The sequence below is a fragment of the Cohnella sp. GCM10027633 genome (genome assembly GCF_042675445.1).
In the GTDB taxonomy this organism is placed as follows: Bacteria; Bacillota; Bacilli; order Paenibacillales; family Paenibacillaceae; genus Cohnella.
Genome location: NZ_JBHTGV010000007.1, coordinates 229,823 through 274,573, shown reverse-complemented (window position 1 = coordinate 274,573; position 44,751 = coordinate 229,823). Strand labels below are relative to the sequence as shown.

Here is a 44,751-nt window from a genome sequence, read left to right as displayed (position 1 = left end):
ACCGCCTGTTCTTTAAACTCTTCGTTGTAATGCTGTCTTCTCTCACTCATGCCGGACACCTCTTAATTCTTGTTGAGTTTATTATCTGTTTGCGCTTATGAGGTGTCCACTTTTTATTCTAGTTGCACTGGCACCGTTATAGAAGTCGAGTTACCGAGTTTGTCCGCTCTAACGGCGTCTGGCACCGTTGCAGCAAGATGACCAAAAAGCCCCGATCCGGAACCTAAGTTCCGAGTCGGGGCTTTCTCCGTTACCGAAGGCGATTAGTAAGCCATGTTAGGATACAGAGGGTATTGCGCCGTGAGATCCGCGACGATGGTGCGCGCTTTGTCGAGCGTCGCAGGGTCTTTCGGGTTCTTCAGCGTGAGCGCGATGACCTTGGCGATCGTCTTCATCGCTTCCGGGCCCATGCCGCGCGTCGTGATCGCAGGCGTGCCGATGCGAATGCCGCTCGTGATGAACGGGCTGGTCGGATCGAACGGGATCGCGTTCTTGTTGACGGTGATCGCAACGGAATCGAGCACGTGCTCGGCTTCCTTGCCCGTGATGTTCAAGTTGCGCGTATCGATCAGCATCAGATGGTTATCGGTGCCGCCGGACACGATGTTGAGCCCTTCCTCTACGAGCGCTTCCGCCAACACCTTCGCGTTCGCGACGACGTTCTTCGCGTAGTCCTTGAAAGAAGGCTGCAGTGCTTCGCCGAGCGCGACCGCTTTGGCCGCGATGATGTGCATGAGCGGTCCGCCTTGCGTGCCCGGGAATACGGCTTTGTCGATCGCGGCCGCCCAAGGCTGACGGCACAGAATCATGCCGCCGCGAGGACCGCGTAGCGTCTTGTGCGTCGTCGTCGTGACGAAGTGAGCGTGCGGAACCGGGCTCGGATGCTGGCCGCCCGCGACGAGACCCGCGATATGCGCCATGTCGACCATGAAGAGCGCTCCGACGTCGTTTGCGATTTTGCCCATTTTCTCGAAGTCGATCGTGCGCGGATACGCGGAAGCGCCGGCTACGATCAGGCGAGGACGGTGCTTGAATGCCGCCTTGCGTACTTCTTCGTAATCGATCGTGAACGACTGCTCGTCGACGCCGTAAGCGACGAAGTTATAGAGCAAGCCGGAAGCGTTCGCCGGGTTGCCGTGCGTCAAGTGGCCGCCGTGCGCGAGGTTCATGCCGAGCACCGTGTCGCCCGGTTTGAGCACCGCGAGGTATACCGCGAGGTTCGCTTGAGCGCCGGAGTGAGGCTGCACGTTCGCGTGCTCCGCGCCGAACAGCTCCTTCGCGCGGTTGCGCGCGATTTCTTCCGGAATATCGACGTATTCGCAGCCGCCGTAGTAGCGTTTGCCCGGATAGCCTTCTGCGTATTTGTTCGTGAGTACCGTGCCCATCGTTTCGAGTACCGCTTCGCTGACGATGTTCTCGGACGCGATCAGCTCGATGTTGTCGCGTTGGCGTTTCAGTTCCAGGTTCAGCGCTTTGACGATTTCAGGGTCTTGCTTGTTCAGGTTTTCCAACATGATGATAGCCTCCTAGAGTATAAGTTCAATTGATCGCGACTGATTAATCGCAAGCGGTTCCTTCGTTGCCGGGAGCGACCTCGCCCTCCGCGGCCCGCGGAGCTTCGTCCAGCGCGTACACCGCGCGCGCGCCGCCGATCAGTCTCGGGCGCGTCGTCGCCATCGTCACTCTCGCCTGTCCGATCCACCGGACGGACGGACGGAGAGGAACGGCGACCGGGCGCAGGTGCATCCCGATCATCGTCTCGCCGATGTCGACGCCGGCATGGGCTTGCACCGATTCGACCAAGCAAGGCTCTCGCAGCTGACGGTAGGCGTAAGCCGCCATCGAGCCGCCCGCCTTCGGCACGGGCACGGCCGACACCTCGATCCAGCCCCGCGCTTCGGCGACGCTCCGTTCCGTCACGAGCGCCCGGTTCAGATGCTCGCAGCATTGCCAGACGACGTCGAAGCCGTACTGCCGCCTGACCCGCTCGACGCCGTCATGAATCTGCTCGGCGATCGATAAGGCGCCTGAAGTCCCGATGCGCTCACCGCGCACCTCGCTCGTGCTGACCCCAAGGACGACGATCCGTCCCGGACGCAGAGCCGCGGTTTGCGCGAGCTCGCTCAGCACCTGTTCGACCCGTTCGGTAATGTCGTTCGCGGCTTCTGACGTCATGGGCGAGCCCTCCTCTTGCTTTTGCGCGTTTACTTCGATTCGATCGCCATCACTTTGTTAATGCGGTTCCGGTGGCGTTCGCCGCCGGAGAACGGCGTCTCCAGCCATATTTTCACGATATCGGCCGCCAATCCCGGACCGACGACGCGCTCGCCCATGGCCAGCACGTTCGTATCGTTATGCTCTCTCGTCGCCTTCGCGGAGAACGTGTCGTGAACGAGCGCGCAGCGAATGCCGTGCGTCTTGTTCGCCGCGATCGACATGCCGATGCCCGTTCCGCAGATCAGAATGCCCCGTTCGGCTTCGCCGCTGACGACCTTGTCGCACACCGGCAGCGCGTAATCCGGGTAATCGACCGAGTCCGCGCAGTCGCAGCCCAAGTCGATCAGCTCGTGGCCGAGCGCCTTCAGCATCGGCACGATCTCGTCCTTCAGCCGGTAACCGGCGTGGTCCGCCCCAATCGCGATCTTCATCCCCAATGACCTCCCTCGTATACGTAGCTATTATACCTGAATTGCCCTTCGCCAAACAGAATTCGACATCCGCAACGCCGTAAAAAGACAAAAAAGAGCAAACGTGCATTCGCACGTTGCTCTTTGCCCAGGCGACCGGCCGTCATCCCGATGCTCCACCGTGGTTTCATCCACTACGCGTCGCCAGTTACATCGGAATCTTGAAGTTATGCTCTAATCATACCGAACGAAGCCGAAAAAATCAATCACTCTCCGCGACCCCGACGTTCGCCCCCGTCATCGCCGAGCTTCTCGACGATGCTGAGCAGGGCGTCCTCGATCTCGTCCGCGCATTGCTCGTACAGCGACAGCGACCCGCCGAACGGATCCGCGATGTCGAAGTTCGGAATCGTCCGCTGCAGCTCGAACAAGCGGGCTTGCTCCCGCGGGGACAGCTGCTGCCCGAGCGCTTGTCGCACCTGCCATTCGGAATACAGCCGCTCCGCCTCCGCCACGTCCTCCATGACCCGGTCGCCCCGAAGCGCGTATTCCTTGAGCGTGTACGTCTTCGCGATCGCGTCCGGATACGTCTGGACGATCGCCCGCTTATGGCTGGTCGAGAGCGTCAGAATCAGATCCGCCCAATGTACTTCGTTCTCCGTTAGAGCGGTCGAAGCGCCCGGGGCGCGCAAATTGCGCTTGCGAAGCGCGGTCGCCGCGTGAGGGGATGCCGGAAGCCCGTTCATCGTGGCGACGCCCGCCGAGCGAACCTCGATCGCCTTGCCGTTGCGCGCGGCCAAGTCGGCCAGCATCGCGTGAGCCATCGGGCTGCGGCACGTATTCCCCGTACATACAATCAAGATGCGAAGCAAAGCGGTAACCCCCTCTTGTCGAAGCCTTGTCGTCTCTATAGTAGAAATAATAATCCAAATCCGAATAAAATAACACCGCCGAGCGCCTCCCCGTAACCGCCGAGCCTCCGGCTGACGCGCCGGCCGAGCATGAGCCCGAACACGCTCATGAGCCCTCCGCTCACCCCGAACAACAGCACCGTCAGGAACAAGTGCGACGAGAACATCCCGAGCGATACCCCGACGGAGAAGGAATCTATGCTCACGCTGAAGGAGAACACGAGCGTCCCCCATACGGTGCGATGATCGATCGAATCGACCGCCTCGCCGCGAAGGGAGCTATATACCATATGCCCGCCGAGCAGCAGCAGCAACGCCCCGGCCGCGGAAGTCGCGATTCCGCCGAGCAGCTCTCCGACGTATTGACCCATGACCATGCCGCCGAGCGGCATGACGACGTGGAACAGCGCGATCATCGCGCTGAGCCGCAGCACGTCGAGGCGCCGAATGCCTTTCAATCCGAGTCCGATGCCCAGAGAAAAAGCATCCATGCCCAGCGCCACCGCCATGACGAGTATCGTCAGCATTTGCCCGGTCGCGAAGGACCAGTCCGACATCGCTTGTCCCCCCTAGCGCGGCGAGCGACCCGCCGCATCGCTTACATCCTCATTCAACATATGCGGACGAGTCGGGGATCATGCCCTTCGAACGAGTCGGCGATCGGGCACTCGCGTTAGACGGTTGCCTCTAGACGCGCAGAACGCGGCCTCCCGCCGCCTTGCGGAGGCGATTCATGAGAGCGGCGCCGATGCCGTGCTCCTCATAGCCTTCCGCGACGATGAAATCCAATTCGCGTTCGTCGCATTCGCGCAGCCTCGCGTATAGCGTCTGCGCCGCGACCTCCGGCCTGCCGCGCGGCCCGCAATCGAATATCGCGTCCGCCTCGTATCGGTCCGCGTGCTCCGAGCACGCCAGCACGCCTACTCTCCTGCCGCCGCCGCGCGCTTCATCGACGCGCGCTTGCGCTGCGGCGATCATCGCTTCCGGGTCGCCCGTCACGAGAAGCATCTCGCCGCGAGGCGCGTAATGCGCGTATTTGACGCCCGGCGAACGAGGCGCCTGCTCCCGCGCTTGATCGCCGTCCTGCTCGTCGTCGGGTCGGCCGTTGCCGTCCGCCACCGAAGCGCGGCCGACGAGCGCCTCGCTCAGCATCTCGCGGGTAACGCCGCCCGGTCTTAGAATGTGCACGCGGCCGTCCACGACTCGCACGACGGTCGATTCCAATCCGACGCCGGTCGGTCCGCCGTCCAGCAAGCCGTCGATGCGGCCGTCCAGATCTTCGCGCACATGCTCGGCCAGCGTCGGGCTTGGCCGCCCCGAGCGGTTCGCGCTCGGCGCCGCGATCGGCTTGCCGGATTCGGCGATCAATCGCCGCGCGACCTCGTGCGCGGGCACCCTTACGGCTACCGTATCGAGCCCCGCCGTCACGAGCGGCGAGACCGTGCCCTCCCTAACCGGGAGGACGAGCGTGAGCGGACCGGGCCAGAACGCTTCCATCAACAGCCGCTCGATGTCGTTCACCCGCGTCGCCAGCCTCTCCGCGCTGGCCGCGTCGGCCAAGTGCACGATAAGCGGATTGTCCGACGGGCGCCCCTTGGCGGCGAAAATCTTGCTCACCGCCTCCGTATTGCCCGCGTCCCCGCCGAGCCCGTATACCGTCTCCGTCGGAAACGCAACGACGCCGCCTGCGGCGAGCGCCGCGGCGGCTTCCCTTATGTCGGTCCCCGCTTGCGCTGCGGACCAATAGTTCGTTATCATGCTACCGTTCCATCCTTGTCTCCATGCTTGTGCCGCTATTATAGCACATCAGGAGAACAGAGCCGCGAAGAACGCGATGATCTTCTCGATGATGACCCACAGGAAGAACTTCGGTTCCGGTTGATCCTCGCCCGATTCGCCGCCGGAAACCGCCGATGCTCCTCCGGTCGACAAGCTTGCCGGCTTCGCCTTCGCGTCGTCGTCCTGCGCCGTCGCCGCGGTTAAGCACATCGGCGGGAAGAGCACGCACCACCAGTTCGCGCCGTCGCCGCCGCCGAGCGTTATGCGCAGCGCCTCGTATTCGCCGGCCGGATATTCCGCCCCATCGAACTCCTTCGCCGGGAACGGAACTTCCGCCAGCTCCACCTTGCCGCCGTATTCGACTTCGTGCTCTCTTAACTTGGCGCTTACAAGCTTCTGCAATTGCTTCAGATGATCGCTAATGAAAGCTTGCGCTTCGTCATGCGAAGCCGGCATCTCGCCCCACGCGACGATCGCGTTGGAGACGCTGGTCTTGATGTCTTGCTTCACGCGCTGATCGAACTCGCTATCGGAATTAGCGATGATCCGAATCCGAATCGCGTCCTCCGGAATACCCGCAGCCGCGTTCGCGGCGGCGTATCGAACAAGAAGAGCGGCCAATGCCACGGTTAATGTTAACAACACGATAATTATTCTTACGAATACGAGGATAATAGAATTGGAAAATGGCACAATCAGAAAATCGCGCATAGATTATTCGCTCCCGTGGCACCCGTCGGCGCCGATCCATGCGTTCCGGAACGTCGTATCCCTAAGTATTGCCGGGATTCGAATCTATAAACCTATCAATTTTCATTCGCCATAAACCGATGATATATTACATGACATCTAGGCGCAGGAGGCCATCTATGAGCATTCGCAATAAATTAATTGCCGCATTCGCCATCCTCTCTCTGTTACTCTTCTCCCTCGCCCTGGTCACCCAGCTGTACTTGGCGCATTCGCGGGACGCCCATACGGAGACGATCGAAGACACCGAGCTGCGTTACTTGTTGAAAGACCTGCAATTCCAATTCGTCGGCATATCGAACGACGAGCGCGGCTACCTCCTGCTCGGCTCCGAAGAATACGCCCAAGCGATCGTCGACAAAGACAAGGCGATTCGCGAGGACATCGCAACGATTAAAGCCAACCCCTCGCTTAACGAGAGCGACCAAGCGATCGTCGATAAAATCGAGCAACTGTATGCGGACTATTACGAGCAAAGCGCTAAAGTATCCGCGCTCATGGGCGCGGGCAACGCCGCGGAAGCCCAGATGTTCCACTTCAACGAAGAACGGCAAGCCCGCAAGAAGCTGGACTTGGAAGCCGCGCGGCTCGTGGACGATTTGACCGCGGAGATCGCCGGCGACCAAGTCGTCCGGCGTACGGAAGACAAAGAGCAGCAGTGGCTCATGTACGGCTTGTTCATCGCGGGGGCCCTCCTGTCCGCAATCGTCGCGTTCTATATTATCCGGTCCATCATGAAGCCGCTTAGGACGATCGATCGTCAGATGAAGGACATCGCCTCCGGCCACGGCGACTTGAGCCGAGACATCGTCGTCCGTTCCCGGGACGAATTCGGCGACTTGGCCGACACGTTCAACCGGATGGTTCGCAACCTTCGCGGCATTCTCGGCCAAGCGCAAGACACCGCCATCCAAGTCGCCGCTTCGTCGCAGCAATTGACCGCCAGCGCCGAGCAGACGACGCGCGCGACGGAGCAGATCGTCGAGGCGACGAACCGGATCGCGACCAGCTCTACGAACGAGCAGCACAATGTCGCCGAAGCGGTCGCTGCCGTACAGCGAATATCCGACGGCATCTACGAAGTATCGTCGTCCAACGAAGAAGTATCTCGCCTCGCGCAGTCTGCTTCCGACGCTTCGGCGGAAGGCGCGCGTTCCGTGCGCGAGGTGCTCGTGGACATGCAAGCGCTCGACGAGACGGTGCAGCAAGCGGCGCTCGTCATTCAGTCGCTCGGCAACCGCTCGCAGGAAATCCAAGGCATCGCGGCCACGATCACGGCGCTTGCTTACCGGACCAACTTGCTGTCCTTGAACGCGGGCATCGAAGCGGCCCGCGCGGGAGAGCACGGCAGAGGCTTCGCCGTCGTCGCCCATGAGATCCGCAAGCTTGCCGAGGAATCGCGCAAGTCCGCCGAGCAGATCGGCGCGCTCATTCAGGACATCGTGTCGGATACTTCCCACGCGGTCCACGCGATGCATGCCGGGACGGAGAAGGTTGCCCATAGCTTGACGAAGACGGATACGGTCGACCGGGCGCTGCACGCGATCGACGAGCATGTCGGTGCCGTTACCGTCCGCGTCGGGCAAACCGCGATGACGACGCACCAGCTCGCGGCTTCGAGCAAGCAGATCGTCGCCTTGATGGAGGAAGTCGCCGATGCGGGCAACGAGGTCACCGCCGCCTGCCAGAACAACTCCGCGACGACCGAAGAACAGCTCGCTACGATGGAGGAGATCTCCTCGTCGTCTCAATCCCTATCCAAGCTCGCCGAGGATTTGAACGGCGTGCTGTCTAGATTCAAACTGCAATAGAGGTATAGGGATGACAAATAAGGCAAAGCGCGTCGGCGCTTTGCCTTTTGTTGCATATAGTCGAATTCAATAGCGTTATCTTATAACGCTACACTGTAGATTCTCAGAACCGCACACCAATAGCGTTACCACATAACGTTACACAGACAAAACCCGGAACCACGCCGAAATAGCGCTACCACATAACGTTACACCGACGAAATCCGGTTCCGCGACGCATTAGCGCTATCTCGTAACGCTACTCCGCCCTGTCACTCCGCGCGAACCGCCATCACGTGCCTGTCGATGCCCGCGTAGTCTTTGACGAAGTAGACGTCGCTCCACGCCGCCGCTTCGCGCAGCATCGCCGCTACGTCTTCCGCCTGGCCCATACCGACTTCCCATGCGACGATGCGCGGCAGCCGCCGCAGCGACGAGAGCTGGCGAGACATCGCGCGATACGGGTTCAACCCGTCCTCGCCTCCGTCGAGCGCCAGATGCGGCTCGTGCGCGCGCACTTCCCGCTGCAAGCCCGGAATGTCCGCCGACGGAATATACGGCGGGTTCGACACCAGCACGTCGATCGGCGGATAATCGGCCGCGCCGTCACCCGTGAACGGCGACAACAAGTCGCCTTGCACGAACGCCACCCGTTCCGCCACGCCAAGTCGCGCCGCATTCCCCCGCGCCATCGCCAGCGCGTCCGGCGACAGATCGGACGCGATTACGCGCCACGCCGGCCGCTCCGCCGCGAGCGTCACCGCAAGCGCCCCGCTGCCGGTACCGACGTCCAAGACGACCGGCACAGGCATCGCCACGCCCTCGCCGCCAATTGGCCATAACCGATCGCTCGCCGTCAGCACCGCCTCCGCGAGCAGCTCCGTCTCGGGGCGCGGCACGAGCACCGCCGGCGATACCTCGAAGCGCCGCCCGTAGAAGTATTGCTCCCCGACGATATACTGAACCGGCTCGCCCGCCGACTTGCGCGCCAGCATCCTATCCCACGCCTCGCGCTTCCCTGCAGGGAAGCTCTCCCGCCAATCCCGCAGCAGCTCCGCCTTGCCCATCCCGAGCAAATAAAGAAGAAGAAGCTCCGCGTCCGCGTCAGCTTCTTCCGCTCCGGCTTGCCGCAAGCGATCGGCGCCAAGGCGCAAAACCGCGCCTAACGTCCAATCCTTCGCATCGCTCACGTCCGATATGCCTCCAACCTTCATGCTTCGCTCTAGCTCTTGCCGGCGTCCACGCTTCTAGCCCGCTTGTACGCTTAGCCCATGTTCTCGCGTTCTAGAATTTCCGCCTGCTCGGCGAGGGTCAACGCCTGGACGATCTCGGTCATGTCGCCGTTCAGCACGTAATCGAGCTTATGCAGCGTCAACCCGATCCGGTGGTCCGTCACCCGGCTTTGCGGGAAATTGTACGTGCGAATCCGCTCGCTGCGGTCGCCCGTGCCGATCTTCTCGCGGCGTTCGCCGGACACCTTCGCTTCTTCTTCTTGGCGCTTGACGTCGTAGATGCGAGTCCGAAGCACTTGAAGCGCCTTGTCTTTGTTATCGTTCTGCGACTTGCCGTCCTGGCACGTCGCGACGATGCCCGTCGGCACGTGGGTCACGCGAACCGCCGACTTCGTCGTGTTGACCGACTGGCCGCCCGCTCCGCTGGAGCAGAACGTGTCGACGCGAATGTCCTTGTCGTGGATGACGATGTCGATCTCTTCCGCTTCCGGCATGACGACGACCGTGGACGTCGACGTATGGATGCGTCCGCCCGACTCCGTCTCCGGCACGCGCTGCACGCGGTGCGCGCCGCTCTCGTACTTCATCATGCGGTAAGCGGCCGCGCCGCTGATCGAGAAGATGACTTCCTTGAAGCCTCCGAGATCGCTCACGCTCGCTTCGAGCATCTCCGTCCGCCAGCCTTGGCTGTCCGCGAACTTCGCGTACATCCGGTACAGCTCCGCCGCGAACAGGTTTGCTTCCTCGCCCCCGGCCGCACCGCGAATCTCGACGATGATGTCTTTGCCGTCGTTCGGATCCTTCGGCAGCAGCAGCACGCGCACGAGCTCCTCGAGTTCGGTTCGACGGGCGTTCAGCTCCTCGAGCTCGAGCTTCACCATCTCGCGCATCTCGTCGTCGAGCTTCTCCTCCTGCATCGCCTTCGCGTCTTGCAGTTGCTCGAGCACTTGCTTGTATTCTTCGTAAGCGCGGTACGCTTCCTCCAGCCCGGATTGCTCCTTCGCGTAAGTGCGCAGCCTCGCCGTATCGCTTACTACGTCGGGATCGCTTAATAATTCGTTCAGCTTCTCGTATCGATCCGCCAACACTTGCAGACGGTCCAGCACTTCTCCTCAACCTCCGTTACTCGCTAAAAAAACATGATGTCTCTATTATAGCACACTGAGGCGATTCCGCGAGAAGGCGATGACTGCCAAGGTCGTTCACCCCGTCGTCCGGTACACTTCCCGGATCGCGTCCTCGATGTCCGGCTCCTGCACGCTAAGGTCCCGGATCGGCAGCTTGCCCGACAGATCCGCGATCAGATCCGCCGCCGTAATGCCCGCCTTCTCGAATTGGTACCATACTTTGAGCCCGTCCTGCTTCACGACCTTCGCCTTCGCATGCTCCGGCGCTCGCACCTCCTCGGACAGCTCGATGACGAGCAGGCGATTCGGAGCCAGCTTGCCCACGATCGCGTCCAGCGGACCGTCCTCCACGATCTTCCCGTGGTTGACGACGAGCAGTCTCGAGCACAGCTGCTCGACGTCGTCCAGATCGTGCGTCGTCAGCACGACGGTCATCTTGCGCTCGCGGTTCATCGTCAGGATGAAGCGGCGGATCGCGTGCTTCGCGTCGGCGTCCAAGCCGATCGTCGGCTCGTCGAGGAACAGCACGGACGGCTCGTGGATCATCGACGCCGCGAGATCGCCTCGCATCCGTTGCCCGAGCGACAGCTGGCGCACCGGCGTGTCGATGAAGTCCTGGATGCGCAGCACGTCGTTCAGGATGTCGAGCGTCTCCTTGAACCGCTTGTCCTCGATCCGATAGATCCGTTTAAGCAATTCGAAAGTCTCTCCTAGCCGCAAGTCCCAATACAGCTGCGTGCGTTGGCCGAACACGACGCCGAGCTGACGTACGACGGCTTTGCGCTCCCGCTGCGGCGACAAGCCGCACACGCGGATGCTGCCCTCCGTCGGATGCAGGATGCCCGTCAGCATCTTGATCGTCGTGCTCTTGCCGGCGCCGTTCGGCCCGATGTAGCCGACGATGTCCCCCTGCTCGATATCGAACGATAACCCGTCCACTCCGCGCACGATATGCTTGTCCGGCATGATCAAGCTGCGCAGCGCGCCTCCTAGCCCCGTTTTTTTGCGTACGACGACGAATTCCTTGACCAAGTCCTTCACTTCGATGATCGCCATCTATGGTTGCCCCCTTAAGATCCCGCGCTCTCGTATCTGCGTAGCCCTAACCGGAAAATCGCATAAGCGACCGACATGCACAGGACGCCCGCGACGGGGGTCCAGATCGCCATGCCGAGCGGCAATTCCAACGATGCCGTCTTGCCGAGGAAACTCTCCGCCGGGTAGAAGCTGATGAACCCGATCGGGAACAGGAACGTAAGCGCCGCCTGCACGGCATGCGGATACAGCGTCAGCGGATACATCGTCGTGCGCTCCAGCGTCGCGACCGACATACCGATCAAGTTGCGGCTTCGCTTCGTCCAGAACGCGACCGACCCGACGATCGTATACAGGCCGCCGCGAATGAACAAGCCGCCGATGACGACGAGCACCAGCTTCGCGATATTGTCCGGCGCCCAACTGAAGTCGACCGCGTGCGCCGCGTACAGGAAGATGACGACGCCCGGGATGAGATCGATGAGACCGATGAAGTTGAAGTATCCCGTCACGAATTGGAAGAACACGTTCATCGGACGCAGCAGCAGCCTGTCGAACTCGCCCCGGATGACCGCGAATTCGGTGCCCCACGTCGGAATGAAGAAGACGACGACGAGACCGTGGCTTAGCAGCCCGAGCCCGTACAGGAACGCCAAGTCCTCGAACCCCCAGCCCGCGAGCGGCTGGAAGCGGTCGACGATAATGCGAAGCATCCAGATGCCCGCGAAATATTGCGTCGGAATCATGAGCAGCCAGCTGATGAGAAACAGCGGATACTCCAACTGCCTTTGAATCGCCAGCTTGGCGTAATAGCCGAATACGGTGCAATAGTGCCTGACCCCGTTCATCTTCGCCTCATCCTCCCTGCACCATGACTTTGCTCCGCGCGCGCTTCCAGATCAAGGCGAGGAGCGCCGCGAGCAACGCGATCCACGCCGCCTGCACGCCCATCGACCGCAGCGCTTCGGCAGGCTTCGTCATGCCGATGTAGATGCTGATCGGGAGCTGGTACGTGTACTGGAACGGCAGCCATTCCGATACTTTCTGCAGCCCCGCGGGGAAGAACCAGAGCGGAACCAAGCTGCCGGACAGCACCCGGACGACGGCGTCCTTCACCATGCCGAGGTTGCCGAGCTCCGCCACCCAGAACGCCACGAGCCCGACCATCGCGCTCATGAGCCAGAGGATCATGAAGCTGAGCAGGCAGCTTGCCGCGAACAAACCCGCCGCGGCAGGGCTGTCCGGCATCGGGAACCCGAATAGCAGCGCCGCCATCAGGACGAGCGGGATCGCCTTGTTCACGAGCGAGCTGACCATGCTGCCCAAGTCTTCGGAGAAGTAGATGCCGAGCAGATTGAGCGGCCGCATGAAGTCGAGCGCGATGTTCCCTTCGCGCACTTGGCTGTATATCGTGTTCTGCACGCCGGTGCTGAACACCGCGGCCATCAGGACGGAGACGACCGTGTAGGTGATCATGCCGTCCAGCCCGACGACGGAAGCGCCCGTTCCGAGCGCGTCGCTGCCGTAAGCAGCCTTCCAGATGTAGACCGACGCCGCGAGCATGATGACGTCTCCGACCATGCCGACCCAGACGTCGAAGCGATAGGCTATGGCCGTCAGCATGCGCATCTTGATTAAGTAACCGTAAGCTTTCATGTCCCCGCCCCAACTCCATCCGACGCGTTATCGCGATATAAGGGATAAATTGGATTTTACGATAGCAGATATTGTAAGGTTCGTCACGATAAATTTATATAGAGGCGCCGGGGGTTGCTGCAACGCAAACAGGGACCGCCCGCAACGTCCATCCTTAGATGACGTTGCGAACGGTCCCTGCATCTGATTCGTAGGGATCTTGGCTATAAGATTATCTGCGCGGGTAGTAGCCTAGCAGCTTCTTCGAGTCTTGATCGAACACGAGCACGAGCGGTCCGATCAGTTCGTCGCGGTCCGTATTGTACGTTACCGTGAGTACGTTGCCGCCGGCAGCCTTCACCGCGTCGTACAGCTTCTTCTGCTCTTCGTCTCCGCCGAAGACCGGAGCGTCCTTCGCGGGCACGGATTCGACCTTCGCTTCGTCTTGCTTCGTCGTGACGTGCGGTTTCTCGTCCGCGGAGATCAGCGACCAAGCGAGATCGCGGAATTCCTTCTGCGTGGCCGGAGCAACCGACGTTTGGTCCGCTTTAAGCACGACGAGGTAGTGCAGCGGGCTTTGCGGCGGCAAGCTCTTCGTCATGATCGGACCGTAGTACGCGCGCACCTTCGTGCCCGCCTTCAGGTCTTCCCAAGCGACCGATTGACCTTGAGAATCGAGCACGGACGTTTCTTTGCCGGCGTTCAGCACGATCGTCGTCGTTGTCGTTCCGTCCTTCGTCTCTCCGAAGCTGACTTGCCAGCCGTCGTCCGTCTTCTCGACCTTCTGGATCGTCGACTCTTGGACGAGCGAATCGGCTTGCACCTGAATCGATGCAGCGTGCGACTGTCCCGGGAAGCTAAGCGCCATGATCGGTCCGAATTCGGCGGTGATCCGCTGGCCGGCCTTCAGGTCTTTGGCCGCGAACGGCTTGCCTTCCGCGTCGGTCAGCTCGGTGTCGGGATCCGCGTAGAGGATGACCCAGCTATGAGGGCCTTTGCCGAGCACTTCGAGTCGATATTGGCCGTCGTCGGTCTTCGTCACGTCTACGATGACGCCCATCGTGCGCATGTACTCGACCTCTTCCTCGTCGTCGATTTCGTTGAGCACGATGCCGTTGTTCTTATAGTCGAGCTCGTAGCCGAGCGTCGGCGCCGCGTCGCGAATCGGTAAGTACGCTTTACCGTTGATGAATACGGGCTGGAGCGACGTCGCTTCGCCGTTGATCGTAACCGAGACGTCCTTCCGCAGGAATCCGCTGATCTTGTCCGACATGCCCTTCGCGCCGACGGCCGCCGTCGTTCCGAGTATGCCTACCGCCGTCAACACGAGTATCGCTTTCTTCTTGTTCATGATGTTTCTCCTTCCGCATCCGTAATGAGATTGCGTCGATGTGAAGCGCCTTTGGCTTATGCTTCCACCCCCACAGACGCGCTAGCCGTCCGTAAGGTTGCAGGGCCCCGGCGAAAATAAAAAACGCCTGGCGAGCGCGCCAAGCGGTAATCCACCGTATTGTTATTGCCGCAATTCCTTCGGGAACACGGCATCAAGATCGATCGACAAGCACGAAATCGTCGGAGAGACCAGTCTATCGCCTTCCGTCCAAGTCGCCGCGAGCTTGTAGCGAGCCTCCCGCAGCACGAATTGATCGACGGTGCGGTAGATCGGATCGGCCAGCCAATATTCCTTGACGCCGAACCGCTCGTACGTCGTCTTCTTGATCGTCTTGTCCCGTCGGGCCGTGCTATCGGACAAAATCTCGACGACGAGATCCGGCGCGCCGAAGACGAATCCGTCGCGAATAATGTCGAGTCTCGCGCGCGCGATATAAATGACGTCCGGCTGGAAGATGTTGTCCTCGTCCAGATGCACGTCGAGCGGCCCGAGCATGATCTCGCCTTCTTGCGCGCACGAATCGTGAAACGCCAAACAAAAATTCGTCAACATCTTCTGATGCGCATACTTAGGCGAAGAAAGAAAATCATAACGGACGCCTCCTATGATCTCGTAACGCTCGTCGATCATCGCATATCTTTCCTGCTCTTCTTTCACCTTCGAGAGCCGTTCTGGGGGTTTCGCGCGTTCCGTCATCGTTACCGCTCCTTTCGTTGCGCCGCAACGGAAAACACCCCGCAAAGGAAACACAGGAGACGTGTTTGACTTTGCGGGGTGCTTCCCTGCCGTTATTTTCCCTAATTATGGACAATCGTCGCAATTGTGTCAAGTCATTATATGCTTATCCGATTATACGTTGAACAAGAAGTGCATGACGTCTCCGTCGGCGACGACGTACTCCTTGCCTTCCAAGCGCACGAGACCTTTTTCCTTCGCGGCTTTCATCGAGCCGTTCGCAACCAAGTCGTCGGTGCTGACGACTTCGGCGCGGATGAAGCCGCGTTCGAAGTCGGAGTGGATGACGCCCGCCGCTCCCGGCGCCTTCGTGCCTTTGCGGATCGTCCAGGCGCGAACCTCTTGAACGCCTGCCGTGAAATACGTGTACAGCCCGAGCAGCTTGTAAGAAGCGCGAATGAGGCGATCGAGGCCCGACTCGGTCAAGCCTAGCTCCTCGAAGAACATCTCCTTGTCTTCGCCCTCGAGCTCCGCGATCTCCGATTCGACCTTCGCGCTGATGTGCACGACTTCGGAGCCTTCGGCCGCCGCGAACTCGCGCACGCGCTGCACGTACGGGTTGCCGTCCGCGTTCGCCGCGTCGGCTTCGCTCACGTTCGCCGCGTACAGGACCGGCTTCATCGTCAGCAGATGCATGTCGCGAACGAGCAGCTTCTCTTCCGCCGACAGCTCGACGCTTCTCGCCGGCTTCTCGGCATGCAGCGCGGCATGGATGCGCTCGAGCGCTTCCATCTCCTGCACGACCTTCTTGTCGCCGCCCTTGAGGTTCTTGCGGGTACGATCGATCCGCTTGTCGACGGACTCGATATCGGTCAAGATCAGCTCGAGGTTGATAACCTCGATGTCGTTGATCGGGTCGATCTTGCCCGCGACGTGCGTAATGTTCTCGTCCTGGAAGCAGCGCACGACGTGAACGATCGCGTCCACCTCGCGGATATTGGCGAGGAACTTGTTGCCCAACCCTTCTCCGCGGCTCGCGCCCTTCACGAGGCCCGCGATGTCCACGAACTCGTAAGCGGTCGGAACGATCCGGTTCGGGTTGACGATCTCCGCCAGCTTCTGCAGGCGCTCGTCCGGCACCTCGACGACGCCGACGTTCGGATCGATGGTGCAGAACGGGTAGTTAGCGGATTCCGCGCCCGCTTGCGTAATTGCGTTGAATAAGGTCGACTTCCCGACGTTGGGAAGCCCGACGATTCCGCACGACAATGCCATGTACGTTAACACTCCTGACTTCTTGCGGCCATCGCGGACGCCAATCGTCCATGGGCCGTCAAGCTGTTCAATTCTCACGCCATTATACAAGAACGGCGGCTTAACGTCCACAGAAGACGGCCGGGCGGCGTTACTCCTCCTCGTTCAAGCCGAGCGGATCGTCTCCGAGTTCCTTGTCGATCTGGTCGGGATCAAGCGCTCCCTTCGCCTCCTCGGGGAGGACCACGGCGCCCGACTTGTTGATCTCGTCGTAAGAGCCCTCCATCGTCGTCTCGACGGTCGTCCGCTTTCCCTCCTCGAGCTCCAGCGACAGCCCGCTCTCGATCCGATAGGACAGCGGCCAGTGAGCCGATGTATCCAGGGTGACCGATACTTGCAGCTTGCTTACGTTCATGCTGTTCTTCAACCGCTCGTCCAAGTCCGTATCCGTCAAGCCGAGCGTGCTCTGGAGCAGCTTCATCGAATACGTCTTCGCCTCCGCTTCCGTTCCTTCGTAGCGAACCGTCCGGGTTCCGTTCCCTTCCTCCAGCGTCGCCTGTCCAGCCAAGCCGAGAAGCTCTTCCACCGCCTTGCCCGGATCGGCTTGGAAGTCGGATAGCGTCTTCGTATTGTCCGCCGCGGTCGCCGCCGACAGCTTGCTCCATTCCTCGTACTCCGGCACGTACATATAGTAGCCTTCCGGCACGATAACCGTCCGGACGTCGGACGACTCGCCGCCGATCGTCGTATGGATCGTCTGGTCCAGCTTCAGCGGCTCGCGTTCGGCCATGCCCTTCATGGCGACTTTGACGTCTTCCGTCTTGTCGGAAGTCACCTTCTGGTCCATATGGATATCGAAAGCGTACTTCTTGAATTGCCCGGCGGCGATTCGGGCTTCGTCGAGCGCCTCGGCGGCGGGCGTCCGTCGCTTCGCGGCCGGCGGCTGGTCCTCGACAGCATTGCCGCCGCACGCCGACAGGAGCAAGGCGATCGCGACGAGCGCCGGCGAAGCGACTCGGACGATCCGGATGGAGAACCTATGCATGTTCTACGATTCCTCCTCGATAGATAAAATGCTCGAATTACCTCACCCTTCGCGGATAACGGGCTTCGGGAGTGCGCACAATGACGACAGGAAGGAGGCTGATCAAGACGATGGAGAACAAATCGCATAAAGGCAACTACAAAGGCACGACGAACATGAAAGCTCGCAATCAAGACATGGCGTTCGTCAACGACACGTTGGAGAATACGAAGTCGGTCGCCCCCGTGCCGCAAGCGCAAAAAGAAACAGACTAAGCCGCTTACGGCCTAGTCTGTCCTCCCGGGCGCCCGGTCTATCCCTTGCGGTCGGCGTCTCGAACTTCGCCGATCGCGCGGGAGCTTCGCGTCACGAGCTAAACCATTCGTTTTTCCTCACCCATGCGTCGTTATCGTAGCCTCTCTGTTCCCAATACCCGATATGCGCCTTGTCGATCAACTCGATCCGGTCAAGCCACTTGACCGACTTATAGGCATACATGCCCGGCACGATCAGCCTCACCGGTCCGCCGTAGTCGCGATGGATCGGCTTCCCGTCGTGCAGCAAGGCGACCAGCACGTCGTCCATGCTCGCTTGCTCGAGCGACAACGCGTCGGTATAGACCCCGTCCCCGGAATAGAACTTCACGAACTTCGCCCCCGGCTTAACTCCCGCTAGCTTGAGCAGCTCCGATAGCCGAATGCCTTCCCATGTGTTGTCGTACACCGACCAGCCCGTCACGCAGTGAAAGTCGCTCACCTGAACCGTCCGCGCGATCGCCAGGAACTGCTCCCAATTCCACGTCGCCGGTCGATCGACCAGACCGTCCAGCCTGAACGTCCACGTCGCCGAGTCGAACGTCGGCAGCTTCGTCACCGTGTACATCTGAAACTGTCCTCTCGCGCCCCCGCCGATGACGTTAACCGAATCGGGCAGCGGCACAGGCTCGGGCAGCATCGCGTTCGCGTCCGGCATCGCGGCTTCGTCGACGCCGGGCAGTCCGCCGCCTCCCGTCCCGACCTGCCGGGACAGCCACCGCGCGAACGGCGGCGCGAAGGCGACGGTCAACGCCGCCCCGACGGTCAGCTTCAGGAACTGTCTGCGGGTCATCCACTGCGCGGGCGCGGGCTGCGACGCGGCCGCGGGATCTTCCCGCGACCAGCCGATCGGCCGGGCTGTCGGCGCCTCGGCCGGCCCGACGTCCTCAACCGGCGCCGCCGGCTCCGCGCCAGCCGTCGCCGATCTTCGCCCGGGCTGCTTCATCCAGCGGAGACGGGTAACGGAATGGTAGATCAGATAGGGTACCCCGAACCACGTGAATAGATCGTGGACGACAAGAGCGGCATTGGCCCACGACGGGGGAAAATGACGAAGCTGCCACAGCACGATGCCGGACAACAGCCAGCCGACGAGCAGCGCGATGACGAACGCAAGATTGCCCTTCTGCTTCGGTCGGCTTCGAAGCTGCTTCAAATGGCGTTTCATTAACGGAAGATAGAGAAGGACGAGTATTCCGGTAACCAGACCGAGCGCGATATGAAGCTGCTTGATCGGCTGCCTCGCATGGCCGTCGAGCCATCCGCGCACGGGCTCCCAGAACAGGAGCACGCCGGATACGGTCAGGATAACGACGATCCAAGCGTTCCATCGGTGCAATTCCGCGAGCTGCTTGCCGAAGCCCGGCTTCTTTCGGTTCATGCCATCGCCTCCATCGGGACGTTGCGGATGCGGTTCGTTTGAACATATTATAACATACCACCAAGTCTTGGAAGCCAATGCCGGCGCGCGATGCCGGGAATTACAAAAAAAAATTCCAGCCGATTTTCCGCGGAACATCTTGGCTTAATCTGCGTCTAACGTTGTACTTACACGCAAGGAGGTCATTCATGATGCGCAAGTTGGCACCGCTATTGCTCGCGGCTGTTCTCGCGCTTGTCACGGCCGGCTGCGGCTCGTCTTCGAATAACGACGGCGCGAACGCGCCAAGCGCGATCCCGGAGTCGTCCGCTCCTTCTTCCCAGCCATCCGCTACGGCTTCCCATAGCAGCGAACCGTCGGCCGGTTCCGCCGGCGACAATACCGCGCAACCTTCCGGAAGCTCCGAGCAAGCGTTGAAGGACGCTGCATCGACGATCGTCGAGCTGCTGCGCGACCGCGACCTCGGCACGTTATCGGATTGGGTCGACCCCGGGCAAGGGTTAAGATTCTCCCCGTATTCGCACATCGATACGGCAGGAAGCCAGCTGTTCCAAGCCGACAAGCTCCCGGACTTCAAAGATACGGCGAAGCTGCAATGGGGAACCGCCGACGGCAGCGGCGAACCGATCCTGCTTACGTTCCGCGACTATTACGAGAAGTACGTGTACAATCAAGACTTCGCCGACGCGCCCAACGTAAGCGTGAATGCTCTCGTAGGCCAAGGCACCACTGCCTTCAACGCCGCCGAAGTCTATCCGGGCTCGTCTTACGTCGAATTCCACTTCCCGGGCTTCGACGAGAAGGCCGAAGGAATGGATTGGCAAAGCCTCGTGCTCGTCTTCGTACCCGCGGGCGAGGAATGGAAGCTCGTCTCCGTCGTTCACGGACAATGGACGATCTGACGCGGTTCGACGACGCAACGAACAACGAAGGCCTCTACCGCTCGCGCGGCAGAGGCCTTCGTCTTTGCGTAACGGATTATGCGGCGACGACCTGCTTCGCGCCGCTCCGCTCCTTGCGATAGGAGAGGAAGAAGAACGTGAACGTAAGCGCCGAGAACAGGACCGCCACGATCGCCAGAACGCCCGCGTTGTTCCACAGCTCCGCGTAGTCGCCCGTGGAGATGACCGCCTTGAAGCCCGCGATCGCGTACGTCATCGGCAGCCATGCGCTGACGTTCTGCAGCCAATCGGGAAGCATCTCGAGCGGGAACGTGCCTCCCGAGCTCGTCAGTTGGAAGATGAGCAGCATGATCGCCAGGAATCTGCCGGGATTGCCCATCGTCGAGACGAACAAGTGAATGATGCTCATGAACGTCACGCTCGTTACGATGCTAAGCAGGACGAACAGCGGCACGCTGCGTACTTCGAGCCCGATGCCGTACAGCAGGACGGCGTCGGCGATCAGCGCTTGGAACGTACCGATTACGATTAGCGTCATCGCCTTGCCGGCGAACCAGCTCCAGGCGCTCTTCGGCGCGATCGCCGGCTCTTTCACCGAATAGACGACCGTCAGCAACAGCGCGCCGACGAATAAGCCGAGCGACAGGAAGTACGGCGCGAAGCCGGTGCCGTAGTTGGCGACTTCCGTCGTCTTGACGACGTCCAGGCTAACCGGATCGGCGAACATATCGGCCACGCTATCGGCGTTCGCGTCGCTCAGCCCCGACGTTTGCTTCGCGGCGTCGCTCAGCTTATCCGACAGTCGGCCGGAGCCGTCGGCGAGCTTAACGAGCCCGCTGGCCATCTCCGACGCGCCTTGATCGAGCCGTTCCGATCCGTCCGCGATCGACCGGAACCGCGCGGACAGCTCCGACAGTCCGCCGTTCAATTGCGTCGCCCCTGCGTGCAATTGCTTCGCTCCGGACGCAAGCTTGTCGCCGCCGACGGCCGCTTCGCTCAGCTTATCGCCGAACGCCGTCTCGCCGGACGCTAGCCGCTGGGTCCCGGCGACGAGCGCATCGGCACCGTCCGCCAGCCGTTGCTGCCCCGCTTGCGCTTCGACCGCGCCGGCCGCCAGCTGCTTGCCGGCCGCGAGAAGCTGCCGGAAGCTCGCGTCTTCGGCGAGCTCGGGCTGCGCCTCGGCCAGCCGCTCAAGCCCCGCCGACAACGCGGCGGCGCCGTCCTTCAGCTTGGCCGCGCCGGCCGCGGAAGCATCCAGCCCTTCGGCGAGCGCGGCGGCGCCTTGATCGAGACCTTCCGCGCCCGCCTCCAATTGCCCCTGCGCTTCGGTCAGCCGCGCCAATCCGCTCGCCAGCGCGCCTGCGCCGCCCTGCAGATCAGCGGCGCCGGCATCCATCGCTACGGCGCCCGAAGCGAGCTTATCGATGCCTTGCCGCATCGATTCGGACCCCGACGCGAGCTTATGCAGGTTCGCCTGCAACGCGGCCGCGCCGTCTTTCGCGTTGGCGGCGCCCGCCGCCAGTTCGCCCGCCCCGTCGCTCGCGTCGCCGAGCCCGTCGGCGAGCGTCGACATCGTATCCAGCACCGTATGGGCGTAGGCTTTCGTGACTTCCTGGCTCAGCTCCGTCTTCATGCGGTCGACGGCGTTGTTTCCGATCTGCGAAGCGAGGAAGTTGCTCCCTTCGTTCTTCAAGAAGACGATTTCCGCCGGCGTCGGATGATCGGACGTCAGCGTCGCCGTCTTCTCCGAGAAGTCGGCCGGAATTTCGATCGCCATATAGTACGTATGATCGCCGAGCCCTCTATCCGCTTCGTCCCGATCGACGAAGTGCCATTCGAAGCTGGCGTTGCCCTTCAGCTCCTCCGCGAAATCTTGTCCGATATGGATCGGTTCGCCCTCCGCTACCGCTCCGGCGTCCGCGTTCACGACCGCCACGGGCAGCTGGTCCATTTTACCGTACGGATCCCAGAACGCGCCGAGGAACATGCCGCTGTACATGACGGGTATCATGATCACCGCCGCGACCGGAATGAGCGTCTTCGGATTGCGGACGATCGTCGCGACTTCTCCGATAAATTGCTTGAATCCTTTCATTGTCTCCACCATCCTGACTGACTATTTTGTTCATTTGGTCATTTATTGCGATAGAAAAACGGTTCGCATCCGCCCTTGCCCGTAAGGGCTCGAACAATACGACCGTCTATTATCGTTACGCGCGCATCACGCCTTCGCCGCTATGCCTTCCATTAGGTACAGCCGGAACAGCTCGGTCATCTGCGTCTTGCTTAGCGGTTCGTGCGACTTCTGCCAGTCCGTCGCGAGCGCGAGATACAGCTTGAGCATCACGAACGCCGTCACGGCCGGATCGCACGGCTTCAATTCGCCCTTCTCCACGGCGGCTTGAACTTTCGCCTGAATATACCCTTGCAGCGCTCGTTCAATGCGATCGAGGCCTTCGCTCGCCTTCGGAGTGTTCATGTCGCGCACTTCCTGCGCCATCTTCACCGCCAGCTGATGCTTCTCGCGGTAGTCGAGCAGGCGGGTCAAGATTCGGCTCAGGTTATCGAAGAACGGCCGGGCCGCGTCGTATTCCTCGTCCGCTACCCGCTTCATGTCCCGAATGAGCGCGTTCATGATCTCGTCGAACAGCTCCTCCTTCGTCGCGAAGAACGTATAGATCGTTCCCTTCCCGACATTGGCGAGCTTCGCCACTTGATCCATCGTCGTCGCCTTGTATCCGTATAGCGCGAACGATTGCGCAGCCGCGTCCACGATCAGCTTGCGACGGTCGATCGACATTCGATTGCGCCTCCTTTGGCCTTAAATGACTAAATTTCATTTTCGGTCACTCGGTCATAACCTCATCATACTCCCGGAATGCTCCCTTTGCAACCGCATTGTGATCCCGGAATAAGAAAAAACTGCCGCATCCGCGACAGTTCTTCCCCTTGCTATTCCGTTACGTCCGCGGACGCTTACAGCTGACCTTGAATCTTCGCTTGCAGAGCGGCCTTCGATTGCAGACCGACGAGCTTGTCGACCGGTTGGCCGTCCTTGAACAGGATCAGCGTAGGAATGCTCATGACGCCGAATTGGCTTGCGAGCTCAGGCTCTTCGTCGACGTTCACTTTCGCGATCGTTGCCGTGCCTTGCAGCTCGGTTGCCAGCTCTTCTACGATCGGAAGCTGCATTTTGCAAGGTCCGCACCAAGGGGCCCAGAAGTCCAGAAGGGAAACGCCTTGAGATACGGTGTCTTTGAAGTTGTCTTTCGTAATTACGACTGCCATGGTTCATCTCTCCTTATCGATCTATCTGAATGGATTAAAGCCTAATGTCGTAGACCGGGCACGTCTATCTTCGCCCGTTGCATCCGACTTCCTTCTCGAGCCTAAGCTTTCGCCTTGGCTTCGATTCGGGACAGCATCTGCGCGATCGTGATCGATTCGAGGTACGACGCCAACACTTGATCCGCTCCGCAAAATACCGCGTTCATGACGTCCCGCATGTTGGAGCCGACGACGCAATCCATCTCCGGATCGCCGCTGCACCAGCTCGGCGCAAGCGATCCCGCCGCAAGCGCGCGGTACACGCTGGAGAGCGTTACGTCTTCGGGCTTGGCGACGAGCTTGTAGCCGCCTCCCGAGCCTTCGCGCGTCTCGACGAAGCCGCTCTTGCGAAGACAGCTCATCACTTTGCGCACGCGGACCGGGTTCGTGCAGACGTTCGTCGCGATCTCCTCGCTGGAAGCCATGCCGTCGGGACGATAGGCGAGCAGCGTCAGACCGTGGACAGCAATGACGAATTCACTGTTCATCGTTGTAACGCCTCCCCTGTCGATACTGTAATAATATCAGTTACAGTTGGAGGTGTCAAGCGGCGCGGACGCCCAGATGTATTATACCCGTCGGCGCCTTCTAGAAATCAATATGGTCCGGATCCGCGCCGAACCGACGATTCTCGTTGAGCGCGTCGATGCGGACGACGTCTTCCGGCTCGAGAGCGAAATCGTACAGCTCCGCGTTCTCGCGTATGCGCTCCGGCCGCACCGACTTCGGGATCGTGACGACGCCGAGCTGCAGGTGCCAGCGCAGGACGATCTGGGCGGGCGTCTTGCCGTACTTGGCCGCCAACTCCGTCAACAGAGGGATGTCCAATCTCCCCTGCATGAGCGGACGCCACGATTCCAGTTGAATGCCTTCCTTGCGGCAGAACGCCAGCAGCTTCTTCTGCGTGAGCAGCGGATGCAGCTCGACCTGGTTCACCATCGGCTTGATGCGGCACGTATTCATCAAGTCCTCCAAGTGGTGGATCAGGAAGTTGCTCACTCCGATCGCCCGGACTTTGCCCTGCTCGTACAAGTGTTCGAGCGCGCGATACGTCTCTTTGTACTTGCCGGCGACCGGCCAATGCACGAGGAACAAGTCCACGTAGTCCATCTCCAGCCTTCGCAGACTCTCATGGAACGAAGCGACGGTCGTGTCGTACCCCTGCTCGCTGTTCCATACCTTCGTCGTGACGAAGACGTCCTCCCGGGCAATGCCGGACGCCCGGATCGCCCTTCCTACGTCCGCTTCGTTCCGGTATAGCGATGCGGTATCGACGCTTCGGTATCCCGCCTCCAGAGCGGCGAGTACCGCTTGTCCCGTCTGCTCGCCGGGCTCGGTCCGCCATACCCCCAAGCCGAGCCTCGGCATCTCTACGCCGTTCAATAACTCGGCCTTCGAATCGATCGTCAACTTCATTCGTCTTTCCTCCTTCGATAGCGCGCCGGCCAAGACATATTCCCTTATTCTAACACCCGAGCCTGCGAAGCGCACATTGACATCGTCCGGTTGTCTGCCATACTAAGAGGACAACAGTTCGCTTAAGAGGTGATTCCGATGAAAATCGATGTTTACTCCGATATGGTGTGTCCGTGGTGCCGCATCGGCAAGAAGAACATGAACGACGCGATCGAAGCATGGGCGCAGGCGACCGGCGAGACGATCGACGTGAATTACCACGCGTTCCAGCTCGATTCTACGCTCCCCCCGGAAGGCCTGCCTTTCAACAGCGTCATGGAGAAGAAGTTCGGCGGCGCCGAACGGATGCGCCCGATGCTGGAGCGCGTCACGGACGCGGGCGCGCAAGTCGGCGTCACGTTCAAGTTCGATAACGTTAGCCGGATGCCGAACACGGTGCTCTCGCACCGCGTGACTTCGCTGCTTGAGGAAGCCGGCCAAGCGCATTGGGTCGAAGCCGTCATGAAAGCCTACTTCGAGGACGGCAAGGACATCGCCCGCGAAGACGTCTTGCTCGAGATCGCGCGCGAGGAGCTCGGCGTCGACACCGACGAGTTGAAGAAGCTGCTCGATGCCGGCGAAGGCTCGGAAGCGGTCGCGCAAGATCAGCAGACGGCGCAGAACATCGGCATCAGCGGCGTGCCGTTCTTCATTCTGGACGGCAAGTACGCGCTGTCCGGCGCGTATCCGTCGAAGCAATTCCTGGAGGCGTTCCAGAAGATCAAGCAAGGGTAACGCAGCGACTTCCTTCCGTCCTACCCGTCGCGGGATGTATTCGGTTTTTCAGTTCTATTTTCGTCGATCAGCTAGTTTGCGCGGGATGTATTCGAATTTTCAGTTATATTTCTTGCGTTTAGCTAGTTTGTGCGGTATGTATTCGATTTTTCAGTTATATTATCGGCGATCGGTTATCCGGCGCGGAATGTATGTGATTTTTCAGTTACATTTGCGACGCTTTCGACGATCCCCGCATGCTTCGTATGCAAACAGCCCCGGCGCGACTCTCGCACCGGGGCTGTTTCTTTATTTACATGAATCCGTTCAACAACAAGCCGCTTGGCGCGAAAGGCATCGCATACGCCGCGGGCGCTTGGAACATCGAAGTCTGATACTGCAGAAATTGCTGCAGGCCCTGCGCCTTCGCGTTCATTAAGCTGCTCGCAGGAACTTGGTTGAATCGCTGGGCCATCGACGACAAGCGATCTGCCAGACCGCCGATCGCTTTCGAAGCGCGCTCGCCGTCCGTGCTCAAGCTCTTCCGGAATTGCTGCTCGTCCAGCTTCAGCGTGCCGTCGCCGTTGCGTCGAATGCCGATGTCCCCGTAGGCGGAAGAGCTCGCGATCGTATCGAGGCTTCTAAGTATCGAAGAATGCAGATATCCGCTCGCGGCATCGCCGCGTTCATGCATCGCATTGAAGCTCGACAACAATTGCTTCACTTGCTTCGTCGCTTGGTCGGCGTCCGGACGAACCTCGATCGTCACTTCCTCCGTCGTCGGCGCGAGAAGCGTCGCTTTGACCTTGCCCTTCTCCAGCTCGACCTCGTTCGACTGCGACGATTGCGCCGCTCCGCCGTTCACGCTGTACGATGCGTTGGACGCTTCCGTCGTCGCGGTTCCGATTCCGGTCGCGGCGACCGCGTTGCCGGAGACGTCCTCGATCTCGAACTTCGCGTCCGTGCCCGTCTTGTCGCTCTTCAGCTCCAGCTTCCGCCGTCCGGTCGCTTCATCCGTCGCGATACTGGCCGTGACGCCCGTCTTCGCCTCGTTGATCGCGTCCTTCAGCTTCGTCAACGCCCGATCGTTCGAATCCGTAGACGAGACGAATGCCGATACCGTCGTCGACTTGCCGCCGATCGTGATCTTGAATCGGTTCGTTCCTTCGCTCGCCGCGGAAGCATCGGTACGGGCCAACCACGATCCACCGTTCGTCTGGGATGTCGCCAGCGCGCTCGCCTTCACCTCGTAGCTCTTGGCTGAAGCGCCGGCGACGGCCGACGCCGTAACTTTCTTCGCGTCCGTAGTCGTCGCGGCTCGCGCATGCAGACCGGAATCATCCTTGCCCAGCAAGCTCTTCGCCGCGGCCTGCACGTCCTGCGCGGCTTTCAGGAAGCCGGCGATGCCGGTGGCCGCGGACTTTACGAACCGCTCGTACGGGTTGTTGATCGCCAACGGCTGTCTGGCGAACGGCTGCCGATAACTAGCCGGCTTATCGTAAATAGGCGGGAAAGCCGTCGGTCTGACGGCGTATGTTCGGTAGATCGCGTCGATCGTAATCGGCATTTCTCATCGCCCCTTCGCTCGTGGTAAATATTTCATACTAAAATATACCATTTTGCGACAAGCTTTTCAATGCCCCGCCGTTACGCCCCGCTCTTGTCGACGATAGCCCGTGCGATCCAGACGCCGGCCGCGCCCGCTTGCGCCAAGCCGCGCGTGACGCCCGCTCCGTCGCCGCCGCAGTAGAGTCCGGCGATCTCGGTCTCTAGCGTGTCGCTCAGCTTCGGGCGCGCCGAATAGAACTTCGCCTCGACGCCGTAGAACAACGTGTGCTCGGACGCGATGCCCGGCGTCACCTTGTCGAGCGCCTCGACCATCTCGATCAAGCTCTTCATCGTGTTATACGGCAGCACTAGACCGAGATCCCCCGGTACCGCTTCGCCGAGCGTAGGCTCGATGAACCCTTCCTTGATCCGCCCTTCGGTCGATCTGCGACCGCGAAGAATATCGCCGAACTTCTGCACGATGACCCCGCCGTTCGAGAGATCGTTCGCCCGCTTGCAAATTTCTCTCGCGTATTCGTTCGGCTTGTCGAACGGATCGGTGAACTTGTGCGAGACGAGCAACGCGAAGTTCGTGTTCGGAGAACCGAGCGCCGGATCCTTGAACGCGTGACCGTTCGCCGCCATGACGCCGCTATGGTTCTCGACGACGACGTGGCCGGACGGGTTGCTGCAGAACGTGCGCACCCGGGTACCCACGGACGTATTGTAGACGAACTTCCCTTCGTACAGATGCTCGTTGATTTCCCGCATGACGACGTCCGACGTCTCGACCCTCACGCCGACGTCGACTTGATTGTTCACCATCCTTAGGCGGCGCTTCTTGAGCACCTCGGTCAGCCACGCCGACCCGTCGCGGCCCGGCGAGACGACGACCCGATCCGCCTCGATCTCCTCGCCGTTCTTCAGGACGATGCCGCGAACGCGATGCGCGCCGTCTTCCTTGACGGTCAGCAGGTCCGCGACCTCCGTCTTGAACCGCATCTCGATCCGGCCGTCCAAGTAATCCGCGATCGACTTCAAGATCTCCAAGTTCTGCTCGGTGCCGAGATGGCGCACTTGCGCGCGCAGCAGCTTCAGACCCGCCGCGAACCCGCGATGCTCGATGCTCTTCACGACGTCCGTCGTCGGATCGGTGACGTGAAGCGTCGCGCCGTGCTCTATATTGATGCTATCCACGTATTGGATCAGTCCGAGCACCTGGGACGGAGGCAAGTAATCCGTCAACCAGCCGCCGAACTCCGTCGTGATGTTGAATTTTCCGTCGCTGTAAGCGCCCGCGCCTCCGAAACCGGCCGTAATCGAGCAAGCGGGCAGGCAGCCGGCGAACTCTTTTTTGCCTGCCGGCGGCGGGCAGAGCTCGATCTTGTTCTCGAGAATCGGACAATGCCGGCGGCGAATCTCGTGACCCTTATCCACGAGCAGCACCTTGAGCCCGGGCGCCTTCCTCGTCAGCTCGTAACACGTGAAGATGCCCGCCGGACCCGCGCCGACCACGATAACGTCGTAAGCTTTCACTCGTTCGTCTCCTCTCGTATGCCCCAAGCCCGGCCCGAAACGCAAAAAAATTCCCGACCGGCGAAGGGTGTGGTTCTCCCACATCCTTCGTAGTCGGGAATTATCGGTTCCCGGTAGAAACCCGCGGCCCGTATCGCCGAGGATATACGAATGGACGATCTAGTCGTATGTCGTTGCGACCCGTTCGGCCGCCCCTACGTAGATTATCGCATTCCACCGTACATGTCAACGCATATCAGCCCAATCGTTCGTAATTATTGACTAAATATCAGCAAGTATATCTATACGCCAACATAATCTTGTCCAATTCCGAACGTTAACCCGTTTCCGCCAATCTTACGTCCACCGTTACTTGAAGCGTCTGATCACCTGTTCCGCGGTAGATGCCTTTGACGGGCACGATGTCCATGTAGTCTCTTCCGTGGCCGAGCTTCACGTAGCGCCAGTCGATCAGGTTGTTGTTCGTCGGATCGATGCCTTGCCAGCCTACGCCCGGCACGTACACCTCGACCCATGCGTGCGATGCTTGCTCGAAGTCGGCGTCGCGCCCTTGCAGATCGCCCACGAAGTGATAGCCGCTCACGTAGCGCGCCGGCACGCCTCTAAGCCTGCACACCGAGAGAAGCAGATGGGCGAAGTCCTGGCAGACGCCGGAGCCGATGCCGATCAGCTCGCCCGCCGTCGTATGCACGCCCGTCGACAGCGGCTTGTATTCGAAATCGCCGAAGATCGCGCCCGCCGCATTCCGGACGAAGCCGAACACGCCCGCCTCTTCCCCGCGAATGCGCGACGCGTATTCCTCCACGCTCGGATCGAACGTAGCGAATCCCGTCGGCAGCAAATATTCGGCGTTCCGGTCGATGAAATCGACGCTGCGCACTCTTTTCCAAGATTCCTCGGGGCCCCATGCCGCCTTCCAGAGCACGTCGCGGTCGCGCGTCACGACGGTCGAGTGCGCCGTAATGACCAACTCCCGATGCGGGTGGTTCGCCGTGAACGAATGGACGCGATTGCCGAAGTAATCCTCGTACGACAACAGCTGCACGTTGGGATCGACGACGAGTCGGTGCTGATAGCACGCTTGCCTCTCGTCGGTTCTCGGGGTGAGCCTAATTTCATTGACACTGTCCGTTACCGAAGAAGCGTAACGATATCTCGTGACGTGGCAAATGTCCAGCTTCATGCGATAACCTCCCGGTTGGGGGAAAAAAAGTACTTCGCCACCGACTCCCCGAGCTGCCTGCTCGTGGACATCAGTTGCTCCAGCACGTCTCCCAGCGAATCCAAGTCGATCTCGTTACGGTCGATCCACCCGAGCTCCGAACGGGCCTTGCCCGCCATTCGAATGACGCGCTCCAGGCCTGCGCCCGACTTGTCGGACTGGCCGCGCATCGACTTCAAGTGCTGCTCGAACGACGCGACGGAGAACTGTACCGAACGCGGGAACGTCTCCTGCAGGAGCAGGAAGCGCGCGACGCCCTCCATGCTGAATTCCTCGTTATCGAGCTTGCGGTAGGCTTCGTATCCGCCCGCCGACTTCAATACCGCCATCGTGAAGGCGTACGATGATTCCCGTTGTTCGGGCACCCGTTCCGATACGGACTTGAGCAGCCGAAGCACGTTCTCCGAACGCTCCAGATACCTGCCGCTCTCCATCATGTGCCACGATTCATCGCGCAGCGTAATCGACACCGCCGTGCCTTGGAACGCCGCGAGCCCCTCCTTCACCCGCTGGAAGAAGCGGTGCGGCGATTGCCGGATCACCTCGTCGACTTGCACGCTCTTCAACCACAAGTAGAAGCCGTTCATCAGGTTCCACAGTTCGGCGGGCAATTGCTCGCGTATCTTCTTCATGTTGTCCCGCGCCTGAACGATACACGTCAACAGGGAGTTGGACTGCGTCGGATCGAGCGTCAGGAAATGGAGCACGTCCCTCTCTTCGTATGCGCCGTACCGCTCCTCGTAGCTCGCGCTGTCCCCGAGCGTGCTCGCGATGCGCCGCCATACCGTCTCGTCTTCCCTCGTGCTGTCTTCCCGCAAGTGGTAATACACGTCCAGCAGCCTTGCATGATTCTCGGCCCGTTCCGTGTATCTCCCGATCCAAAACAAAGATTCCGCGATTCGATCCAGCATAGGAGCACCTCCTTCATATAGATGTCGGCGTTGTTAATCCGCAATGACCCACGTATCCTTGCACCCGCCGCCTTGGGAGGAGTTGACGACGAGCGAGCCTTCCTTCATCGCGACGCGCGTCAAGCCGCCGGGAAGCACGTGCACTTGGTTGCCGTCGGCGAGCGCGAACACGCGCAAATCGATATGCCGATGCACCATTTTCCCGTCCAAGCTGATCGGAGCCGTGGATAGCTGAATCGTCGGCTGGGCGATATAGTTGTCGGGGTTGGCGCGTATTTTATCCGCGAACTGCGCCCGTTCAAGCTCGGTGGACGCCGGTCCGATCAGCATGCCGTAGCCGCCGGAGAGAGACGTCTCCTTGACGACCATCTGGTCGAGCCTGCCCAGGACGTGCTCCCGTTCGTCCGGACGGCTCATCAAGTAGGTCGGGACGTTGTTCAAGATCGGGCGCTCGTTCAGGTAATACCGGATCATCTCCGGCACGAACGTATAGATGGCTTTGTCGTCGGCGACTCCCGTTCCCGGCGCGTTCGCGATCGCGATGTTGCCGAACCGGTACGCGTTCATCAGTCCCGCGACGCCGAGCAGCGAATCGGGCCGGAACGCCAGTGGATCGAGGAAGTCGTCGTCGATGCGGCGGTACAGAACGTCCACTTTCTTATAGCCGTTTATTTTACGTATATATATTTTGTTATCGCGGCAGACCAGGTCTCGTCCTTCGACGAGCTCGAGCCCGAGCTGCTGCGCAAGGAACGTATGCTCGAAGTAGGCCGAATTGAAGCTGCCGGGCGTCAGCAAGGCGATTACCGGCTCGCTCTTGTCGGCAAGGGCGAGATTGCGAAGGGAAGACCGGAAGCTATGCAGCGTCTGTTCGATGCCGCGAATGGCGTACGAGAAGTATAATTCGGGAAAATCGTGCTGCATGATCGTTCTGCTCTTGAACACGTAGGAGAAACCGGAGGGAGAACGCAAATTGTCTTCGAGGACGAAATAATCGCCCTTCTCGTCGCGGATCAGGTCGATGCCCGAAGCGGTTACGTACGCGCCTCCGGGCACGGGCAGGCGCATCATCTCCGTGCGGAAATAGCGGTTGGCCATGACCATCCGGCGCGGAACGATTCCGTCCTTCAGAATGCTCTGCTCGTTATAGATGTCCGCAAGGAACGCGTTCAACGCCCTGACGCGTTGCTTCGTCCCTTGCTCGATCAGCTCCCATTCCCGGGCGGGAATGATGCGCGGCACCAGATCGAACGGAATCGTTCGCTCCAGCGACTCCTGATCGCCGCCGTTCAGCGTGAACGTGATCCCTTCTTCCAGCAGTCGCCCGTTCATCGACGATTGCCGGGAAATCCGCTCGTCGATCGACATCCGGGCCAGCGCTTGATGGACTTTACCGTAGTGCCCGCGTACTTGAGATCCGTCATACATCTCGTTGTAGAAACGGGAGGAAGGCGAGGTCATATATGCTTCGTTCGTCATTCCCATGCAGAACGACTCCCTCCGATATGGGGTTTATTGCTAATCATATGCCTTGCTATTTTCAATGTCAATATTAATGACATGCATTTACCATTGTTATTTCAATATATAACATGAATATAACATTTAAGTATATTAACGATTAAGAATGGCGGTTCGCATTCACTTCCGGCGTATGTTACAATTGTAGCGAACTATAAACGCGTAATCGCTCGAAGAAAGGGTGATGGACCACCCATGACTTATTTATATGTAGAACGAATACGAAGTTATGAGGACATCATCGTCTCGAATACAGGCTTCCGACCCTAGGGTTGGAAGCCTGATTTATTTTTTGCGCGGGGCAAACTTTATTAGAAGGGGCAATCTTTGTGGCGGATAGGCATCATTCCGGATTATTGGCGATCTGGATCAGTTTAATCAGCAACGTCGTACTTACCGCGCTTAAGCTCGTCGCCGGGATATTGCTCGGGAGCCCGGTCTTGCTCGCGGACGGCGTGCATAACGCGGGCGACATTATCGCGACCGTAGCGGCGCTTACTTCCTCTATGGTATCCAAGAAACCGGCCGACGAAGATCACCCGTACGGACACGGCAAAGCCGAAGTCGTCGCGTCCGCGTTCGTCTCCATCGTCCTTATCCTCGCCGCTCTATGGATCGCCTTCCAATCGGTCGTCGCGTTGTTCGAGCCGGCGGGCGAAGAGAGCTGGCTGGCGCTCGGCGCGGCCGCGCTCTCGCTCGTCTGGAAGCAGGGACTCTACGTCTACACGCTGCGCGTCGGCAAGGAGACGAACAGCAAGAGCGTGATGGCTACCGCTTACGACCATTTGGCCGACGTATACGCCTCCCTCGCCGCCGTCGTCGGCATCGGCGTCGGTCTGCTCGGCGATCATTACGGCTGGGCATGGGGCGCCTACGGAGATCCGATCGCGGGCATTATCGTCTCCGCGCTCGTATTGAAGCTTGCCTACGAGATCGGACATGAGGCGGTCAACATTCTGATGGAGCGCAACGTCGCGCCGGAGAAGCTGTCGCGGTACGAGACGCTCATCTCCGCGATCGAGCCGATCAAGCGCATCGACCGCGTTCGCGCGCGCGAGCACGGCCACTACATTACCGTCGACGTGCGCGTCGGCGTGCCCGGCGATTATACGATTCAACGGGGCCACGACATCAGCCGCCTGATCAAGCAACGGATCATGGACGCCGATTCGGACGTGGTCGAAGTGATGGTGCATCTGAATCCTTGGTATGCGGATTGATTCGACGAATAAGAACATATGTTTGTATATTTTTATCCGATTCGCTATACTATAATAAGAATCTACACGACGGACCGGCCCCATTATCTCCACTAGAGGTGAAGCGATGGAACCGCAATTGATCGAAGCGTTAAGAGGAGTGCTGCAGGACGAGTTGAAGCGGGAGTTGTCTCCCGTTCATGCGAAGCTGGAGCGTATCGAGGGTAAGATCGAGGGTATCGAAGGCAAGATCGAAGGTATCGAAGGCAAGATCGAAGGCATCGAAGGCAAGATCGAAGGCATCGAAGGCAAGATCGTAGGTATCGAGGGCAAGATCGAAGGCATCGAAGGTCAACTCGCAAGCATGCAGAAACAACTGGATCGGATCGAAGAGACGCAGAACGAAGACGTCGTCGCCATTCTGCATCAGATCAACCAGAAGGTCGAACAACGCTTCGAGCGAACCGACAGCCAACTGCGCGTGTTGAACGATCGGCTGTTTACGGTCGAAGGCGACGTGCGCAAGCTGCAAGGATCCTAATACGCCAAGGGGCCGCATCTCATCATCTTCCGATGATCGAGACGCAGCCCCTTTTTTCCTAATCCACGTGCTATATGGACACCAACGCCCCTATTCCAACCAAAGCTCCAATAATTGCAGCGCTCGCGGACACCAGTGACGCTATTCCTGCCGCAACGCAGCTTTTTACGCCGCAACGCCGCAATAAGGGCATCTGTGTCCGCCGGACCGTCCTCTCACGCCCGATTACACGAAATAGCGTCATCCATGTCCGCCAACTCTACCGGAGCACGCGAATCGAAGACCAGTGGATCGGCCCGCCCTGATCGCCGCAACCACCCCCCAACACGCAAAAATAACGGAACCGAGTTCCGTTATTCCGCGCCAACCACCCCGATTACTCCAAGTGCGCGATGAGCGCGGTTGCCGAGGTGTCATGAGAAGATAGCGATAAGAGGCACTAAGCCACTTTGTTGTAAGTCATAATCCAGATCGAGCCCGCGACAATCGTGAACACGATCGCGATGCCGAGAATGAGCACCATCAGGTTGTACCGCGGCTTCTTCTCTTCCTTCAAGTGCATGAAGTAGAACAGCTGGACGACGAATTGCAGCACGGCCGAGCCGAGCAACAGCAGCTTCGCCGGAGTGCCCTCCATCCAGTCGTTCAGCACGACGAGGAGCGGGATGGCCGTCAGCACGAGCGACAACAGGAAGCCGATGACGTAAGACTTCAGCGAACCGTGCGATTCGTGTTCGTCATGACCGTGATCGTGCCCGTGGTCGTGGTGCGAATGAGCGTTCGTCCCTTGCGCCATCTTACATCACCTCCATCAAGTAGACGATCGTGAAGACGAAGATCCAGACGACGTCGAGGAAATGCCAGTACAAGCTGATAATGCCGACCTTGCGCTTCGTGACCGGCGTAATGCCGTGCTTGGCGAGCTGAAGGATAATGGCGATCATCCATACGAGGCCGAGCGAGACGTGCAAGCCGTGCGTGCCGACGAGGACGAAGAACGACGACCACGTCGCGCTCGTGCCGATCGCAGCGCCTTCGTGCACGAAGTGGATGAATTCCGTCACCTCCAGCGTGATGAACGAAGCGCCGAGCAATACGGTGACGGCCAACCAAGCAATCAAGCCTTTGCGGTCTCCCTTGTGCATGCACAGCACCGCGAGGCCGCTCGTGAAGCTGCTCGTGAGCAAGATGAACGTCTCGGCGATAACGCCCGGCATCTCGATCATCTCGGACAACGTCGGCCCGCCCGCGCTGCTGTCGTGCAGCACCGCGAACGTGGCGAATAGCGTTCCGAACAGGATACAGTCGGTAATCAGGAAAATCCAGAAGCCCATCATGCGAAGCGATTCGAGATCGTGATGCCCGTCATGGCCGTGGCCGTGATCGTGAGCTGCCGGCGACATCGCTCCGTGACTTTTAACGTGTGCCATCAGACAACCCTCCCCGCCGCGGCTTCCGTCCGCTTGACTTCGTCGACCGGAATATAATAGTCGGTATTATAGTTGAACGAATGGACGAGCATGCTCGCGGCTACGCCGACGAGACCCGGAATGGCGATCCACAGCCAATCGAAGACGAACCCGAAGCCCGCGATGAACCAGAACAGCGACATGACGATCGGAATGCCCGAGTTCTTCGGCATATGGATCGGTTCGAGCGGCGGCTTCGGAGGCGGCGCGATGCCCTTCTCCTTGCGAAGCTTCTCTTCCCACCAAGGATCGCGCTCGCTTACTTGCGGCACGGTCGCGAAGTTGTAGAGCGGAGCCGGCGACGGAATCGACCACTCGAGCGTGCGCGCGTTCCACGGATCGCCCGTCGTATCCTTCTGCATGAACTTGATGCTATGGAGAATTTGCCACACTTGGAACAGGAAGCCGATACCCATCAGGAAGCCGCCGATCGTCGAGACGAGGTTAAGCTCCCACCAGCCGCTGTCCCAGCCGTACGTGTTGACGCGGCGCGTCATGCCCATAAGTCCGAGCAGGTATTGCGGCATGAAGCAGATGTAGAAGCCGGCGTTCCAGAACCAGAATGCCCACTTGCCGATGCCTTCGTGCAGCTTGAAGCCGAACACCTTCGGCCACCAGTAGTAGAGACCCGCGAAGAAACCGAATGCGACGCCGCCGATGAGCACTTGGTGGAAGTGCGCGATCAGGAAGTAGCTGTTATGGAACTGGAAGTCCGCCGGCGCCACCGAGAGCAGCACGCCGGTCATGCCGCCGACGACGAAGCACGGAATGAACGCGATCGTCCACATCATCGGCGTCGGGAACGACAGCCGTCCGCGGTACATCGTGAACAGCCAGTTGAACACTTTGACCCCGGTCGGGATCGCGATCAGCATCGTCGTCACCGCGAAGAACGCGTTGACGTCGGCTCCGGAGCCCATCGTGAAGAAGTGGTGAGCCCATGTGAAGAACGAGAAGAAGCTAATGCTCATGAGAGCGAACACCATCGACTTGTAACCGAACAGCCGCTTCTTGGAGAACGTCGCGACGATCTCCGAGAAGATGCCGAACGCAGGCAAGATAACGATGTATACTTCGGGGTGTCCCCACATCCAGATGAGATTGATGTACATCATCGGGTTGCCGCCGCCGTCGAGCGTGAAGAAGTGCGCGCCGAGGTAGCGGTCGATGAAGAGCAGCGCCAACGTGACGGTCAGAATCGGGAACGCGAGAATGATCGTCAGGCAGCTGGACAGCGTCGACCAGGTGAACATCGGCATTTTCATCAGCTTCATGCCCGGCGCGCGCATCTTCAGAATGGTGACGATGAAGTTGATGCCGGTCATCAAGCTGCCGATCCCGGATATCTGTATGCCCCAGATATAGAAGTCTTGCCCGACGCCCGGACTGTGCGACAGCTCCGATAACGGCGGATAGGCGAGCCATCCGGCATCCGGCGAACCGCCGATGACGAACGACATGTTGAACAGCATCGCCCCGAAGAAGAACAGCCAGAAGCTGAGCGAGTTCAGGAACGGATACGCGACGTCGCGCGCGCCGATCTGGAGCGGCACGACGATGTTGAACAAACCGAACATGAGCGGCATGGCCATGAACAAGATCATGATGACGCCATGCGTCGTGAAAATCGCGTTATAGTGCTCCGGCGTCAAGAAGTCGAGCTCCGGCACCGCCAACTGCGTGCGCATGAGCAGCGCGTCGACGCCGCCCCGGAACAGCATGAGTAGCGAGGCGATGACGTACATGATGCCGATCTTCTTATGGTCGACGGTCGTGAGCCATTCTTTCCATAGCCACGTCCATTTCTTGAAGTAACTGAGCGCGGCGACGATGGACACCATCGTCAGCACGATCGCGACGTCCGCGCCGTAAATTAACGGATCGCCCGTAACGAAGAAGTCTCCGGCGAAATCCTTGATATTATCCCACATGCGAGTTCCCCCTTCCCTGCGTTAATGATGATGATGTTCGGACGATTGCTCCGAACCGGCCGTATCGGCGATCGGTTGCGCATCGGAGACGGACGCTTCCGCATCCTTCGCGGCCTCATGACCGGAATGCTCCGAATCCGAATGCTCGGAACCGGATGACGCTCCATGCCCTTCATGCGAACCGTACTTGTTCACGATGCGATCGAACAACCCTTCCGGAATGTCGGAGAATTCCATCGTATCCTCCACGACGCCCGGCATCGCGAGACGCTCGTAGCCCTCGTCGGTCAGCTCCGGCGTGGAACGTTTCACGTCCGTTACCCAGGCGTCGAACTCCTGCTGGGAGATGGCGTTGGCCTTGAACTGCATCTTCGCGAAGTCTTTGCCGCTGAAGTTCGCGCCCATGCCCAAGTATTCGCCCGGCTCGTCGGCGATCAGGTTCAGCTTCATCGCCATGCCGGACATCGTGTAGATCTGTCCGCCGAGTTGAGGAATCCAGAACGAGTTCATCGGCGCGTCCGACGTCAGCTCGAAGCGGACCGGACGGTTCGCCGGGAACTGCACGTAGTTGACGGTCGCGATATCCTGCTCGGGATATTGGAACAGCCATTTCCAGTCGAGCGACGTCACCTGGATGACGAGCGGCTCCGCTTCGTGCTCGAGCGGCTTGGATGGCTCGAGCTTGTAAGTATAATGAATCGTAATGCCCGCGAGGATCGCGATAATGACGATCGGGATTCCCCACCAGGTCGCTTCGAGCTTCGTATTATGTTCCCATTCGGGATCGTACTTCGCCTTGCTGTTCGTTCTCTGTCTGTAGCGCCAGACGATGACGAACGTGATGATCAGCACCGGCAGGATCACGACCAGGCACAGCGCCGTAGATATAAGGATAAGATCCAGTTGATGCTTGCCGACCTCGCCTTTCGGGTTCAGCACGACGATCTTATCGCCGCAGCCCGTCATCAAGACCGCCATCGCGATGAGCGATACTACCGCGGCCATCCGCCGCAACCTTGTCGCCATGTCTATCTCTCCCATCTCTTGTGCACGAACCCTACGAGGGCTCCGTTATTTCTCATCCCATACAGGATACCGCTTATGTACCCACCTTATCAGAAAGCTTCGCCGGCCGCCGCACTGTTAACAATTGCGTCAAATATCCGTCTTAATTCCGCAATACAATGTTCACGGTTTTGTCATATTGTGATTTTAATCACATACAAACGACCCGTATCCGCAATATTCCTCGTTACCCGAACGCGCGCGCGCAAAAACAGGGCCGCGCCTCCGGTCGATAATCGACCGGCGGAACGACCCTGCGGGTAGTTCATTCGATATGACGTTATTGCGCTTGTTCCGTCGACAACGCGGCGACCGGTTGCGCGGACGATTCTTGGTTGCGTTGCATGAGCGGAGCGATGACTCCGAACAACATAATCTGGCTGCCTCCGACCAAGAAGCCGAGACCGACCATCAGGCCGAGGTTGCGATCGTTGAACTGCGTAATATTAAGCAAACAGCAGACGAGACCTACGCCGAGGACGACCATCGCCACCCATTTGAGCATCCGTGCCATTTCGCGATTTTGCATATCGTAACATCCTTTCCGTTGCTCGCGCCGCCGAGATTATCGAAAGCGCTTTATATGTGACCATTTTAGCACAGAATTGTGACGAAATAAAGTCGTTGTCGCGGATTCGCTTGAAATTTAGGCTATGCCTTTTCGCGTTCCGTTATACCGTTCCGTCCGATCATCTACCGTGTATTTTTAGGTATCTTGCATTGATCAGTACAGTGTGTTAAATTATAGCCATCGGCATCAATGACGCATCGAACGGAATCGATAGGAGGGACACCGGTTGGACATTAATACGCAATTCAAGAAAGGCGTCCTCGAGCTGTGCGTGCTCGTCCTCATCAACAAGCAGGACCGGTACGGCTACGAATTGGCGGAAGCGGTCTCGAAGCACGTGGAAGTGGCGGAAGGCGCGCTGTATCCGCTGCTTCGACGATTGGTGAACGAAGGACGCTGCACGACGTACTTGCGGGAATCGAACGAAGGTCCCCCGCGCAAGTACTACAAGCTGACCGAGGAAGGTCTTGCTTACGCCACGGAGATGATCGCGGCATGGAACGCGTTCGTCCGGAGCGTATCCGACCTGATTCAAGAAGGAGAATTTCCGGTAACCTGAATCGCCGCAAAACCATCCTCAAGTCTAGGCCGATCATGAACCCGGGTTGGATACGGCTTCGATCCGACGGGTTTACAATGAAAGCATCGGAGCCGAACGTCGAACGGAAGGCCGCGCGCCTTCAACACTTTTCAAGTAAAGGGAGAGTCCCATGACCAAACAGGAGTATCTCTCGGCGCTTCGCTATTATCTGGCTCCGATGCCCGCGCCGGAACGCGAAGAGCTGCTGCTCGATTACGAATCGCACTTCGATTCCGGCGCGGAGAACGGCAGAAGCGAGGCAGAGACCGCGACCATGCTAGGCGATCCGCTCGCTATTGCCAAAGACATCTTAGGTCCGAACTTCTACTTCGTGCCCAATTCACCCGCGCCGCCGAGACGGGACATCGCGCGAATGATCGGCGTCACGATCGCCCTCGTCTTCCTGAACATGGTCGCCTTGCCCGCGCTCGTCTCGATCTGGGCCGGATTCGTCTCGATATGCGCGGTAGCCGTGTTCGGCTGCTTGTCGCTCTTCATCCTGCTCGTCGAGCAGCTCGCATACGGAGACGCGACGATCGCCAAGCTGTTCCTCGCGATCGGCTCGACCGGCGTCGGCATGTTGCTGGCCTATTTCGTACGGTATTACGGAATCAAATGGATATTGTTCATTACGATCGGGTATTGGAAATGGACGGAAAGAACTTGGTTAGGGAGGACGTAAGCCATGAGAAAACTATGGATTGTCGCCGGCATCGCGCTCGTATTGGTCGGAGTCGCCGGCATCGCTTCCTACGGCTGGCGCACGGGAGGAGATCTCGAGCCCGTGAAGAAGACGTGGAGCTTCGACGCGCAATCGCTCGAGCGGCTTCAGATCAAGAGCGACTATAGCGTAGACATCGCGTTCGTGAGAAGCACGGACGGCACGAGCTCCATCGCCCTCGAAGGCGAAGGCACCGAGCGCATGGTCGCCGAGACGCTCGCGACCGAGATCGCGGGCGGCGCCTTGGAGCTCGATTTGCGGAAGAAACCGCAACGTTGGTTCCATTTCTTCGATTTCGATTCTTTCCACGCGAAGGAGAAGCTGACGATAACGGTAGCCGACGGCATACGATGGGACGCGCTCAGGCTTAGCATGGATTCCGGCAACTTCTCGCTCAAGAACGCCGCGTTCATCGCGCTCGGCGAGACGACCGTCGACATCGATTCCGGCAACGTGACGATCGACAATTACAAGGCCGACCGGCTGGACGTCGACATCGACTCGGGCAACGTGACGGGGAACGGTGTTACGGCAGCCGTCAAGGTCGATGCGGACTCCGGCAGCATTCGGTTGAACGATCTGTCCGGCCCGTCGGAGATCGAGGTCGACTCGGGCAACATTCGCCTGTATAAGCTGACGGGCGACGACGCGACGATCGAAGCCGACTCCGGCAACGTTTACGTGCAGGTGCCGACCGGCTTCGGTGGCTTCTACGACGTGAAGGTCGACTCCGGCAAGACGAACTATCCGGAATCGAAGCGCACGACGACCGAGTATATTAAAGTCAGGACCGATAGCGGCAACGTCACGATCGAGGAGAAGTAAAATAGCATGACGACACGCACCTTCCGCCTCGCGCGCTAGGTGCGTTGTTCTGCCATGCCCGTTCGCGCGGATGCGTTCGCGAGTCCGGTCCGGTTCCCCAACCTAAGTCCGGGCCGCGCACGACCTCAAGGCGGTTACGCTCGGACCGCGGCACCGCTTAAGATGAAGCTATTGAACGGCCGGATGGCGCGCCTCGTCGGTATGAACCGATTCGCGCAGTCCCTACACCCGAAGGAGGCCCTTATCCTTGTTCTCTATCCTTAGCCGCGCCGAATTGGCGAGCGCCATGTTCGTCCTGATCTTCTCTTGGATCGCTAGCGGCAAAGCCGCGAAGCTCGTCTACGCCGGGTCCGCGGAGAGACTGCACCGCAAAGCGCGGAAGCAGCTCGTCTGGGCGGTCTACGCCAGCTTTCCCGCTGCCGTCGCGATCGCGGCGATCGCACTGATGCCCTCCACGTTCGATCCGATGTTCTGGGAAGACCGAGCGTACGTGCATCTGCCGCTGCTGCTCGTTCCGCTTGCCGGCGTATGGGTCCTCTCCGTGCCGAGATTGTGGCGGCTGTGGACATCGACGGGCGCGAAAGGCGCGGCGCCTGATCCAGCCGTCCTCCGCGAGCGCGCCGCCCATCCGCTTATCGTCGTGCCGTTCCAAGCGCTGGCGCTAAGCGCCGCGGCGTTGTTCTACGTCTACCTCTTCACGCCGTCCGTGCCCGTAAGACCGCTCTCGTTGCTCCTCCCCGTCGCCGTCCTCGCATTGGCGATCTACGGAACTTGGCTGCGCAACTCCCGCATCGGGAAGACGATCGGCAAGGAGGGCGACCTCGTCCGGCATCGGCGCCTCCGCTTGCTGCGGGCGCTCGGCCTGTACGGCGCGGCGGTCGGCGTCGCCGTCGTCCTGATCGTCGTCGGCATGCGCTCTAGCAAGCTGCCGGCCTCGCTGAATATGAGCGAAGGACCGATGGACTTCGGCGGCGGCACGGCGCTGTCGCACGATCCCGCGAAGGCGACGTCCGTCGCGATGCTGACAGGCCCTCGGGATGGCGAGCCGGACCGGACGTTCACCGTGACCGCCCGCAAGACGACGGCGACGCTCGCCTCGGGCGAGCAAGTGAACGCATGGACGTACGGCGGCAGCATTCCCGGCACCGAGCTGCGCATGAGGCAAGGCGAGCTCGTCGAAGTGACGCTCTTCAACGAAGATATCGACGACGGCGTCACGATCCACTGGCACGGGCTCGACGTGCCGAACGCCGAGGACGGTGTCGCGGGAGCGACCCAGGACGCCGTTATGCCGGGAGAGAGCCACGTCTACCGGTTCGTCGCCGAGCAGGCGGGGACGTTCTGGTACCACTCGCACCAGGTGTCCCAAGAAGCGGTCGAGAGAGGCCTGTTCGGTCCGCTGATCGTCGAGCCGGCCGACGCGGATGCAGGTTCAGGTTCAGGTTCGACCGGAGAGCAAGACGTCGTCGTCCTTACGCATTTGTGGGACGGCAGAATGGCCGTCGGCGCCAACGACGGCGTAGAGCGCAAGCGAATCGCCCCGGGGACGCCGGTCAGACTGCGTCTCATTAATACGGACGACTGGATCAGACAGCGCTATACGCTCGTCGGCACCCCTTTCCGAGTCGCGGCGATCGACGGCACCGACTTGAACGGGCCGCAGACGATCGAGAATACGCGCGTCGAGCTGACGACCGGCGGCAGAGCCGATCTCGCGTTCGTCATGCCGGACCGCCCCGTCTATCTCGCCGTAGGGAACGGCAACAAGCTCGGCGTGTTGCTAAGCCCGGACGGCCAAGGCGACGTCCCCGACGTTCCGAAGACGGCCGCGTTCGATCCGCTGGATTACGGCGAGCCGGCCGCGACCCCGTTCAACGCCGATAGCGACTTCGACCGGGATTTCGAGATGGTGCTGGACAACAAGTTCGGCTTCTATAACGGTTCGTTCGGTTCGCTGTACACGATCAACGGGGAAGTGTTCCCGAACACGCCGATGTTCATGGTGCAAGAAGGCGATCTGATCAAGACGACGATCTACAACCGCGGCGAAGTCGACCACCCGATGCACCTTCACGGCCACCACATGCTCGTCCTCTCCCGCAACGGGGAAGCGTCGACCGGAAGCCCGTGGTGGTCGGACACGCTGGACGTGTTGCCCGGCGACGTCTACGAGGTCGCTTTCGCCGCCGACAATCCCGGGTTATGGATGGATCATTGCCACAACTTGACCCACGCGGCCGTCGGCATGTCGATGCATCTCATGTACGAAGGCGTGACCTCGCCTTACGAAATCGGAACCGATACCCGCAATCATCCCGAATGAACGGTGAACGGCGAACGCATGCAAGCCCCCTCCGCTTGGGAGGGGGCTTGCATTGCGTGACGCGATGAAATACCCTTACGTCTATCGCACGTATTGCGAGCGCGGCCGACTTGCGAATGTACTCGGTTTGTCGAGTTCATATTGCGCGGATACCCGGGTTTGGGCGAATGTATGCGATATTTCATACAGATTCCCCTCGCTTCCGCGGTTTAGCTCCGAATGTATTCGGAATTTCGAATACAATTTCGAATTTGGCCCTATTCGCGGATATTATATATGAATATTCATACACGTCGCCCGATGACGAGAATGCGCACAGGTGCCGGGCAACGAGCATTCCTCCGCATCGCGCCGCACCGGCAACGCTACATTCACGCGCCGCTCGCCTCCGCCAACGCGCGCTCCAATCCTTCGCGATGAGCGTCTCCCTCCTCCTCGCTCCACCCGAGCAGCTCTCCCATCGCCGAGTGCAAGGCGTCTCGCCATTGCCGTACATATGCGATGTCGAAGAACAGCCGCCCCGTGCGCCGGATCCAGAAGTCAACCGGCGCGATCGCGCTCTCTTCGGCGATCGCGTAGACGAGCTCGGCCGCCAGGTCGAGCGGCAGCCCGTGACGCGCGGACAGCGACCGTGCGGCTCCGCCCTCTGCCGCGATCGCGAACAGCTTCGGCGCGTTGGAGCCGTATTGCCGGGCAAGGCGCACCGCCTCCGCCGCATCCAGCCCGCCGCGAATCCCTTCCGCTCTCTGCTCCCCGACGTAAGCTTCGAATCGCGCCGAGCCTCCCACGTCGCCGCCGGAAATCGGGAGTCTCTTCGTACGGCTAGCCCCTACGATCGGACCGCCCGCTGCTCGCAACCGTCGTCCGACCCGGTCCACGACCGTCTCCGCCATGCGGCGATAGCCGGTCAGCTTGCCGCCGGCGATCGAGATAAGCCCCGACGCAGATTCGAAGATTTCGTCGCGGCGGGAGATGTCGGATGGAGACTTGCCTTCCTGGTAGACGAGCGGCCGAAGCCCCGCCCAGCTCGATTCCGCGTCCGCCGCCGTCAAGCCGAGCCCCGGGAACATCCGGTTCGCCGCGTCCAGCAAGTAGCGCCGGTCTTCCCCGGTCATTCTCGGATTCGCGATGTCCGCTTCGTATACGGTGTCCGTCGTCCCGAAGTACGTCTTGCCGTCGCGAGGAATCGCGAACAGCATTCGACCGTCAGGCGCGTCGAAGTAGATCGCCTGCCCGAGCGGGAACCTCGCCCGATCGAATACGAGATGCACGCCCTTCGTCAGGCGCAGCGTCTTGCCGCGCTTCGAGCGGTCCAGCTCCCGCAGCTCGTCGACCCACGGCCCGGCCGCGTTGACGACCGTCGTCGCCTTCACGGCGTATGCTCCCCCGCCGACCCGATCACGGACGACGGCGCCCACGAGCTTGCCGCCCTCGTAGAGGAACGATTCCGCCGCAGCGTAATT

The 44,751-nt window shown here is 60.0% G+C and carries 43 protein-coding genes and 2 riboswitches (1 of these 45 running past the window's edge); of the genes, 10 read left to right on the top strand and 33 right to left on the bottom strand.

All coding sequences use genetic code 11. The features are described 5' to 3' along the window. Window positions 1–263 precede the first annotated feature (263 nt). The 7 genes from ACFQZG_RS17925 to ACFQZG_RS17895 form a co-directional block, all read right to left on the bottom strand. Window positions 264–1,511: a serine hydroxymethyltransferase gene (locus tag ACFQZG_RS17925; RefSeq protein WP_378154945.1), complete on the bottom strand. Its 1,248-nt coding sequence runs from the start codon at window positions 1,509–1,511 to the stop codon at window positions 264–266. Window positions 1,512–1,557: 46 nt separating this feature from the next. After that, window positions 1,558–2,175, bottom strand: coding sequence for a TIGR01440 family protein (locus ACFQZG_RS17920; protein WP_378154927.1), 618 nt, complete (start codon window positions 2,173–2,175; stop codon window positions 1,558–1,560). A gap of 29 nt (window positions 2,176–2,204) precedes the next feature. Beyond that, window positions 2,205–2,648 (bottom strand): ribose 5-phosphate isomerase B, encoded by a 444-nt coding sequence (gene rpiB / locus ACFQZG_RS17915; RefSeq protein ID WP_378154925.1) that lies wholly within the window; start codon window positions 2,646–2,648, stop codon window positions 2,205–2,207. Window positions 2,649–2,766: 118 nt separating this feature from the next. After that, a riboswitch (ZMP/ZTP riboswitch) is annotated at window positions 2,767–2,849 on the bottom strand. A 44-nt stretch (window positions 2,850–2,893) separates the two neighbouring features. Further along, the gene (locus tag ACFQZG_RS17910) at window positions 2,894–3,499 is read right to left on the bottom strand and encodes a low molecular weight protein arginine phosphatase (RefSeq protein ID WP_378154923.1); all 606 of its coding nucleotides are present in this window, start codon (window positions 3,497–3,499) and stop codon (window positions 2,894–2,896) included. A gap of 35 nt (window positions 3,500–3,534) precedes the next feature. Continuing rightward, entirely contained in the window at window positions 3,535–4,095 is a 561-nt protein-coding gene (locus ACFQZG_RS17905) for a manganese efflux pump MntP (RefSeq protein ID WP_378154922.1), read from the bottom strand. A gap of 130 nt (window positions 4,096–4,225) precedes the next feature. Continuing rightward, window positions 4,226–5,335, bottom strand: coding sequence for an L-threonylcarbamoyladenylate synthase (locus ACFQZG_RS17900; RefSeq protein WP_378154943.1), 1,110 nt, complete (start codon window positions 5,333–5,335; stop codon window positions 4,226–4,228). 9 nt (window positions 5,336–5,344) lie between these two features. After that, window positions 5,345–5,962: a stage II sporulation protein R gene (locus ACFQZG_RS17895; RefSeq protein ID WP_378154920.1), complete on the bottom strand. Its 618-nt coding sequence runs from the start codon at window positions 5,960–5,962 to the stop codon at window positions 5,345–5,347. Between the two features lie 224 nt (window positions 5,963–6,186). Between ACFQZG_RS17895 and ACFQZG_RS17890 the strand changes: the two genes are divergently transcribed. Continuing rightward, window positions 6,187–7,878 (top strand): methyl-accepting chemotaxis protein, encoded by a 1,692-nt coding sequence (locus ACFQZG_RS17890; RefSeq protein WP_378154919.1) that lies wholly within the window; start codon window positions 6,187–6,189, stop codon window positions 7,876–7,878. A 251-nt stretch (window positions 7,879–8,129) separates the two neighbouring features. Here the strand turns inward: ACFQZG_RS17890 and prmC are convergent, their stop codons facing one another. From prmC to ACFQZG_RS17845, 9 genes are all read right to left on the bottom strand, one after another. Next, the gene (gene prmC, locus ACFQZG_RS17885) at window positions 8,130–9,047 is read right to left on the bottom strand and encodes a peptide chain release factor N(5)-glutamine methyltransferase (RefSeq protein ID WP_378154917.1); all 918 of its coding nucleotides are present in this window, start codon (window positions 9,045–9,047) and stop codon (window positions 8,130–8,132) included. 74 nt (window positions 9,048–9,121) lie between these two features. After that, window positions 9,122–10,195, bottom strand: a complete 1,074-nt coding sequence (prfA, locus tag ACFQZG_RS17880; RefSeq protein ID WP_378154915.1) for a peptide chain release factor 1 — start codon at window positions 10,193–10,195, stop codon at window positions 9,122–9,124. Between the two features lie 96 nt (window positions 10,196–10,291). Beyond that, window positions 10,292–11,272 (bottom strand): ABC transporter ATP-binding protein, encoded by a 981-nt coding sequence (locus tag ACFQZG_RS17875; protein ID WP_378154914.1) that lies wholly within the window; start codon window positions 11,270–11,272, stop codon window positions 10,292–10,294. 14 nt (window positions 11,273–11,286) lie between these two features. Continuing rightward, window positions 11,287–12,099: an ABC transporter permease gene (locus ACFQZG_RS17870; RefSeq protein WP_378154912.1), complete on the bottom strand. Its 813-nt coding sequence runs from the start codon at window positions 12,097–12,099 to the stop codon at window positions 11,287–11,289. 7 nt (window positions 12,100–12,106) lie between these two features. Then, complete coding sequence (locus ACFQZG_RS17865) at window positions 12,107–12,907, bottom strand: ABC transporter permease (RefSeq protein WP_378154910.1); 801 nt, start codon at window positions 12,905–12,907, stop codon at window positions 12,107–12,109. A gap of 211 nt (window positions 12,908–13,118) precedes the next feature. Further along, on the bottom strand, window positions 13,119–14,237 hold the full coding sequence (locus ACFQZG_RS17860) for a stalk domain-containing protein (protein WP_378154908.1): 1,119 nt from the start codon (window positions 14,235–14,237) through the stop codon (window positions 13,119–13,121). Between the two features lie 162 nt (window positions 14,238–14,399). Beyond that, the gene (locus tag ACFQZG_RS17855; RefSeq protein ID WP_378154906.1) at window positions 14,400–14,975 is read right to left on the bottom strand and encodes a Uma2 family endonuclease; all 576 of its coding nucleotides are present in this window, start codon (window positions 14,973–14,975) and stop codon (window positions 14,400–14,402) included. 153 nt (window positions 14,976–15,128) lie between these two features. Continuing rightward, the gene (gene ychF, locus ACFQZG_RS17850) at window positions 15,129–16,229 is read right to left on the bottom strand and encodes a redox-regulated ATPase YchF (RefSeq protein WP_378154904.1); all 1,101 of its coding nucleotides are present in this window, start codon (window positions 16,227–16,229) and stop codon (window positions 15,129–15,131) included. A 130-nt stretch (window positions 16,230–16,359) separates the two neighbouring features. Next, window positions 16,360–17,253, bottom strand: coding sequence for a DUF6612 family protein (locus ACFQZG_RS17845; protein WP_378154902.1), 894 nt, complete (start codon window positions 17,251–17,253; stop codon window positions 16,360–16,362). Between the two features lie 80 nt (window positions 17,254–17,333). Here ACFQZG_RS17845 and ACFQZG_RS17840 point away from each other — a divergent pair, with 80 nt between their 5' ends. After that, on the top strand, window positions 17,334–17,507 hold the full coding sequence (locus ACFQZG_RS17840; RefSeq protein ID WP_378154947.1) for a hypothetical protein: 174 nt from the start codon (window positions 17,334–17,336) through the stop codon (window positions 17,505–17,507). Between the two features lie 91 nt (window positions 17,508–17,598). Here ACFQZG_RS17840 and ACFQZG_RS17835 read toward each other — a convergent pair whose 3' ends face one another. After that, entirely contained in the window at window positions 17,599–18,927 is a 1,329-nt protein-coding gene (locus ACFQZG_RS17835; RefSeq protein ID WP_378154901.1) for a molybdopterin-dependent oxidoreductase, read from the bottom strand. Between the two features lie 188 nt (window positions 18,928–19,115). Between ACFQZG_RS17835 and ACFQZG_RS17830 the strand changes: the two genes are divergently transcribed. Continuing rightward, window positions 19,116–19,829 carry a hypothetical protein gene (locus ACFQZG_RS17830; RefSeq protein ID WP_378154899.1) on the top strand — a complete coding sequence of 238 codons (714 nt, stop codon included), beginning with the start codon at window positions 19,116–19,118 and terminating at the stop codon, window positions 19,827–19,829. A gap of 76 nt (window positions 19,830–19,905) precedes the next feature. Here ACFQZG_RS17830 and ACFQZG_RS17825 read toward each other — a convergent pair whose 3' ends face one another. The 5 genes from ACFQZG_RS17825 to ACFQZG_RS17805 all read right to left on the bottom strand — a co-directional run bounded on the left by ACFQZG_RS17825 (window position 19,906) and on the right by ACFQZG_RS17805 (window position 24,572). After that, a complete protein-coding gene (locus tag ACFQZG_RS17825; RefSeq protein WP_378154898.1) occupies window positions 19,906–21,924 on the bottom strand; it encodes a YhgE/Pip family protein in 2,019 nt (672 codons plus the stop codon). Window positions 21,925–22,050: 126 nt separating this feature from the next. Continuing rightward, window positions 22,051–22,629 carry a TetR/AcrR family transcriptional regulator gene (locus ACFQZG_RS17820; protein ID WP_378154896.1) on the bottom strand — a complete coding sequence of 193 codons (579 nt, stop codon included), beginning with the start codon at window positions 22,627–22,629 and terminating at the stop codon, window positions 22,051–22,053. A 176-nt stretch (window positions 22,630–22,805) separates the two neighbouring features. Beyond that, a complete protein-coding gene (trxA, locus tag ACFQZG_RS17815; RefSeq protein WP_378154894.1) occupies window positions 22,806–23,117 on the bottom strand; it encodes a thioredoxin in 312 nt (103 codons plus the stop codon). A 101-nt stretch (window positions 23,118–23,218) separates the two neighbouring features. Beyond that, window positions 23,219–23,644, bottom strand: a complete 426-nt coding sequence (locus tag ACFQZG_RS17810) for an RrF2 family transcriptional regulator (protein ID WP_378154892.1) — start codon at window positions 23,642–23,644, stop codon at window positions 23,219–23,221. Window positions 23,645–23,744: 100 nt separating this feature from the next. Beyond that, on the bottom strand, window positions 23,745–24,572 hold the full coding sequence (locus ACFQZG_RS17805; RefSeq protein WP_378154890.1) for an aldo/keto reductase: 828 nt from the start codon (window positions 24,570–24,572) through the stop codon (window positions 23,745–23,747). 138 nt (window positions 24,573–24,710) lie between these two features. Here ACFQZG_RS17805 and ACFQZG_RS17800 point away from each other — a divergent pair, with 138 nt between their 5' ends. Beyond that, window positions 24,711–25,346 carry a DsbA family oxidoreductase gene (locus ACFQZG_RS17800; protein WP_378154888.1) on the top strand — a complete coding sequence of 212 codons (636 nt, stop codon included), beginning with the start codon at window positions 24,711–24,713 and terminating at the stop codon, window positions 25,344–25,346. 292 nt (window positions 25,347–25,638) lie between these two features. Here ACFQZG_RS17800 and fliD read toward each other — a convergent pair whose 3' ends face one another. From fliD to ACFQZG_RS17775, 5 genes are all read right to left on the bottom strand, one after another. Continuing rightward, the gene (fliD, locus tag ACFQZG_RS17795; RefSeq protein WP_378154886.1) at window positions 25,639–26,892 is read right to left on the bottom strand and encodes a flagellar filament capping protein FliD; all 1,254 of its coding nucleotides are present in this window, start codon (window positions 26,890–26,892) and stop codon (window positions 25,639–25,641) included. 80 nt (window positions 26,893–26,972) lie between these two features. Then, window positions 26,973–28,409 carry an NAD(P)/FAD-dependent oxidoreductase gene (locus ACFQZG_RS17790; RefSeq protein ID WP_378154884.1) on the bottom strand — a complete coding sequence of 479 codons (1,437 nt, stop codon included), beginning with the start codon at window positions 28,407–28,409 and terminating at the stop codon, window positions 26,973–26,975. 70 nt (window positions 28,410–28,479) lie between these two features. After that, a riboswitch (purine riboswitch) is annotated at window positions 28,480–28,579 on the bottom strand. 146 nt (window positions 28,580–28,725) lie between these two features. Then, entirely contained in the window at window positions 28,726–29,592 is an 867-nt protein-coding gene (locus ACFQZG_RS17785) for a transglutaminase family protein (RefSeq protein WP_378154882.1), read from the bottom strand. Continuing rightward, window positions 29,589–30,542: an alpha-E domain-containing protein gene (locus ACFQZG_RS17780; protein ID WP_378154880.1), complete on the bottom strand. Its 954-nt coding sequence runs from the start codon at window positions 30,540–30,542 to the stop codon at window positions 29,589–29,591. Before ACFQZG_RS17780 ends, ACFQZG_RS17785 begins: the two co-directional genes overlap by 4 nt. Window positions 30,543–30,575: 33 nt before the next feature. After that, a complete protein-coding gene (locus tag ACFQZG_RS17775; RefSeq protein ID WP_378154878.1) occupies window positions 30,576–32,027 on the bottom strand; it encodes a circularly permuted type 2 ATP-grasp protein in 1,452 nt (483 codons plus the stop codon). A 365-nt stretch (window positions 32,028–32,392) separates the two neighbouring features. Here ACFQZG_RS17775 and ACFQZG_RS17770 point away from each other — a divergent pair, with 365 nt between their 5' ends. Together ACFQZG_RS17770 and ACFQZG_RS27595 are read left to right on the top strand one after the other, a co-directional pair. Beyond that, a complete protein-coding gene (locus tag ACFQZG_RS17770) occupies window positions 32,393–33,283 on the top strand; it encodes a cation diffusion facilitator family transporter (protein WP_378154876.1) in 891 nt (296 codons plus the stop codon). Window positions 33,284–33,389: 106 nt separating this feature from the next. Beyond that, window positions 33,390–33,803: a hypothetical protein gene (locus ACFQZG_RS27595; RefSeq protein ID WP_445297464.1), complete on the top strand. Its 414-nt coding sequence runs from the start codon at window positions 33,390–33,392 to the stop codon at window positions 33,801–33,803. Between the two features lie 439 nt (window positions 33,804–34,242). Here ACFQZG_RS27595 and cyoD read toward each other — a convergent pair whose 3' ends face one another. From cyoD to ACFQZG_RS17735, 5 genes are all read right to left on the bottom strand, one after another. Beyond that, window positions 34,243–34,599: a cytochrome o ubiquinol oxidase subunit IV gene (gene cyoD, locus ACFQZG_RS17755; protein ID WP_378154870.1), complete on the bottom strand. Its 357-nt coding sequence runs from the start codon at window positions 34,597–34,599 to the stop codon at window positions 34,243–34,245. Between the two features lies 1 nt (window position 34,600). Next, on the bottom strand, window positions 34,601–35,233 hold the full coding sequence (gene cyoC, locus ACFQZG_RS17750; RefSeq protein ID WP_378154868.1) for a cytochrome o ubiquinol oxidase subunit III: 633 nt from the start codon (window positions 35,231–35,233) through the stop codon (window positions 34,601–34,603). After that, a complete protein-coding gene (locus ACFQZG_RS17745; protein WP_378154866.1) occupies window positions 35,233–37,203 on the bottom strand; it encodes a cbb3-type cytochrome c oxidase subunit I in 1,971 nt (656 codons plus the stop codon). Before ACFQZG_RS17745 ends, cyoC begins: the two co-directional genes overlap by 1 nt. Before the next feature lie 21 nt (window positions 37,204–37,224). Continuing rightward, window positions 37,225–38,229 carry a ubiquinol oxidase subunit II gene (gene cyoA / locus ACFQZG_RS17740; RefSeq protein ID WP_378154864.1) on the bottom strand — a complete coding sequence of 335 codons (1,005 nt, stop codon included), beginning with the start codon at window positions 38,227–38,229 and terminating at the stop codon, window positions 37,225–37,227. Window positions 38,230–38,548: 319 nt separating this feature from the next. Further along, window positions 38,549–38,797, bottom strand: a complete 249-nt coding sequence (locus ACFQZG_RS17735; protein ID WP_378154862.1) for a hypothetical protein — start codon at window positions 38,795–38,797, stop codon at window positions 38,549–38,551. Window positions 38,798–39,065: 268 nt separating this feature from the next. On the opposite strand from ACFQZG_RS17735, the gene ACFQZG_RS17730 reads away from it, so the two are divergent. From ACFQZG_RS17730 to ACFQZG_RS17715, 4 genes are all read left to right on the top strand, one after another. Continuing rightward, a complete protein-coding gene (locus ACFQZG_RS17730) occupies window positions 39,066–39,398 on the top strand; it encodes a PadR family transcriptional regulator (RefSeq protein WP_378154860.1) in 333 nt (110 codons plus the stop codon). Between the two features lie 151 nt (window positions 39,399–39,549). Beyond that, the gene (locus tag ACFQZG_RS17725; RefSeq protein ID WP_378154858.1) at window positions 39,550–40,101 is read left to right on the top strand and encodes a DUF1700 domain-containing protein; all 552 of its coding nucleotides are present in this window, start codon (window positions 39,550–39,552) and stop codon (window positions 40,099–40,101) included. 3 nt (window positions 40,102–40,104) lie between these two features. Next, window positions 40,105–40,965: a DUF4097 family beta strand repeat-containing protein gene (locus ACFQZG_RS17720; RefSeq protein WP_378154856.1), complete on the top strand. Its 861-nt coding sequence runs from the start codon at window positions 40,105–40,107 to the stop codon at window positions 40,963–40,965. A 247-nt stretch (window positions 40,966–41,212) separates the two neighbouring features. Continuing rightward, window positions 41,213–43,288: a multicopper oxidase family protein gene (locus ACFQZG_RS17715; RefSeq protein ID WP_378154854.1), complete on the top strand. Its 2,076-nt coding sequence runs from the start codon at window positions 41,213–41,215 to the stop codon at window positions 43,286–43,288. Window positions 43,289–43,659: 371 nt separating this feature from the next. Here the strand turns inward: ACFQZG_RS17715 and ACFQZG_RS17710 are convergent, their stop codons facing one another. Further along, on the bottom strand, window positions 43,660–44,751 hold the 3' portion of the coding sequence (locus ACFQZG_RS17710) for a glycerol-3-phosphate dehydrogenase/oxidase (protein ID WP_378154852.1). Its footprint extends 606 nt past the window's final position; the window shows 1,092 of its 1,698 coding nt (coding positions 607–1,698); the start codon falls outside the window, past its right edge; its stop codon occupies window positions 43,660–43,662.

Coding starts and splice junctions, on each gene's coding strand:
- ACFQZG_RS17920 (WP_378154927.1), bottom strand. CDS start 2,175: ATGACGTCAGAAGCCGCGAACGACATTACCGAACGGGTCGAACAGGTG.
- rpiB (WP_378154925.1), bottom strand. CDS start 2,648: ATGAAGATCGCGATTGGGGCGGACCACGCCGGTTACCGGCTGAAGGAC.
- ACFQZG_RS17905 (WP_378154922.1), bottom strand. CDS start 4,095: ATGTCGGACTGGTCCTTCGCGACCGGGCAAATGCTGACGATACTCGTC.
- ACFQZG_RS17890 (WP_378154919.1), top strand. CDS start 6,187: ATGAGCATTCGCAATAAATTAATTGCCGCATTCGCCATCCTCTCTCTG.
- ACFQZG_RS17875 (WP_378154914.1), bottom strand. CDS start 11,272: ATGGCGATCATCGAAGTGAAGGACTTGGTCAAGGAATTCGTCGTCGTA.
- ACFQZG_RS17870 (WP_378154912.1), bottom strand. CDS start 12,099: ATGAACGGGGTCAGGCACTATTGCACCGTATTCGGCTATTACGCCAAG.
- ACFQZG_RS17865 (WP_378154910.1), bottom strand. CDS start 12,907: ATGAAAGCTTACGGTTACTTAATCAAGATGCGCATGCTGACGGCCATA.
- ACFQZG_RS17860 (WP_378154908.1), bottom strand. CDS start 14,237: ATGAACAAGAAGAAAGCGATACTCGTGTTGACGGCGGTAGGCATACTC.
- ACFQZG_RS17855 (WP_378154906.1), bottom strand. CDS start 14,975: ATGACGGAACGCGCGAAACCCCCAGAACGGCTCTCGAAGGTGAAAGAA.
- ychF (WP_378154904.1), bottom strand. CDS start 16,229: ATGGCATTGTCGTGCGGAATCGTCGGGCTTCCCAACGTCGGGAAGTCG.
- ACFQZG_RS17845 (WP_378154902.1), bottom strand. CDS start 17,253: ATGCATAGGTTCTCCATCCGGATCGTCCGAGTCGCTTCGCCGGCGCTC.
- ACFQZG_RS17840 (WP_378154947.1), top strand. CDS start 17,334: ATGACGACAGGAAGGAGGCTGATCAAGACGATGGAGAACAAATCGCAT.
- ACFQZG_RS17835 (WP_378154901.1), bottom strand. CDS start 18,927: ATGAACCGAAAGAAGCCGGGCTTCGGCAAGCAGCTCGCGGAATTGCAC.
- ACFQZG_RS17830 (WP_378154899.1), top strand. CDS start 19,116: ATGATGCGCAAGTTGGCACCGCTATTGCTCGCGGCTGTTCTCGCGCTT.
- ACFQZG_RS17825 (WP_378154898.1), bottom strand. CDS start 21,924: ATGAAAGGATTCAAGCAATTTATCGGAGAAGTCGCGACGATCGTCCGC.
- ACFQZG_RS17820 (WP_378154896.1), bottom strand. CDS start 22,629: ATGTCGATCGACCGTCGCAAGCTGATCGTGGACGCGGCTGCGCAATCG.
- trxA (WP_378154894.1), bottom strand. CDS start 23,117: ATGGCAGTCGTAATTACGAAAGACAACTTCAAAGACACCGTATCTCAA.
- ACFQZG_RS17810 (WP_378154892.1), bottom strand. CDS start 23,644: ATGAACAGTGAATTCGTCATTGCTGTCCACGGTCTGACGCTGCTCGCC.
- ACFQZG_RS17805 (WP_378154890.1), bottom strand. CDS start 24,572: ATGAAGTTGACGATCGATTCGAAGGCCGAGTTATTGAACGGCGTAGAG.
- ACFQZG_RS17800 (WP_378154888.1), top strand. CDS start 24,711: ATGAAAATCGATGTTTACTCCGATATGGTGTGTCCGTGGTGCCGCATC.
- fliD (WP_378154886.1), bottom strand. CDS start 26,892: ATGCCGATTACGATCGACGCGATCTACCGAACATACGCCGTCAGACCG.
- ACFQZG_RS17785 (WP_378154882.1), bottom strand. CDS start 29,592: ATGAAGCTGGACATTTGCCACGTCACGAGATATCGTTACGCTTCTTCG.
- ACFQZG_RS17780 (WP_378154880.1), bottom strand. CDS start 30,542: ATGCTGGATCGAATCGCGGAATCTTTGTTTTGGATCGGGAGATACACG.
- ACFQZG_RS17775 (WP_378154878.1), bottom strand. CDS start 32,027: ATGGGAATGACGAACGAAGCATATATGACCTCGCCTTCCTCCCGTTTC.
- ACFQZG_RS27595 (WP_445297464.1), top strand. CDS start 33,390: ATGGAACCGCAATTGATCGAAGCGTTAAGAGGAGTGCTGCAGGACGAG.
- cyoD (WP_378154870.1), bottom strand. CDS start 34,599: ATGGCGCAAGGGACGAACGCTCATTCGCACCACGACCACGGGCACGAT.
- cyoC (WP_378154868.1), bottom strand. CDS start 35,233: ATGGCACACGTTAAAAGTCACGGAGCGATGTCGCCGGCAGCTCACGAT.
- ACFQZG_RS17745 (WP_378154866.1), bottom strand. CDS start 37,203: ATGTGGGATAATATCAAGGATTTCGCCGGAGACTTCTTCGTTACGGGC.
- cyoA (WP_378154864.1), bottom strand. CDS start 38,229: ATGGCGACAAGGTTGCGGCGGATGGCCGCGGTAGTATCGCTCATCGCG.
- ACFQZG_RS17735 (WP_378154862.1), bottom strand. CDS start 38,797: ATGCAAAATCGCGAAATGGCACGGATGCTCAAATGGGTGGCGATGGTC.
- ACFQZG_RS17725 (WP_378154858.1), top strand. CDS start 39,550: ATGACCAAACAGGAGTATCTCTCGGCGCTTCGCTATTATCTGGCTCCG.
- ACFQZG_RS17720 (WP_378154856.1), top strand. CDS start 40,105: ATGAGAAAACTATGGATTGTCGCCGGCATCGCGCTCGTATTGGTCGGA.